General features: G+C 46.5%; 59 protein-coding genes, 1 pseudogene, 1 riboswitch and 1 other annotated feature (2 of these 62 running past the window's edge). Of the genes and pseudogenes, 24 read left to right on the forward strand and 36 right to left on the reverse strand.

The genetic code is table 11. The annotated features are described in order from the left end of the window. Window positions 1-422 carry the 3' portion of a hydrogen peroxide-dependent heme synthase gene (gene hemQ / locus QP794_RS18800; protein ID WP_285078464.1) on the forward strand. It extends 325 nt beyond the left edge of the window, so 422 of the gene's 747 nt are visible here — the last part of the coding sequence; the start codon falls outside the window, past its left edge; it ends in the stop codon at window positions 420-422. A gap of 141 nt (window positions 423-563) precedes the next feature. On the opposite strand, the gene QP794_RS18805 is transcribed toward hemQ, so the two are convergent. After that, entirely contained in the window at window positions 564-818 is a 255-nt protein-coding gene (locus tag QP794_RS18805; protein WP_024632648.1) for a hypothetical protein, read from the reverse strand. After that, window positions 815-2,008 carry an NAD(P)/FAD-dependent oxidoreductase gene (locus QP794_RS18810; protein ID WP_024632649.1) on the reverse strand — a complete coding sequence of 398 codons (1,194 nt, stop codon included), beginning with the start codon at window positions 2,006-2,008 and terminating at the stop codon, window positions 815-817. The genes QP794_RS18805 and QP794_RS18810 overlap by 4 nt, the downstream gene beginning before the upstream one ends. A 535-nt stretch (window positions 2,009-2,543) precedes the next feature. Here QP794_RS18810 and QP794_RS18815 point away from each other — a divergent pair. Together QP794_RS18815 and QP794_RS18820 are read left to right on the forward strand one after the other, a co-directional pair. Then, window positions 2,544-3,518, forward strand: a complete 975-nt coding sequence (locus QP794_RS18815; protein ID WP_211754064.1) for an NAD(P)/FAD-dependent oxidoreductase — start codon at window positions 2,544-2,546, stop codon at window positions 3,516-3,518. Between the two features lie 84 nt (window positions 3,519-3,602). Further along, window positions 3,603-3,854 carry a hypothetical protein gene (locus tag QP794_RS18820; protein WP_285078465.1) on the forward strand — a complete coding sequence of 84 codons (252 nt, stop codon included), beginning with the start codon at window positions 3,603-3,605 and terminating at the stop codon, window positions 3,852-3,854. A gap of 22 nt (window positions 3,855-3,876) precedes the next feature. On the opposite strand, the gene sda is transcribed toward QP794_RS18820, so the two are convergent. Together sda and QP794_RS18830 are read right to left on the reverse strand one after the other, a co-directional pair. Further along, a complete protein-coding gene (gene sda / locus QP794_RS18825; RefSeq protein ID WP_024632651.1) occupies window positions 3,877-4,020 on the reverse strand; it encodes a sporulation histidine kinase inhibitor Sda in 144 nt (47 codons plus the stop codon). A 355-nt stretch (window positions 4,021-4,375) separates the two neighbouring features. Then, window positions 4,376-5,035: a YheC/YheD family protein gene (locus tag QP794_RS18830; protein ID WP_285078466.1), complete on the reverse strand. Its 660-nt coding sequence runs from the start codon at window positions 5,033-5,035 to the stop codon at window positions 4,376-4,378. 236 nt (window positions 5,036-5,271) lie between these two features. Between QP794_RS18830 and QP794_RS18835 the strand changes: the two genes are divergently transcribed. Then, window positions 5,272-5,526: a hypothetical protein gene (locus QP794_RS18835; RefSeq protein WP_285078467.1), complete on the forward strand. Its 255-nt coding sequence runs from the start codon at window positions 5,272-5,274 to the stop codon at window positions 5,524-5,526. 26 nt (window positions 5,527-5,552) lie between these two features. Beyond that, on the forward strand, window positions 5,553-7,079 hold the full coding sequence (locus QP794_RS18840; protein ID WP_285078468.1) for a Ppx/GppA phosphatase family protein: 1,527 nt from the start codon (window positions 5,553-5,555) through the stop codon (window positions 7,077-7,079). Here QP794_RS18840 and ppk1 read toward each other — a convergent pair. Then, window positions 7,039-9,120, reverse strand: coding sequence for a polyphosphate kinase 1 (gene ppk1, locus QP794_RS18845; protein ID WP_079347686.1), 2,082 nt, complete (start codon window positions 9,118-9,120; stop codon window positions 7,039-7,041). The two genes, QP794_RS18840 and ppk1, sit on opposite strands and share 41 nt — an antisense overlap. Window positions 9,121-9,370: 250 nt before the next feature. Between ppk1 and QP794_RS18850 the strand changes: the two genes are divergently transcribed. The 3 genes from QP794_RS18850 to QP794_RS18860 all read left to right on the forward strand — a co-directional run bounded on the left by QP794_RS18850 (window position 9,371) and on the right by QP794_RS18860 (window position 11,985). Then, window positions 9,371-9,598 carry a hypothetical protein gene (locus QP794_RS18850; RefSeq protein ID WP_024632656.1) on the forward strand — a complete coding sequence of 76 codons (228 nt, stop codon included), beginning with the start codon at window positions 9,371-9,373 and terminating at the stop codon, window positions 9,596-9,598. A 414-nt stretch (window positions 9,599-10,012) separates the two neighbouring features. Beyond that, on the forward strand, window positions 10,013-10,993 hold the full coding sequence (locus QP794_RS18855; RefSeq protein ID WP_285078529.1) for a glycoside hydrolase family 53 protein: 981 nt from the start codon (window positions 10,013-10,015) through the stop codon (window positions 10,991-10,993). A 482-nt stretch (window positions 10,994-11,475) separates the two neighbouring features. Further along, a complete protein-coding gene (locus QP794_RS18860) occupies window positions 11,476-11,985 on the forward strand; it encodes a hypothetical protein (RefSeq protein ID WP_285078469.1) in 510 nt (169 codons plus the stop codon). 128 nt (window positions 11,986-12,113) lie between these two features. Here the strand turns inward: QP794_RS18860 and QP794_RS18865 are convergent, their stop codons facing one another. Continuing rightward, window positions 12,114-12,755, reverse strand: coding sequence for an NAD(P)-dependent oxidoreductase (locus tag QP794_RS18865; RefSeq protein WP_285078530.1), 642 nt, complete (start codon window positions 12,753-12,755; stop codon window positions 12,114-12,116). Between the two features lie 142 nt (window positions 12,756-12,897). Then, window positions 12,898-13,254 (reverse strand): HesB/IscA family protein, encoded by a 357-nt coding sequence (locus QP794_RS18870; protein ID WP_024632660.1) that lies wholly within the window; start codon window positions 13,252-13,254, stop codon window positions 12,898-12,900. A gap of 444 nt (window positions 13,255-13,698) precedes the next feature. Between QP794_RS18870 and mqnE the strand changes: the two genes are divergently transcribed. After that, the gene (gene mqnE, locus QP794_RS18875) at window positions 13,699-14,805 is read left to right on the forward strand and encodes an aminofutalosine synthase MqnE (protein ID WP_079347692.1); all 1,107 of its coding nucleotides are present in this window, start codon (window positions 13,699-13,701) and stop codon (window positions 14,803-14,805) included. Window positions 14,806-15,023: 218 nt separating this feature from the next. Beyond that, window positions 15,024-16,085 carry an NAD(P)/FAD-dependent oxidoreductase gene (locus tag QP794_RS18880; protein ID WP_285078470.1) on the forward strand — a complete coding sequence of 354 codons (1,062 nt, stop codon included), beginning with the start codon at window positions 15,024-15,026 and terminating at the stop codon, window positions 16,083-16,085. Here the strand turns inward: QP794_RS18880 and QP794_RS18885 are convergent. Next, window positions 16,082-16,336, reverse strand: coding sequence for a YuzB family protein (locus QP794_RS18885; RefSeq protein ID WP_024632663.1), 255 nt, complete (start codon window positions 16,334-16,336; stop codon window positions 16,082-16,084). The two genes, QP794_RS18880 and QP794_RS18885, sit on opposite strands and share 4 nt — an antisense overlap. Window positions 16,337-16,416: 80 nt before the next feature. On the opposite strand from QP794_RS18885, the gene QP794_RS18890 reads away from it, so the two are divergent. Further along, a complete protein-coding gene (locus QP794_RS18890) occupies window positions 16,417-16,662 on the forward strand; it encodes a NifU family protein (RefSeq protein WP_024632664.1) in 246 nt (81 codons plus the stop codon). Window positions 16,663-16,802: 140 nt separating this feature from the next. Here QP794_RS18890 and QP794_RS18895 read toward each other — a convergent pair whose 3' ends face one another. Next, window positions 16,803-17,582 carry an SDR family oxidoreductase gene (locus tag QP794_RS18895; RefSeq protein WP_079347696.1) on the reverse strand — a complete coding sequence of 260 codons (780 nt, stop codon included), beginning with the start codon at window positions 17,580-17,582 and terminating at the stop codon, window positions 16,803-16,805. A gap of 324 nt (window positions 17,583-17,906) precedes the next feature. Here QP794_RS18895 and QP794_RS18900 point away from each other — a divergent pair, with 324 nt between their 5' ends. Then, window positions 17,907-18,905, forward strand: a complete 999-nt coding sequence (locus QP794_RS18900; protein WP_285078471.1) for a DUF2167 domain-containing protein — start codon at window positions 17,907-17,909, stop codon at window positions 18,903-18,905. A 165-nt stretch (window positions 18,906-19,070) separates the two neighbouring features. Here QP794_RS18900 and QP794_RS18905 read toward each other — a convergent pair whose 3' ends face one another. From QP794_RS18905 to QP794_RS18930, 6 genes are all read right to left on the reverse strand, one after another. After that, window positions 19,071-19,907 carry a MetQ/NlpA family ABC transporter substrate-binding protein gene (locus tag QP794_RS18905; RefSeq protein ID WP_094937473.1) on the reverse strand — a complete coding sequence of 279 codons (837 nt, stop codon included), beginning with the start codon at window positions 19,905-19,907 and terminating at the stop codon, window positions 19,071-19,073. A gap of 79 nt (window positions 19,908-19,986) precedes the next feature. Beyond that, entirely contained in the window at window positions 19,987-20,646 is a 660-nt protein-coding gene (locus tag QP794_RS18910) for a methionine ABC transporter permease (protein ID WP_024631237.1), read from the reverse strand. Further along, entirely contained in the window at window positions 20,647-21,681 is a 1,035-nt protein-coding gene (locus tag QP794_RS18915; protein WP_285078472.1) for a methionine ABC transporter ATP-binding protein, read from the reverse strand. It lies immediately after the preceding gene. Between the two features lie 128 nt (window positions 21,682-21,809). Further along, window positions 21,810-21,952, reverse strand: a riboswitch (SAM riboswitch). A 127-nt stretch (window positions 21,953-22,079) separates the two neighbouring features. Further along, on the reverse strand, window positions 22,080-22,808 hold the full coding sequence (locus QP794_RS18920) for a Cthe_2314 family HEPN domain-containing protein (RefSeq protein ID WP_285078473.1): 729 nt from the start codon (window positions 22,806-22,808) through the stop codon (window positions 22,080-22,082). Between the two features lie 215 nt (window positions 22,809-23,023). Next, window positions 23,024-23,974, reverse strand: a complete 951-nt coding sequence (locus QP794_RS18925; protein WP_256984611.1) for a COX15/CtaA family protein — start codon at window positions 23,972-23,974, stop codon at window positions 23,024-23,026. Between the two features lie 285 nt (window positions 23,975-24,259). Continuing rightward, window positions 24,260-24,604, reverse strand: coding sequence for a thioredoxin family protein (locus QP794_RS18930; protein WP_079347704.1), 345 nt, complete (start codon window positions 24,602-24,604; stop codon window positions 24,260-24,262). Window positions 24,605-24,746: 142 nt separating this feature from the next. On the opposite strand from QP794_RS18930, the gene QP794_RS18935 reads away from it, so the two are divergent. After that, window positions 24,747-26,027, forward strand: a complete 1,281-nt coding sequence (locus QP794_RS18935) for a DUF2515 family protein (protein ID WP_285078474.1) — start codon at window positions 24,747-24,749, stop codon at window positions 26,025-26,027. A gap of 173 nt (window positions 26,028-26,200) precedes the next feature. Here the strand turns inward: QP794_RS18935 and QP794_RS18940 are convergent, their stop codons facing one another. The 11 genes from QP794_RS18940 to QP794_RS18990 all read right to left on the reverse strand — a co-directional run bounded on the left by QP794_RS18940 (window position 26,201) and on the right by QP794_RS18990 (window position 39,385). Beyond that, window positions 26,201-27,829: a putative polysaccharide biosynthesis protein gene (locus QP794_RS18940; RefSeq protein WP_024631243.1), complete on the reverse strand. Its 1,629-nt coding sequence runs from the start codon at window positions 27,827-27,829 to the stop codon at window positions 26,201-26,203. A gap of 60 nt (window positions 27,830-27,889) precedes the next feature. Beyond that, a complete protein-coding gene (locus tag QP794_RS18945; protein ID WP_052016655.1) occupies window positions 27,890-28,330 on the reverse strand; it encodes a DUF456 domain-containing protein in 441 nt (146 codons plus the stop codon). A 54-nt stretch (window positions 28,331-28,384) separates the two neighbouring features. After that, window positions 28,385-29,134 carry a Cof-type HAD-IIB family hydrolase gene (locus QP794_RS18950; RefSeq protein WP_285078475.1) on the reverse strand — a complete coding sequence of 250 codons (750 nt, stop codon included), beginning with the start codon at window positions 29,132-29,134 and terminating at the stop codon, window positions 28,385-28,387. Window positions 29,135-29,417: 283 nt separating this feature from the next. After that, window positions 29,418-30,290, reverse strand: coding sequence for a metal ABC transporter permease (locus QP794_RS18955; RefSeq protein ID WP_285078476.1), 873 nt, complete (start codon window positions 30,288-30,290; stop codon window positions 29,418-29,420). After that, window positions 30,290-31,249, reverse strand: coding sequence for a metal ABC transporter permease (locus QP794_RS18960; RefSeq protein WP_285078477.1), 960 nt, complete (start codon window positions 31,247-31,249; stop codon window positions 30,290-30,292). The genes QP794_RS18955 and QP794_RS18960 overlap by 1 nt, the downstream gene beginning before the upstream one ends. A gap of 3 nt (window positions 31,250-31,252) precedes the next feature. Then, window positions 31,253-32,074 carry a metal ABC transporter ATP-binding protein gene (locus QP794_RS18965; protein ID WP_024631248.1) on the reverse strand — a complete coding sequence of 274 codons (822 nt, stop codon included), beginning with the start codon at window positions 32,072-32,074 and terminating at the stop codon, window positions 31,253-31,255. 29 nt (window positions 32,075-32,103) lie between these two features. Beyond that, complete coding sequence (locus QP794_RS18970) at window positions 32,104-33,051, reverse strand: metal ABC transporter solute-binding protein, Zn/Mn family (RefSeq protein ID WP_285078478.1); 948 nt, start codon at window positions 33,049-33,051, stop codon at window positions 32,104-32,106. Between the two features lie 239 nt (window positions 33,052-33,290). Then, the gene (locus QP794_RS18975) at window positions 33,291-35,264 is read right to left on the reverse strand and encodes a peptidoglycan D,D-transpeptidase FtsI family protein (protein WP_483311926.1); all 1,974 of its coding nucleotides are present in this window, start codon (window positions 35,262-35,264) and stop codon (window positions 33,291-33,293) included. 368 nt (window positions 35,265-35,632) lie between these two features. Further along, window positions 35,633-37,657: a peptidoglycan D,D-transpeptidase FtsI family protein gene (locus QP794_RS18980; protein WP_285078479.1), complete on the reverse strand. Its 2,025-nt coding sequence runs from the start codon at window positions 37,655-37,657 to the stop codon at window positions 35,633-35,635. A 105-nt stretch (window positions 37,658-37,762) separates the two neighbouring features. Further along, the gene (locus QP794_RS18985) at window positions 37,763-38,860 is read right to left on the reverse strand and encodes a transglutaminase domain-containing protein (RefSeq protein ID WP_483311928.1); all 1,098 of its coding nucleotides are present in this window, start codon (window positions 38,858-38,860) and stop codon (window positions 37,763-37,765) included. 69 nt (window positions 38,861-38,929) lie between these two features. Further along, complete coding sequence (locus QP794_RS18990) at window positions 38,930-39,385, reverse strand: ATPase (protein ID WP_285078481.1); 456 nt, start codon at window positions 39,383-39,385, stop codon at window positions 38,930-38,932. Window positions 39,386-39,601: 216 nt separating this feature from the next. Here QP794_RS18990 and QP794_RS18995 point away from each other — a divergent pair, with 216 nt between their 5' ends. Both QP794_RS18995 and QP794_RS19000 read left to right on the forward strand, forming a co-directional pair. Next, window positions 39,602-40,777 (forward strand): MFS transporter, encoded by a 1,176-nt coding sequence (locus QP794_RS18995; RefSeq protein ID WP_285078482.1) that lies wholly within the window; start codon window positions 39,602-39,604, stop codon window positions 40,775-40,777. A 517-nt stretch (window positions 40,778-41,294) separates the two neighbouring features. Beyond that, entirely contained in the window at window positions 41,295-41,642 is a 348-nt protein-coding gene (locus QP794_RS19000; protein ID WP_024631255.1) for a toprim domain-containing protein, read from the forward strand. 83 nt (window positions 41,643-41,725) lie between these two features. On the opposite strand, the gene QP794_RS19005 is transcribed toward QP794_RS19000, so the two are convergent. Both QP794_RS19005 and cyoE read right to left on the reverse strand, forming a co-directional pair. After that, window positions 41,726-42,337 carry an SCO family protein gene (locus tag QP794_RS19005; protein ID WP_052016659.1) on the reverse strand — a complete coding sequence of 204 codons (612 nt, stop codon included), beginning with the start codon at window positions 42,335-42,337 and terminating at the stop codon, window positions 41,726-41,728. A gap of 232 nt (window positions 42,338-42,569) precedes the next feature. Beyond that, window positions 42,570-43,499, reverse strand: a complete 930-nt coding sequence (gene cyoE / locus QP794_RS19010) for a heme o synthase (protein WP_285078483.1) — start codon at window positions 43,497-43,499, stop codon at window positions 42,570-42,572. A 254-nt stretch (window positions 43,500-43,753) separates the two neighbouring features. Between cyoE and QP794_RS19015 the strand changes: the two are divergent. Beyond that, window positions 43,754-44,733, forward strand: a pseudogene (locus QP794_RS19015) (metal-dependent hydrolase). A gap of 106 nt (window positions 44,734-44,839) precedes the next feature. Here QP794_RS19015 and QP794_RS19020 read toward each other — a convergent pair. Next, on the reverse strand, window positions 44,840-45,058 hold the full coding sequence (locus tag QP794_RS19020) for an alpha/beta-type small acid-soluble spore protein (protein ID WP_024634589.1): 219 nt from the start codon (window positions 45,056-45,058) through the stop codon (window positions 44,840-44,842). A 120-nt stretch (window positions 45,059-45,178) separates the two neighbouring features. On the opposite strand from QP794_RS19020, the gene QP794_RS19025 reads away from it, so the two are divergent. Then, entirely contained in the window at window positions 45,179-45,376 is a 198-nt protein-coding gene (locus QP794_RS19025) for a hypothetical protein (RefSeq protein WP_285078484.1), read from the forward strand. Between the two features lie 114 nt (window positions 45,377-45,490). Here the strand turns inward: QP794_RS19025 and trpS are convergent, their stop codons facing one another. Continuing rightward, window positions 45,491-46,483, reverse strand: a complete 993-nt coding sequence (gene trpS / locus QP794_RS19030; RefSeq protein WP_285078485.1) for a tryptophan--tRNA ligase — start codon at window positions 46,481-46,483, stop codon at window positions 45,491-45,493. Between the two features lie 116 nt (window positions 46,484-46,599). Further along, window positions 46,600-46,865 (reverse strand) — a binding site (T-box leader). Between the two features lie 249 nt (window positions 46,866-47,114). On the opposite strand from trpS, the gene QP794_RS19035 reads away from it, so the two are divergent. Continuing rightward, window positions 47,115-48,092, forward strand: a complete 978-nt coding sequence (locus tag QP794_RS19035) for an aldose 1-epimerase (RefSeq protein WP_285078532.1) — start codon at window positions 47,115-47,117, stop codon at window positions 48,090-48,092. Between the two features lie 197 nt (window positions 48,093-48,289). Beyond that, on the forward strand, window positions 48,290-48,523 hold the full coding sequence (locus tag QP794_RS19040; protein ID WP_024634588.1) for an alpha/beta-type small acid-soluble spore protein: 234 nt from the start codon (window positions 48,290-48,292) through the stop codon (window positions 48,521-48,523). An 80-nt stretch (window positions 48,524-48,603) separates the two neighbouring features. Here the strand turns inward: QP794_RS19040 and QP794_RS19045 are convergent, their stop codons facing one another. Next, on the reverse strand, window positions 48,604-49,017 hold the full coding sequence (locus QP794_RS19045; protein ID WP_024634409.1) for a hypothetical protein: 414 nt from the start codon (window positions 49,015-49,017) through the stop codon (window positions 48,604-48,606). Window positions 49,018-49,290: 273 nt separating this feature from the next. Continuing rightward, window positions 49,291-51,090: a M3 family oligoendopeptidase gene (locus QP794_RS19050; RefSeq protein ID WP_285078486.1), complete on the reverse strand. Its 1,800-nt coding sequence runs from the start codon at window positions 51,088-51,090 to the stop codon at window positions 49,291-49,293. 117 nt (window positions 51,091-51,207) lie between these two features. On the opposite strand from QP794_RS19050, the gene QP794_RS19055 reads away from it, so the two are divergent. After that, complete coding sequence (locus QP794_RS19055) at window positions 51,208-51,378, forward strand: YycC family protein (RefSeq protein ID WP_079348954.1); 171 nt, start codon at window positions 51,208-51,210, stop codon at window positions 51,376-51,378. Further along, complete coding sequence (locus QP794_RS19060) at window positions 51,375-51,608, forward strand: hypothetical protein (RefSeq protein WP_024634407.1); 234 nt, start codon at window positions 51,375-51,377, stop codon at window positions 51,606-51,608. Before QP794_RS19055 ends, QP794_RS19060 begins: the two co-directional genes overlap by 4 nt. Window positions 51,609-51,625: 17 nt before the next feature. On the opposite strand, the gene QP794_RS19065 is transcribed toward QP794_RS19060, so the two are convergent. Beyond that, complete coding sequence (locus QP794_RS19065; protein ID WP_285078487.1) at window positions 51,626-52,357, reverse strand: DUF2225 domain-containing protein; 732 nt, start codon at window positions 52,355-52,357, stop codon at window positions 51,626-51,628. Window positions 52,358-52,393: 36 nt separating this feature from the next. Further along, complete coding sequence (locus QP794_RS19070) at window positions 52,394-52,771, reverse strand: globin domain-containing protein (RefSeq protein WP_024634405.1); 378 nt, start codon at window positions 52,769-52,771, stop codon at window positions 52,394-52,396. A gap of 561 nt (window positions 52,772-53,332) precedes the next feature. On the opposite strand from QP794_RS19070, the gene ylbJ reads away from it, so the two are divergent. Together ylbJ and QP794_RS19080 are read left to right on the forward strand one after the other, a co-directional pair. Continuing rightward, a complete protein-coding gene (ylbJ, locus tag QP794_RS19075; protein ID WP_285078488.1) occupies window positions 53,333-54,586 on the forward strand; it encodes a sporulation integral membrane protein YlbJ in 1,254 nt (417 codons plus the stop codon). 104 nt (window positions 54,587-54,690) lie between these two features. Beyond that, complete coding sequence (locus QP794_RS19080; protein ID WP_024634403.1) at window positions 54,691-55,494, forward strand: NAD kinase; 804 nt, start codon at window positions 54,691-54,693, stop codon at window positions 55,492-55,494. 29 nt (window positions 55,495-55,523) lie between these two features. Here QP794_RS19080 and QP794_RS19085 read toward each other — a convergent pair whose 3' ends face one another. Beyond that, a complete protein-coding gene (locus QP794_RS19085; RefSeq protein WP_236642253.1) occupies window positions 55,524-55,907 on the reverse strand; it encodes a YutD family protein in 384 nt (127 codons plus the stop codon). A gap of 14 nt (window positions 55,908-55,921) precedes the next feature. After that, window positions 55,922-56,821, reverse strand: a complete 900-nt coding sequence (lipA, locus tag QP794_RS19090) for a lipoyl synthase (protein WP_024634402.1) — start codon at window positions 56,819-56,821, stop codon at window positions 55,922-55,924. Window positions 56,822-57,075: 254 nt separating this feature from the next. Between lipA and QP794_RS19095 the strand changes: the two genes are divergently transcribed. Continuing rightward, window positions 57,076-57,671 carry the 5' portion of a M23 family metallopeptidase gene (locus QP794_RS19095; RefSeq protein ID WP_483311929.1) on the forward strand. Its footprint extends 424 nt past the window's final position, so only the first 596 of its 1,020 coding nucleotides appear in the window; its start codon is at window positions 57,076-57,078; its stop codon lies beyond the right edge, outside the window.

Genomic DNA, 57,671 nt, shown 5'->3' on the forward strand with positions numbered 1-57,671 from the left:
AGCTGAGTAACTATCTCAGCAAAGAGGGCGAAGACCCGATGCAGAACCCGGAAATTATCGCCCGTCTCAAACCAGTACTGCCACAGCGGCAGTACATCTGCTTCTACCCGATGAACAAAAAACGCGAGTTGAACGACAACTGGTACATGCTGTCCATGGATGAGCGTCGTACAATGATGCGCAGTCACGGCATGATTGGTCGCAGCTATGCAGGCAAAGTGAAACAGATCATTACCGGTTCCGTTGGTTTTGACGACTGGGAATGGGGCGTTACGCTGTTTGCGGATGATGCACTTCAGTTCAAGAAACTCGTTTACGAGATGCGCTTTGATGAAGTCAGTGCCCGTTATGGCGAATTCGGCTCTTTCTATGTGGGAAGCCTCCTGAACGAAGAAACTTTGGAAGACATGCTCAAGCTGTAATCGTATAAATCAAAAAAAGCACCGCGATCCCTCCATTAAGAATAGGGTCAGCGGTGCTTTACTTTTTTCGAATGAATATGAAATGTTCAATATTAAATGGATGACTCAGGTTCTTTGGGATAACGTGATTGCTTAATCCTCTTAATCCTGATCCTCTTCATCAACCGCTTTCAGAGACTCCAGAAATTCAGCTGTTGCTCTGTCACGGTCACGTCCCTTCTCCTTAAGCCGCTCGATGGCAGGTAAAATGAGAATATCCACTTCCTTCTGAACGATGTAAGCCAGATCATACTGATCCTGTTCCTCCAGATAACCACCGACTTGCATCAGGGCGTTGTACCGATCCAGTTCTTCTCGCGTGAGTAGCCCTCTGACCTGAACACTGCAATGTCTCATCCAAAAAACCGCCCTTTCTTCAGTACCAAGGGAATGCCACCGATGATAAACAAGTACCGGAGATCCACCAGCTTTTTCAGCTGAGCCGCTTTCCAGCCCTTGTATTTCTTACCGCCTACGACAGCGATAGCTTCACCTTTCCCCAATGACGCGACCGTACCTTTACTTGTAAATACAAAAGGTTGTGGCTGCTTCTTGCGGATGGCAGCGACAACGTTTTTGGCACAGTTAACACCCTGCTGCATTGCGATCTGCGCGGTTGGTGGATATGGGCGCCCTTCATTGTTGAACACCAGTGAATTGTCACCGATAACATAGACGTGCTCATGCCCTGGGGCACGCAAAAACTCATCAACCTTCACCCGTCCACGCATCACTTCAAGGCCTGCCTGCTCAAGCAGGGCGTTTCCACGAATACCGCCGGTCCATACGACCGTTGCTGCATCGAGTTTTTCACCTTCACCCACAATGACACCGTCTGGCAGACATTGCTTGATCGGAACACCGATTTTGAAAGTAACGCCTTTTTTCTTCAACACGTTCATTGCATGCTCAACCAGTTCCGGGTCAAAGCCCGGCAAAGCTGAAGGTGCTGCTTCGACATTATAGATGTGTACGTTTTTCGGATTCACGTCGAATTCCTTGCAAAGCTGAGGAATGCGATCCGCAAGTTCCGCCACGAATTCGACACCACTGAAGCCAGCTCCACCCACGACAAAACGAATGCGGTTACGTTTATTATCGTTTTTGTACATGGCAAACTGATATTCGATATGCTCGCGAATCATTCGGACTGAGTTAATGCTGCGAATGGTCATCGCATGATCGAGCATACCCGGAATACCGAAGGTTTCCGGTTCCCCGCCCAATCCAATAATCAGATAATCATAGGATAACGTGCCGTCCTCCAGAATGATCTTCCGATCCTGCAGCCGGATCTCCTTCACCGAAGACTTGACCAAATCAATCTTGAACTCGTCAATCAGCTTCGATATCGGGACCCTTGCATGTTCAATCGTATCTGTGCCGGCTGCCGGCATATGTAGATGTGTGGTGATATAATGATAATCATGCCGGTTCACCAATGTGACATCGGCCTCGTTATAGTTCAATTCCTTCTGCAGCCGCTGGGCTGTCAGAATCCCGCCATAGCCCGCGCCGAGGATGACGATTTTGGGAATGCTGCTCATGTCTGTACCCCTTCCGGTTTCGTTCGCATCAACCGTTCGTTTGTTTTGTTGTAAAAAGGCTCTTACTTACCCATATTGATGAGGTCTTATCCATTATGACGACAAATGTTAACTTCGCGAATTTATTTGAACTTTTTGCATGCAAGTTATCGATTAAAATTGTGAAATTATACACAAGATTCAACAAAACGCGGGTATTGTCTTCACATTACAAATTGGGGCTAAATTAGACAAAAAAACACATAGTACAGGTCAAGGATATCTGTATTTCTGGCAAATATCAAGGTTTTTTTTGTTATTTTTCATAACCTTTCATTTCCAATTTCATCCTATTCTCACCTGATCTTCATCTATTGTTCCTAGTTTCATCATACTGCCAACTTTGCAACCCAGTTTACACCGTTTATAATGAGAAAGACAGTTCAGCAACAAACGCTGGGTACAATACGTACCCGGCTTCATTATTTCTGTTAACTACCTATTAAAATAAGAAAGGTGTTGTTGATTCTTGACTGCACAAACTGCCGGTCATGACATGACCGATTTACTTATTATTGGTGGCGGCCCTGCGGGTCTGTTCGCCGCGTTTTACGGAGGGATGCGTCAGGCATCCGTTACTCTGGTTGAAAGTATGCCACAACTTGGTGGACAACTTGCCGCCCTCTATCCCGAAAAATTCATCTATGATGTAGCCGGTTTCCCGAAGGTGACCGCTCAGGAACTGGTGAATAATCTGGTGGAGCAAATGAGCCATTTTAACCCGAACATCCGTCTTGAGGAAAAGGTTGTTTCGGTAGAGAAACTAGAAGAACGTCACTTCGTCGTAAAAACCGATGTGAATGAATATCACGCCAAAGCCGTAATTATCACTGCCGGTGTGGGTGCATTCGAACCCCGTCGTCTGGAGCTTGAGGGTGCTGCCAAATTCGAAAAAACCAATCTGCACTATTTCATCAGTGATCTGAACGCCTTTGCCGGCAAAAAAGTACTGATCAGCGGTGGCGGTGACTCCGCTGTAGACTGGGCGCTCATGCTCGAGCCGATCGCTGAGCAAGTAACCCTGATCCATCGCCGCGACAAATTCCGTGCGCATGAGCACAGTGTCGAAAACCTGATGAATTCCAAGGTGAACATCGTTACACCTACCGAAATTACCGAACTTCACGGTGAGGACAGTATTACCAAGGTTACTTTGGCTCACGTCAAAACCAAGGAAACACAGGAAATTGAAGTGGATGATGTCATCGTCAACTTTGGCTTCGTCTCTTCCCTGGGACCTATCGCAGAATGGGGCATCGAAATTGACAGCAATTCCATCGTGGTCGATTCCCGCATGGAAACCTCGATTCCGGGTATCTATGCTGCCGGAGATATTACAACATATCCAGGCAAGCTGAAGCTGATTGCTGTCGGATTCGGTGAAGCGCCAACCGCAGTCAACAATGCCAAGGTATACTTCGATCCAGACGCCAAGCTGTCTCCAGGACACAGCAGTAACATGAAGCGCTAATTCCTTATGGAATCTTATAGAATATAAAAGACACAAAAAAGGGTATCTTACTCCTGAATGAATTCAACATCAGGAGGGATACCCTTGTCTTATATATGCCCGCTGTGTAACGGTCTGGTTGTACCGGAGCAGGCTTGTCCCCACTGCCTTCAGGGACTGTCAGAATGCGGCAAATTGGACGATTACACCGGACCATACAGCCCCTACGCCATTCACACTTCCTCTGACACGGCAGACGAATCCGAAAACGTTTGCAATCATATGATGTACTGTCACCAATGTCAGACAAGCACACTATGGCCTGTAAATCTATGGGACATGTCCGGAAAACTGTAGCATTGCCTGCAAATGAGGATCTCTAGTGAAGAATGGCAGATACGTCGGTACCCAGTTTGCGCTTATGGATTTCTGCCAACAGCAGTGCGATGAAATCTCGTTCGAGATCCAACTCAATCGCCTTATGGTAGGAGTCCAATAACATCTCATCGGATAACATAGCCATTTCCCGCCACAACCTTTCCTTTTTTTTCCTCAAAACTATCATATCAGAGATTTATAAAGAGAACAAGCGTTCTTGTTATCCACAACGTTATGTGGAAATCCTGTGTATAGTTTGTTGATAAATGGTAAAAATGTTGATTGATCAACGTGGATAGTGTGGATAGTATTTATACACAGGATCGAAGCTTATCGAACAGAACGATTATCATAGCATTTTTTTTAGAATAAATTCATAGTTTCAAGAGTTGATGCGAGTAAATTACCCTTAATTGTTAAATTCCAAACGTTTTCCACCTAGTTTCCTTCTATATTACTATCGGATTTTCTTTGGATTTTTTTAGCTTTTTTCACCATTTTCATTGCGGTCTGGTGTTCACTTCCAAAATCCATATTCTTCCGGAATGATCCAGTCCATAATCGAAACCGAGCTGCCCCACACCAGGGAACTGACTTTCCATGATCCGTGTACATGTGAGTGTCAATGAACGCATCTCTCGACGTTTATATTTTCCGGAAATATGAGGCAGTGACAGAGCAAGTGCTCTTCTGCCGGACAGCATCGTTCCTCCTTTGCTAAGATTGGTCACGACCAATCCCGGACGAGCGAGCCGTCCCACCATCGAACGGAATACCCAGCCTCTTTCTGTCTTGACGACTTTGACTCTGTAATCGACAGGTCTGCCTTGAATGGTCGCCAAATGAATGCCTTGCTGGATCAAGTATCTCCGTCTAGCTTTTACGCGGATTAGGGAGCGGTACATTTGATTAAAATGAGTAAAAGAACGGGTTATTTTCATATGAGTGTACCGGTAGGCTCCTCCACTTGCTGATACTCTAATGACACCGTAACCTCCACCACCGACAACAGGTTTGATATACACCATTCCGTAATGACTAAGCATGTTTAGCAGATTCCCCGAGTTGAACGTCTTCGTCTGTGGAATGTGGACAGCGGCTACCGGATATTTCAACAGCGCCGCTGTCTTCAGCCATTTGCTTGCAAGCTGTCTCGACATGGGTTGATCTCCTTTCCTGAACAATAGTCCTTCCTTATACATACTCAACTGGAGCCGTGCTTTCTTGGATGTCTGTCCAAGGCTGGGGCCCCTTTTCAGTGGATAAAGTCCATAAGCTTGTTTCAAGGGGGGAACAAGCGCCTGGTTTGCTTTTCAAACGCATCAATCTATCGTATGCTACTAAGGAATGGTTTGGAGAGGCTTAAATATGAGGATCTAAGGAGCGTTCAGAAGACATGGAATCATTTTTCAAATCACTGTATGGTGTAGCCTATTTTGCCATTTCTATCGTTCTGGTAGCCATTACGGTGCTTCTATTCGTTACAGGTATTCGACTGTTTATGAAGAAAAGCAATCGCGGTTTTGCTGTAAGTTGTATTCTGTTTGCCTGCTTTATCGTCTTCATTATAGTGGTCATGCTGACCACGCCCTTCACCTCGACGCCTCCGGGTTCACCAGAAGCCATGGCAGCCTTGCTGAGAATCGGGTAGATTAACCTCTGTAGAAGGAGATGCTTATGACACATAACGAAATACTCGGAATCATCGATATCGGCTCCAATTCCATACGTCTGGTTATTTATGAACTCGATTCGGATAGAGCCTATCGCATCATTCATGAAGACAAATATGCAGCTCGTCTAAGCAATGTGGTTGAACAAGACGGAACGATTCTGCGACATTCACTGGACAAGGCTATCACAATTTTGCGACAATTCAGGGCTACCTGCGAAGCTTATCAAGCCAAGCTCATCCGTGCGGCAGCAACAGCGGCCATTCGGAATGCAGGCAATGCTTCAGAAATTATAGGTTGGCTGGAAGCCGAGACGGGACTTACGATTGAATGTGTATCCGGCGATAAGGAAGCCTATTACGGCTTCCTAGGTGTCACTCAATCGATTGATCTGGCGGATGGTTATGTCGTGGATATTGGCGGAGGAAGTACCGAGATCACTGTATTCCGCGATCGAAAACGACTGCACAGCATCTCTCTGCCTATCGGAGCTGTGAACTCACACGCCCGTTATGGCGGAGAAGATCAGTGGACTGAAGCTAATGCGACCGCCCTCTGTAATGAAGTTATCCAGGCATTAAGTGATCAGGATTGGGTCAGACAGCATCCCGGACTACCTCTCATAGGACTTGGCGGCACGATGCGTACCCTGGCCAAAGTGGAACAGAAGAGAACGCAGTATTCATTGCCGGTTACGCATCATTATGAAATCGGTGCAGAAGAGATGGAAAATATCGCTCGTTCTTTGCCACATCTCACCTCGGCACAACGCAAGAAAGTACCCGGTCTTGCCAAGGATCGTGCAGACATTATTGTGCCAGGTGTTCTCATATTGCGCACGGTCTTCCAGATCATCCAGGGAGATCGTTATGTCGTGAGCGGAGCGGGGTTACGGGATGGTTTGCTAAGGGATCTCCTGGCTGCAGGTCAGCCGGTCGTGCCAGACGCGCTGAAGGACAGCATTCGCAACTTCATCCATTTTGGCCCACCGATTCCGGAGAAACGTCTGAATCGGATCCACCAGGATGCGCTTACCCTGTATACTGCTTTACAAGGTAATTCCCCCGATCCAGCAGATGCCCGGATCCTGTACACGACCTGTATGCTGCACATGGCTGGAAAACAGATTAACTATTTCCGGTATCCCCAGCACTCGGCCTATTGGATTATGAATGCGAGTATCTACGGACTCTCTCACCGGGAGACGATCCTTAGTGCCATTGCAGCCGATTATCATCCAAAAAAAAGAACGCCCCAGCTGCTTCAAAAGCACAAGGACATTCTAAAGGATTCAGACGAACGGCATGCCCATCGCCTGGGCTCACTGCTGCGCGTAACTGAAGCGATCAATCGAGCTGAAAGTATCACTGCCATAAAGGCAGCAAAAGAAAACGACTCGCTGCAGATGCAATTCATCTGTACAGCCGAGCCGTTACTGGAACTGAGCGACCTCGAAGAGGCCGTCAAAGATTTGCAGGAAGCTTGGGGAGTTACGTTAACACACTCCATTCAGCAGGCTTCCAAGGGATAATTCCCATCGCCTCCGTCTGACTTCTCAGCGGGGGTTTTTCATTTTGTACAAATACATAATTGCCGCCAGGCATAAGCTCTCTTGCTTTCACATTATCGTTCAGAGACAGGTTCAGAATGTCCACCAGCATCTTCTTCAGCTCTGGATCAAACACGGGACACATCAGCTCAATTCTTCGTTTCAAATTGCGGGTCATCCAGTCTGCACTGGACAGATACACATCCGGGTTCCCACTATTTTCAAAATAGAACAGTCTGGAGTGTTCCAGGAACCGGTCCACGATGCTGATTACACGAATATTCTCACTAAGTCCCTCTACACCAGGACGCAAGCAGCATACACCGCGCACGATCAGATCAATCTGTACTCCGGCTTGAGATGCCAGATATAATTCATCAATGATATCCTGATGGGATAAGGAATTGATTTTGGCAATAATCCTGGATGGTCTTCCCTTCAAGGCATGCTCTGCTTCCCGTCGAATAAGCGCGAACAGTTCGTCCTTCATGCCGTCTGGGGCGACCCGGAATGCCTGCAATGCTTTGGGTCCGGAATATCCGGTAATCTCATTGAACAGTTCCGATGCATCTTCGCCAATGATGGGATTGGAGGTGAACAGTCCCACGTCGGTATACACTTTGGCTGTGCTTTCATTGTAGTTACCTGTTCCAACATGCACGTACCTTCTTAGACCACTCTGTTCCCTGCGTACGACAAGAATGATCTTGGCATGAGTCTTTAATCCAACCAATCCGTAAACCACATGACAGCCTGCTTTCTCCAGCGTGCGGGCCCATGCAATGTTTCGTTCTTCATCAAATCTGGCTTTCAATTCAACCACAACGGTCACTTGTTTACCGCTCTCGGCAGCATGAGCCAGTGCAGGAATGAGACGGGAATCCCCATTCACCCGGTATAACGTCATTTTGATCGCCATGACGCGCGGATCTTCCGAAGCCTCTACAATAAAGTCCGTTACCGGTTCGAAGGATTCATATGGATGATGAACGAGCACATCCCGTTTACGCAGCAGCTCGAAGTGACTTTCCCGTGGAAGGAACTCCAGAGGATAGACAGGCTGCACCGGACTGTATTTCAGATGAGAGAAGCCTTCCAGACTATCCACAAACCCGGCCAGAAAACTCAGATCCAAAGGTCCATCAATTTCGTACACAGGATCTTGAATATCGAACTCTTCCCGCAGTTCAAGCAATGCATCCGGCCGGAAATCCGTACACACTTCCAGTCGTACCGGTGCTCCCCGGCGTCTGCGCCGCAATTCCTTCTCAATTGCTTCAAGTAAATCTTCCGCTTCTTCTTCATTAATGAAAAGATCCGCATTGCGGGTCACCCTGAATTCCTGTACAGCCAGTGGAACATATCCGCTGAAAAGGGTATGAATATGATGTTTGATGAGATCTTCGATCAAAATGAATGTTTTCTTTTTACTATTCGCCCGAAGAGGTACAGGAATAACCCGAGGAATATTGGAAGGCACCTGCACAATAGCCAAAAACGGCTCACCCTCCTGCTCTTCTTCCTTCTGCAGCATCACGGACAGATATACAGACTTGTTGTGTACCAGTGGAAATGGGCGACTCTGATCAATAGCCATCGGTGTTAATACCGGAAAAATGATCTCATGAAAATACTGGTCCATTGCTCGCTGCTGGGTCATATTCAGATCTGTGTATTCCTGAAAATGGACGCCTTTCTTGGCAAGAAGACGAATGAGCTCACGATAGGTTTTATATTGTTCGGCGACCATGGTCCCCGTTCGTTTAATCAATCTGCGGTACAAACCCGAAGGGGTGTAACCTGTAAAATCCTTTTGCGTAAATCCAGCCTTGATCTTCTCTTTCGTCTCCGCTACCCTTACACTTACGAACTCGTCCAGGTTACTGGCGACAATGCCAAGAAACCTCATGCGTTCCAGCAGTGGTGTTGTTGGATCTTGCGCCTCCTGGAGCACACGACGATTAAACTCAACCCAACTTAAATCACGGTTAACGTAGTTACCTGTTTTGACATCTCTATGCATGTATGGCCTCCGAATGTGTTGCATATCTTTTTTGAATCAATATTCTGATATAATTAATTGTACTATTCGTGATTGGTTACAAGCGTCATCAAAGTGTAAACGCTATGTAAAATTTATGTAAATGATACCTCATAGCGATAACTTTTTCCATCCCTTTACAAAGAGCAGGAGACAGAGTAAAGTGATGTACAGTGTAAATTGTCCGGTTGCTATCCATCATCCAAAATTGCATTTGTTAAAGGAGTATATAATGAAATCGAACAAACCTAGAACGTTACAAAAAAATATAGAGTTTTTCACGGCTGCACTATCCCAATGCACGGTAACCGCATGGCAGGAAGATCCAGCGGGCGTATATTGTGAAGTGGGCCGTGGCATCGTGGAGCGGATCAGCGAAGACAGCGTAAGAATTCGCAACGATAACGGTACGAAAAGTCATTATGACCGGGATATTACGATGTTCCAAACCGAAAAATAATTTTGCGTAAATATGAAAAAAAGACTAGCTTTCCGGAAAAGAGTGTTGTATACTCTTGGCACAAGGAAAGGAGGTGCGTCAACATATCTAATCACATGTTGAACGTGTCCCTTACCCGATCCACTAGCTTAATTTAACTGATGCTGGTGGAGGCGCGGGATACGGATCAAGGTTTCAAAAAGCGCCACGGGTAGAAAAGCCGTCTTCGGACGGCTTTTTGTTTTGTCTTTTTTCGCAGAGGTTGAAAAAACAACCAAAATATTGGAAATGAACCCTGTAGTTGAGCTAAGGGTGCCCGATATAATTAGGTTGCAACTCAACCCATATTCGAGGAGGCATATTGTAATGTTCAAAAATGTAAGGGGTTTCAAAACATCCATCGCTCTGGTCTTTGTTTTGTTATTCACCTCTATTATGCTGCCCACAGGCCAGCATGCCAATGCAGCACCAAGCTTCGCCAAAGGAGCCGACATCAGTTGGGTTCCCGGAATGGAAGCGCAAGGTTACAAATGGAAAGACAAAAACGGCGTTCAGCGTGATATTATTGATATTTTGAAAAATGATTACCAGATCAACTCTGTTCGTATTCGTGTCTTTGTTAATCCTTCGAATGATTATGGTAACGGTTACATGAACAAGGATCGTGCAGCAGCTCTGGCCCTGCGTGCCAAAAATGCAGGCATGAGCGTCATGCTCACTCTGCACTACAGTGATTCATGGGCTGACCCGGGTCAACAAACCAAACCTGCTGCTTGGAAAAACTACACGTTCCAGCAGCTGATGGATGCTGTATGGAATCACACACGTGAAGTTATGACAGCCATGCAGAGTAAAGGCGTAACCCCGGACTGGGTACAAATCGGTAACGAAACAAGCAACGGCATGTTATGGGAAGATGGGAAAGCATCCACCAACATGAAAAATTATGCGTGGCTGGTGAACACGGGTCATAATGCCGTGAAGTCCATCAGCACCAACACCAAAACGATCGTTCACCTTGCAGGCGGGGATGATAATGCCCTCTTTGTATGGAATATCGGTGGCCTGATCGATAACGGTGCCAACTTTGACATGATTGCCATGTCCCTCTATCCTTCCGCCTCCGGCTGGAACACGGCTGTCACCAATGCGGTAAACAATGCCAAGGATCTGATCAACCGGTATGGCAAAGAGATTATCGTATCGGAGATCGGGATGGATAACACCCAACCGGCAGCTGGTAAAAGTTTTGTCGCAGCAATGAAAACACAATTCCGCAATCTGCCGAGCAGCAAAGGTAAAGGTGTATTCTACTGGGAGCCTGAAGCAACTCCGGGCTACAATGGCGGTTACAGCAAAGGTGCCTGGCAGTCGAACGGCCTGCCGACCGTAATGTTGGAAGGATTTATCGACTAAACACGGGGATAAGTATTTTAAGAGCGGTAGGTGGCGTTACGGGTACGGATCGTTCTTTCGAGCGCTGTTGTATCCAAATTTTCTTGAATCAACTTTTTATTAGTTGAAATTTGGATACAAAGGCGCACGCTTCGCTTCTACAGAATCGATTCCGTTCCCTCCACTACGTTGGCTGCTAATGAGATACTTCTAAAATGTGTTAAGTAGGAATTTGGGGTAAAAAAAGAAAAATGCGCTGCTCCTGTTGGGAGCAGCCCTTTTTTTGAGGTTGGAGTGAGTTGATTGAATTGGATGCGTTAAGCAAGGCTAGATTGGTTAGTGTGTTTAGTTCGGCTAGATCGAATTCGTTGGATTGGTTTCATGTTAATTAGGAACGCTTAATGAATCTGAACGTAAATAGTCTTTTCGCTTATATACTTATATAATAAGATAAAAGATTCAGACAGCACATGTACAACCTTATTCTAAAGGTGGGGAAATGTATGGGATTTTTAAAAGATCTGGGTCAGTTTGCTGGGGAAGTTACCGGAAAAGTACTCGGCGGCACCGTCAGAGTGGCTGGGGAACTTACAGGAAGCCCATTCATCAAAGAAATTGGGAATGGCGTAGAGAAAGCTACGATTAATACAGGGAAGACGGTAGGCCAACTTGCCAGCGGTACATATGATATGGCCAGTGGTGTGATCAGAAAAGACAATACAGCATTAGACGCTGGACTGGCCGATATTGGAGGAGCCGTTACCAATACAGCGAAAGGTGTAGTGGTATCCGCGAAGTATGTGTATAACGGTGGCAAAGATGTTGTTGTCGGCATGAAAGACGAGGACATGGAAAGAGTAAAGCTCGGGGCCAAGAATCTGATTACCGCTGCGGCAGTTACAACATTGGCTGTAGGACTCGTAGATGCCATGGATGGTATGGAAAGTATAGAGTCGGTAGAGTCGGCAGAACTAATAGAGAATCCAAATACAGATGATATTACACCACACTAGGCAGTCTGAAGAGGACTACGTTCAGTATTTCCGGATTACGTACACCAACTTCATAACGATACAAAAAAAATGGACGCTAATCTCGTAAGGATTGGCGTCCATTTTCCATCTCTTTCAGTTCGAATCAATTACTTCGCTTCGCCTACAACCGTAAAGCGTTCGTTCTTATGCTGTGGGTTCTCGATTTCATCGACCAAAGCAATGGCATAGTCAGCATAGCTGATGTAGCTGTTGCCTTCACTATTGACCAGAATGACATCATTACCTGCTTGGTATTTCCCTGTCCGAACACCCTCTGGATTAAAGAAGCCAGCCGGGCTCAGGAATGTCCATTGAATCCCGGAGGAAGCTTGCAGATCCTGCAAGTTTTTCCCCTGATTCGTCGCAGTTGCTTTGTACGCATCAGGGAATCCTGGAGAATCCACAACACGCAGTGTTTTCGAATCGTCCGTGTACAGGCTTCCTGCTCCGCCCACAACAATCAGTCGAGTATTCGGAGCATCTTTCAGAGTATTAATCAAGGCTTGTCCTGCTTCCACATGCAGATTCTCTTTCCCGGCTGGCGCACCGAATGCATTGACGATGACGTCAAATGATTTGGCATCCTCTGCCGTGAGGTCGAATACGTCTTTTTCAAGTACATTCAGACTTTTATCTTCCACCTTGGATGCATTCCGAACGATTGCTGTCACTTCATGCCCTCTATCCAACGCTTCTTTCAAAATCAAATTTCCCGCTTTGCCTGTCGCGCCAATAATTCCAATTTTCATCATAATCTCTCCCTTGGTTTCGTATTATAAACTTTATAATGTAACTATATTAGTTACAACATAAGTTGTCAACATACAAAAAAACCTCCATAACGTGATTAGTACGAGACTAATCCGCTATAGAGGTCTTGATTCACCATGATTAACAATCTTTATCAGGTACGCCCGCTTCTTCACGTGTACGGAAGGATGATCCACAGCCGCAGGTTGCCACTGCGTTCGGGTTGTGGATGGTGAAACCGCCGGACATGCCGGATTCTTCAAAATCAATTTCGAGTCCATTCAAATATTTCAGGTTTTCCTTCTCTACAACAACCTTCATATTCTGAATATCCATATAGAGGTCCTCATCGGACTCTTTATCGTCAAAGCCCATGGCGTACGAAAATCCGGTACAACCGCCCGGTGCTACGCCAAGACGCAAGAACATACCAGGTGCCTCTTGCTGTGCAAGCATTTCTTTCAATCGGTCTGCAGCCGTTTCGCTGATGCTAATCATGCCAGGTCACTCTCCTTTTCGTTAACTCTCCCTTAAATTATACTCCACCCCGTCAAGGGGCTCAAGTCATCTTTGCCTGTTTCCGCGTTCCCCCTTATCTCCTTTTTCTTCCCAGTGTATTGAACCCCCGGGACACGAGGTTTATAATGGGTAGGTGATCGCTTTGAAATGTCGATATTTTGTCATGACTTATTCAGGTGATGGGCATATATGGAGTTGTAATTTTTTTCACATTTCGAGACTGCACGCAGTCCCCAATGCATATAGAGTCACAAGACTCGTTTACATGAAAAAATTAGTTTTACGTACGCAGCACAAGCTGCACCGGGTAAATAAGAGTTAGTCCACATAAGATGGCGGCAGATGACCGCATCTTTTCTATGTAGTTCTGTAAGTAAGTCCTACAACCCAACTCGATTCCGGTTAAGAATAGGAGGATACAACATGTCTACATTGGTAACACCGTTCACAGACAAAAGAATGGCTGAAATCGTTGAGAAGGTACAGAACGGCGTAAGGCTGAGCGTAGAAGATGGCGTTTATCTGTATGAATCGGATGATCTGCTGACTTTGGGCCAACTGGCCAATGAGGTCAACCTGCGTAAAAATGGCAAGAAGGTTTACTTTATTGAAAACATGAGCCTTTATTTTACCAACGTATGTGAAGCCCACTGTGCTTTCTGTAACTTCCGCAAAGATCAGGGCGAAGATGGTTCTTACACGTTGTCCGGTCAGGAAATGATCGATTACGTAGAACAGCATATTCACCCGGGTGTACGCGAGTTCCATATTGTAGGCGGACATAACAACCATGTTCCTTTTCAATATTATGTCGATTCCTTGCGTGCTTTAAACGAAAAATATCCGGATGTTACGCTGAAAGCCTACACGGCTGCCGAGATTGATTTCTTCACTCGTATCAGCGGACTGAGCATCAAGGAAGTGTTACAGGAGCTGCAAAAGGCAGGTTTGAAATCACTGACCGGCGGCGGCGCAGAGATTTTGTCCGATGAATACCGTAAAAAAATGCGTGTGGACAAAGCGAACGTTGACCGCTATCTGGAAGTGCACCGTACTGCTCATAATCTGGGCATGCGTACGCACACTACAATGCTTTATGGATCCATTGAGTCCTATGAGGACCGTGTAAACCATATGGCACAAATTCGCGAGCTTCAGGATGAGACGAACGGATTCATGGTCTTTATCCCTCTATCCATGCAGCCGAAAAGCAAAAACGCGAGTATCATGCGTCGTAACTCCGCTTACGAGGATCTCAAAACGATTGCGATCAGCCGTCTGATGCTTGATAACATCGATCATATCAAAGCCTACTTCATCAACATCGGTCCACAGCTGACTCAAGTTGCCCTTGGATTCGGTGCTTCGGATGCACACGGCACGATCGTTCGCGAACGGATTAGTCATGCAGCAGGCGCACTAACGCCTGAAGGTCTCACCCGCAAAGAGCTTATATGGTTAATTAAGGGTGCTGGGCGTATTCCTGTGGAGCGCGATACGTTCTACAATGAAATTCAAGTGTACGAGTAGCATGTAACAAGAGCATCACTCCAGCAGTCGACTTTCAAGCTACCCGGGGAGCCGTTTGGAATGGAGGGGTGCGAATTGCTGGAGCATATCCGTAATTTTAAATTCCTATTTTCAATCATTTCAAATAAAAAACAAAAGGAGCAGCTATGTTATTGCATAGCTGCTCCACAGGTTACAGCCCCGTTCACACGGGACTGATGCAGAAAGGAAGCCAAGTCATGAAAAATTTCGTCATTCTCGGAGGCGGCTATGGTGGCCTCACAATTATTAAAGAACTTTTGGAAGGCAAAATCCCGACAGATACACAAATCGTGTTGGTGGACCGGAGCCCATTCCAAGGATTGAAGACAGAATATTACGCACTCGCAGCAGGGACCGTATCCGACTATGACCTGCGCATCCAGTTTCCAGTGAGCGACAAAGTCACTTACCGTTACGGAGAAGTAACTTCGATTGACCTGGAACAGCGTCAGATTGAATTTGAAGGCCAAGACCCGCTGGAATATGACAAGCTCGTAATTGGACTTGGATGTACAGACCGATTCCACAATACGCCTGGAGCAGAGGAATACAGCTGTACCATTCAAAGCTTCAGCAAAACACGGGAAACCTACCTTCGTCTTAACGAAGTCAAAGCGTATGGTAACGTGCATATCGTCGGCGGTGGATTGAGCGGCGTTGAGATGGCTGCCGAGCTTCGTGAGAGCAGACCGGATCTGAACATCAGCATCCTGGACCGTGGTGAACGTGTATTATCCGCTTTCCCGCAGCGTTTGTCCGCTTATGTTCATGAGTGGTTTAACGAACATCAGGTCGAGACACGTGGACATATCGCCATTTCACATGTTGAACCACATGCCATTTTCAACCGGGATGAAGAAATTCTAACGGATGCGGTAGTCTGGACTGCCGGAATTCAGCCCGTAAAAGTCGTACAGGATCTCGATGTGACAAAGGACCCACAAGGTCGTGTCGTACTGAACGAATATTATCAAATTCCACAATATACCGATGTCTATGTTGTAGGTGACTGCGCCAGCGTGCCTTACGCACCAAGCGGTCAGGCTGCCGAAGTACAGGGCGAACAAATCGCTCATATTCAGCATGCCCTCTGGAAAGGCGAAAAGCCCAATCCGCAGCCACTCAAGCTTCGTGGCACACTCGGTGCACTCGGCAAGAAGGCTGGGTTTGGGCTAATGGGCAAAACGTCTATGATGGGGCGTGTGCCACGTATTTTAAAAAGCGGCGTGCTCTGGATGTCCAAGCGTCATCTCGGTTAATCGAGATCAAGCTCAGCCCAGGCATCGGCTTCGGCAATTTTGGCCAATATTGCGTTATATAAATCCTCCACTTTGTCGGTAATGACAAGCTCGCCATTCACCAGTGCAAATGGAGTCATGTAACATTGGCCGCAATTGCTGAGGCAGCCGTATTCTATCACATCATAGTCTGGATTTTCTTCCAGTTGATCCATGACTTCATCTGTGCCAAAATGCATATTGTTGGCACAAAATTCAATAATCGGTCTCATATAGGTTCACCTGCTTTGTTTGACCATTTTATTTTATGGCCATTTGTAATATAATATAGTGAGGAAAGGAGTTGAAAAAAATGAGCGAAAACGCACAAAGCACCATGTACGATGAGGTATCTGAAGTGCTTGACAAACTTCGTCCGTTCCTGCAACGCGATGGCGGTGACGTGGAACTGGTCGACGTGGAGGACGGCATCATTAAGCTGAAACTGGTCGGTGCCTGCGGCAGCTGCCCAAGCTCCACCATTACCTTAAAAGCCGGGATTGAACGCGCCCTTCTTGAAGAAGTTGAAGGTGTCGAAGAAGTCGTACAAGTATTCTAATCAATCCTTCACGAAATAAACCTCAAGAGCCTTTCGCTTCGCATGAAGCGGAGGGCTCTTTTTTGTGCAATGAAGAAAGTCCTTTTTTCCCGTGGCCCTACCCTTTCTTCACCTTGTATTTCAATTCATGATAAATCGCCTTAGGCATCCTCACGCAGGATGTTGGGACGAATCGGATCAAGTCCTCCAGATACATCCATAATGTTGCCTGTTATAAAATCGGAATGATCGAGACACAGATAGGTGATCACTCGCGCAATATCTTCACCACTTCCGGGACGTCCTCTTGGCGTTTCCTCGTCGGTAATTCCTGCCATCTCATCAATCGTTTTTTCCTTGTTGGCACCGCGAATATCACCCGGACATACCATATTAACCGTAATGCCGTAAGGAGCTTCCTCCACAGCAAGTGTCTTTGTAAATGAAACGAGACCTACCTTCGCCGCAGCATACACCGCTCGATGAGGCCATGATCTTGCTTCTCCCGCATGACTGAAGCCAAAATGTATAATTCTGCCCCACTGCTTGCGCCGCATCTCCGGCAATACACGCTGATCCAGCAGCATCGGTCCAAGCAGGTTTCCTTGCACAAGCATCTGAATCTCAGCTTCCGAATATTCGGCAAATAGTCGACGTTCACGGACAAACGGACCGGCGTTGTTCACCAGAATATCAATGCTGCCTAACTTCTCTTCGACCTGTGCAACCAGCATGGTGATCTCTTCTGTCTTGGAAATATCGGCCTGGACGGCAATACACCGCACACCCTTGGCTATGATTTCAGCCTCTAATGCCTCGGCTTCCGTACGACTGTGTACGTAATTCAGGGCAATATGGCACCCCTGGTCCGCCAGACGAAGAGCTGTCATTTTACCAAGACCTTTGGCACTTCCCGTTATGAGGGCAATCTTTCCCTTCACGTTCATCCCCCTCTTCAAAGAGCAGTCACTTATCCAGTATAAAAGATTTATCATTCCCTCACAACTCGCGTTTCCCACCAATCTGTACCATTTGCAAGAAAGTGTAAATTAAGGACTAAATACTTATCTTTCAAACAATTAAAATAAATTGAATTAGGTCTTTGGAAGCAAAATTAACCCTTTATATCCATATTTCCCTTGTCTGGTCCGGATGCCTATGGTAATGTCGATAAGTCCTTATTTTCTTATGAATATAACGACACAATACATATGTTCATGTAAATGACAACATTGCATGACACCTTCGAAAGGGATATAACGCAAATGAAAAGATGGTTAGCCTCTCTACTCGCAATTTTGCTTGTCGCCTCATTTCAAGCTCCATTCTCGACCACAGCATCTGCAGAAAGTGAAAGCAATAGTTCCACCGAAGATTATCAATGGATTGATGGGCCGTCAAATGTAGTACTTGATAACAAAGCAACATTAACCGTAGCTGAAAATCTTTCCTATCTCGATGCAGCTAACACCCAACGGTTTCTGGAGGACACGGACTCCTTCCCCAACGGAACGGAAATTGGAAGTATCTATGGCGCCGGTGAAAACTCCAACTGGTATGTTATATTTGAATATAACGATACCGGCCATGTCGATGACAGTGAAAAGGACGATCTGGATGCTGATGAACTGCTCGATAGCTACAAACGAGGTACAGAAGAGCAAAATGAGAAAACCACACCCGAGAATCAGCTGTTTATTACCGGATGGGAGATTGAGCCCGCCTATGACAGCACCAAGCATCAACTGATCTATTCTCTTGGTCTTGAGGATGCAGAGCAGGCAAAACTCGTCAATTACAATGTGAACGTACTCACCCGCGAAGGGTACATCGGTGTTATTCTCGTTACGGATAGTGCCAATTTTGAAGAAAACCGCAAACAGTTTGAAAGCTCTGTGCTTAATCAGCTCAACGTGACCAAAGGAAACACGTATGAAGAGTTTGATGCATCCGTAGACAAAAAATCTGAACTTGGCCTAACCAGTCTGATTCTCGGTGGTGCTGGTGTGGCTGTAGCCAAGAAAGTCGGATTATTACTCTTAATTAAAAAGGGATGGTTTGTCATCGTTGCCGCCATTGTTGGCGCTTTTGGATGGATTCGCCGGAAGCTGACTGGCCGCAAAAAGGATGCTGACCCAGGAGATCAGAATTCGCTATCTCCTACCGAAGAAGCTTACCAACAGCATGCTGCTGGACAGGAGTCCACAGACTATGACAGCCAACAGACAGATGGACGTTCGGATACTGATCCGAATAAGCGTTAAATCTTATAAAGTAAGGTACTTAAAGTGCTCTACATCGAAGCGCTTAACATGATGTACAAAACAAAACGCCCTGCCTTCTCTAAAAAGAGAAGGCAGGGCGTTTTGTAGTGGCTCCATAAGAAGTGGAGCCGGGTCTACCATTAAATTTCAACTTAATCGTTTAGCTTAAAACGCAGGTTCTACAGCACCTTGATAACGTTCTTTGATGAATTTTTTAACCTCTTCGGAATGCAGGGCTGCAGCCAGTTTTTGGATGGCATCTGCATCTTTGTTATCTTCACGGGATACGAGGATGTTTGCATAAGGGTTACCTTGCAGGTCCTCGATCAACAGCGCATCCTTCTCCGGGTTTAGATTGGCTTCCAGCGCGTAGTTGGCGTTGATGAATACCAGGTCTGCTTCATCCAATTGGCGAGGCATCATGGCTGCATCCAGCTCGATGATATCCAGGTTTTTTGGATTGGCTGTAATATCCTGAATCGTTGAAACGATATTGGTGTCATCTTTGAGCGTAATCAAACCTTCTTTGGCCAGCAACAACAGTGCACGTCCACCGTTGGACGGGTCATTCGGAATCGCTACTTTGGCGCCGTCTTTCAGCTCATCCAATGATTTGATTTTTTTGGAGTAGCCAGCAAATGGCTCAACATGCACAGGTGTTACAGCAACGAGGTGAAAACCACGTTCTTTGTTCTCTGTATCCAGGTAAGGCTGGTGTTGGAAAAAGTTCGCATCCAACTGTTTATCTTCAAGTTGTTGGTTAGGTTGAACATAGTCATTGAAAGTCACAATTTGCAAGCGAATGCCTTCTGCTTCGAGTTCAGGCTTGATGCTTTCCAAAATTTCTGCATGTGGTGTAGGTGATGCTCCCACTTTCAATTCGACGGTGCGCGGTGCGCCTCCAGCATTGTCAGCGCCGCTGTCGGAATCCTTGTTGTTTCCGCAAGCCGCAAGAACCGCAATCAGCAAAATGCTAAGTAGAGCAAAAGACCATTTTTTCATGTGTAAAACCCCTTCTCCAATAATTTTTTTTGCATTTTGCACCAAGTCGATACCGAATTAGGCAAATGCTATATATGTGTTATTTCCTGGTGAACCATTTAACCAAACGATCGCCAGCCATCTGAAGCACTTGCACCAGAATGACCATAAATACAACAGCTATAATCATAATTTCATTCTGATATCGATAGTAGCCATAATTTATTGCCAATGTTCCCAGCCCTCCACCACCAACCATTCCCGCCATCGCCGTGTAGGAAACGAGGGTAACGATGGTAATGGTAATTCCGGCTAACAGACCCGGCAATGCCTCTGGCAGAAGCACACGCCTTACAATCTGTCCGGTTGAAGCTCCCATCGCCTGTGCCGCTTCGATGACGCCTCGATCCACTTCACGCAGTGTAGTTTCCACCAACCGGGCAAAGTATGGAGCAGCGGCAATGACGAGCGGTGGTATAACGCCCAGTACGCCTGTAGCTGTGCCGACCAGTGAACGTGTAAACGGAATGAGTGCAACAATCAGAATGATAAATGGCACTGATCGCAGAATGTTTACAATAAACGAAAGTATAGTGTACACCACTTGAGACTTGATTGAAGCCGACCTTGCTGTCATGAACAGCAATACGCCCAGCGGCAAACCAATGATGATCGTGAACAGGCCCGATGCTCCCAGAATTTGCAGTGTTTCAATTGAAGCCTTACCGATTTCTTCCCAACGTACTGTTGAAAAATCCATTTAACGAAGCACCTCCACATCAAGTCCCTGGTCGATTAACTCATGAATGGTAAGGTTAATCTCATCCGACTGTCCCTCAAACCGAACGGTCAGCTGCCCATAGGGAACTTGTTTGATCGTCGAAATGGTGCCTTGCAAAATGGCGAAATCCACTCCTGTTTTGCGAACCGTTCTGGACAAAATAGCCTCATAGGTTTTATTGCCCAGAAAGGATATTTTCACAAGCTTAGAAGATCCGTCCGTCTGCAATGAAACATCTGCACTCGCCAGAGCAGTCTCTTCCAATGCTATCCCCACCTCATGGTCCCGCATCATAAAGTCACGCGTAATTGCATGCTGCGGCTTGAGGAATACTTCCGTCACCGGCCCTTGCTCCACGATGCCTCCCTGATGGATAACCGCCACCTGATCACAGATATTCTGAATCACGTGCATCTCATGGGTGATCAGAACAATGGTGAGGTTGTACTTTTCATTGATATCCAGCAACAACTTGAGAATCGAATCAGTTGTCTGGGGATCAAGTGCCGATGTGGCTTCATCACACAGCAGCACGTTTGGATCACTCGCGAGTGCTCTCGCAATACCCACCCTTTGTTTCTGTCCACCTGACAGTTGGGCCGGATATTTATTGCTGTGGTCCTCCAGTCCAACCAATGCGAGCATTTCCTTCACTTTCCGATCCATTGCATCCTTGGGAGTATTGACCAGCTTCAAAGGAAAAGCCACATTGTCATATACCGTAGCTGAGGATAACAGGTTAAAGTGTTGAAAAATCATGCCGATCTTACGCCGTTGTTGTTGCAAATCGGTCTTGCCCAGACTGGTTAAATTGATGCCATCCACCCAAACCTCGCCGGCCGTCGGGCGTTCGAGCAAATTGATACAACGGATCAATGTACTCTTGCCTGCACCGGAATGACCGATAACTCCGAATATTTCACCCTTGCGGATATTCAAATTTAGATCCGATAAGGCCGTCGTACTTTTTGAACCTTTACCGTACGTCTTGGTTAAACCTTTTAATTCAATCAAAATTACTTACTCCCTTCCACTGCTTACATGTATCTTTACCCGAATGAAAGGAAAACTCCCCTTCGATGTACAAAAAAAGAGCCCCTTTTGCAGAAACAAAAAGGGCTCTTCACGTGAAAGATTATACCTTCTCATCTGCCAAAATTGTGCCTTGCACACATTTTGTAGGAATTAGCACCTAACATCTATAAAGAATGACACAGCTGTCATGCAGTTATAAATCGGTTGCCGGGCTTCATCGGGCCTGTCCCTCCGCCGCTCTCGATAAGAAATATTTAATTTATAAGTTCAGTAGTTATAATGATAATGTCATAAATGTTAATTCCATCTAACTGTCGATCAGGAACTCAGTATAATCCAAGTATTCCGATTTGTCAAAGGGAAATATTTCAAAATAATTACTTTCCGGATTGAGTTGTTCCTTGCTTATGCCACTTCTTGTTGATGTAGCCATACGCTGCTTTTAACGTCTCACATACCATCTCCACACCCTGGCGGAGTTCCAAGAGATGCTGATCCAGATCCTCCAGCTTCACTTTCCCTTGCAAAGTCTGGTGCAGCTGCCACAGATCATCCTGCATTTCGGAGTTCATGTAATGAATCTCCATGTTTCGTCGTTTGCGCAATTTGCTCATTGGCTCACGGTAAGAGTCTTTAATCTGGATCAGTTCGTTGGCAAGATCATGATGCAGCTTGTCATATCCGAACTGTCTTAATACGGTAAAATAAGAAAAATGGGTTTTAACATTGGTCGTATTTAGCTCAAATATTTCATTCAACACTGTACCTAACTTATCCAGAATGGCAAAACATCGGATGAAGCCATCCTTATAGAAGTAGACATAACGGGCATATTCCGCTTTTTCGGGTAACGTCATATCATCCGTAGAGCCTGCTTTGACTTTCTGACGAAAATGGGAAGCAGCAAAACAGCTCTGTTCCAGCTCATCCAGCGAGGAGATGAGTCCCTGGGTCCACACATACAGTTTACGATAATCATGGGTTGGATCATGGTCCACATGCATCTGTCGCTGAAATAACTCAAGCGTATCCGCCATCGCTTCTATTGCATCCTTCAGTATCCCTTCGTTTTTACGCGGCTTTTCACCCAGCAACGTTCGCAGCATATATAGCCTCCTCTTTCCACTCTGCAGATCATCAAAATAATCATAATTCATCATATTTAAACAAAATCGGAATCAGAGTAAACGTATGACCGCTGCTTACAATAGGGTGCCCTGACACGCCTGACATCAAACAAAGTTCACCTGTCCAATGATGTACATCATCGGATGGTGAACTTCACTGGATTCATCCCCTGAACGACAATAATTCGGATATATTAGAACCGGTTAACGGGCCGATGCAACTTGTACACCAGGAAACTCATATAGGTTAGTACACCGAATAAAATGGCAATATCGAGCATATGCGCCAGCGCCACGAACATGTACACTTCCGGGCGATTCATCGTAAGCATCAGTCCAAAACCAATGACCACTTGCAACAGAACCAGCACAACAGAAATGACACCTAACGCTCTTAGCTCTGTGTTATCCGGATGTTTGCGATACGCAAAATGACCGAGGATTGCAATGACAATCACTAATGAAACAGCCGCAACCCGGTGAGCGAAAGCAACCGCCACGCCTCCCGAGAGCTCGGGAATAATCTGTCCGTTACAGAGCGGAAAGCCGGAACAGCCTCCTGCCGAATCCGTATGGCTCACGAATGCCCCAGTATATACCACGAGGTACGTATAGATCGTAGAGAACCACACCAGATTACGAAAACCTTTACTGACCCGCGGATATCGATTGAGTCGTTCCAATCCACCGTGGCGAACCTCCTGCCGAATACCAAGCGCCATCATCAAGGAGCTGGCAAAGGCGATCAGTGCAAAGCCGAAATGCAGTGCCATGACTGCGGAAGATTGGGAGAAAACGACGGCAAAGGCCCCCATAATTCCCTGGACGATAACAAATATCAGCGTTAACAATGAAAACAATTGCAGGTCACGGCGTGATTTGCCAAACCGTAAAAATGCTACAAAAGAGGCTATGGACAATAGCCCTGCCAGTGCGCTTACAGCGCGATGGGAAAATTCAATAAGTGAGGCAACAGTGTGCGCAGGCACAAGTTTTCCGTTACATAAAGGCCATTCTGCACCACAGCCGAGGCCTGATTCCGTTCGGGTTACAACGCCTCCGCCAAATGTAGCCAGAAACATGACAAGACAGGTTAATACGGTTAACCATTTAAACAAGGTTAAGTGCTTCAATTTTTTTCTCACCCGCTGTTGGTTTAAGATGGCGAAGAACTACATCCTCCGCTTGATTCGATACTTTGACACTTATTTCACAACTAAATTCATTATACCGGATAAATGTGTCATTGACGTCGCGCTTTGTGACAAAATGTTAACGTCTGTCGAAAAACTGACCCTCCATTTATTAGGACCTATGTACATCACTAGCTTCCCCGAAAAATGTTAAAAATACAAACGCCACTTCCCTATTTCAAGAGAAATGGCGTTCCTTTAATTATAACCTTTTACATAGTGAAGCTGTCATACTTTTTATTGATGAATCGTGTTATATACCTCAACTGCACGCTGCAGGAATTGCTCAATCTCTTCTCTCGACTTGCGCAGTTTGTTCACATATCGAACGAGTTCACGGCCATCCGTGTAAGCTACAAAGCTTGGAATACCAAGGATATTTTGCTCTTCGCTCACTGTCCCCACCTGATCCACATCGACCTCAACCAGTGTCAGCTCACGTGCAAACTGCTCTTCAACTTCAGGCATAAAGGGATCGATGAACTTGCAATCACCACACCAATCCGCCTTAAATACGGCTACAGTTAAACGCGGAGATTGGATCGCCACATCGAATTCCGGTTTGGATGTTATCTTTTCCATCACAGCATCTTCCTTTCTATACCTTGTCTTATTCTCTAAGTGAAGCAAATTGCGGAGTGGAAGTCAAATATTCAGCGCATACTTAAATCAACAGCATTAAAAAACAAACTGTATACAGATGATCAGGAAAGGATGTCATGTCATGACTTCCATTAAAACGAATGCCTCCGAGTCTGCCCATCACGGGTCGATATTGCATATGGTTCGATCCATCCCAGGTGCGGCCCGGGAAGTGTGGCGGGGTAAACAGGCGGCTTGGCAGGCCTCTGCACAGCTTCGTCATCCCTTGCGTGATATGGCTTGGGACTCTGATATGGCTGCTGCCTTACAAACTGAGGTGGAGCGCATGCTGCCTGGCAACGAAAGTGGTTTTGCCCGACATACGCTCAGTGCACTGGTCTGTGAAGAGGACTGCATTATTCTGGAAGAGATTAAAACCTTAACGCAGGAAAACAACCGAAGTAACATTACTCGCACGGCAGCATATCTGGAATGTTATGAACAGTATCCAGAGCTGCATTGGGCTCTGCTTGCCCATATGGTGTCCCGCAACGGAGGGTACCATATGACCGATCTTCAGAGTGATCTTATGCACAATCTGCAAAATCAAACCGACCGTGAGCACATGTACCGATTACTTGAGCGTTGTAATGCACTCATTTTCCAGGATGCGTATCCCCAGCTTCTGTTGTATATGAACAGCCGCCGAATCGGCCGAAGCTGTTTTCATTTGTTGTCCCATTTTCATGTATCGGCGTTCATGACACCGTTCTGGGAACGATTTTGGCTGGAGCGATGCAGCTCGCTGCTGAGTGTGGCGTTAATTATTAATGAGCAGAACTATATCGAGAGCCGGGTGGTGCAGCATCCTTATTTTCAAAAAGAAGTGCTGTCCAAACCCGCATTCCATCTGCATAACCTGGCTGGGCTGAACCACATCGTGTTCCCACTTGGACGTGGAAAAGGTCTGGCAGGCCGGGTAATTGAACATTTTGGCAAGCTGGATGAGCGAATTATGTTTGGCAAAGGCTTATATGCGATGCTGTTTGGGGTCGAACAAGTTTTCACACAGGTGCTGGAGTTTGCGCGCTCGGTTCCTCACCACGGTTCACGTGCTGAATATTGGCCCGGTCTGTTCACCGCACATGAAGATGAAGCCGGAGAAGATGAGTTATATAGCCAGGAGCTGCTGGATCAGGAATGGCTGGTGGAAGGACAACGACTATATAGTCCTGAACTGATGGCCGTATGGGGTGATACGCCGTATGAACCGATAACAAGGCAGGATTGGCTTCAAAATCGCGACTGTCTCGGTCATCTCACAATCCCGCGCCGCCCATGGCTGTTCGAGATGAGTCATGAACATCGGTATGGCATGCTGAAAACCGCATTGGCCCATGATGCCCAAACCTTGACGCATTAAGTGCGGTCACCCATACAAGGACATCGTCTAGAAAGTGGAACGTGAACCCTTATCGATTAGCTTCTTAATTCAGCCATCTTGGACATACAAAAAAGCCCTGTCCGCTATAATAGCAGACAGAGCTTGTACTTATTTCAAACAGATAACGAAGTTGTGAATTGTATGCTGAATAGTTATCCACGTTGCCCAGCTCCACGTTGAAGACGCATGAGCGGACGGAGTATTTTTTGCAAAATACGAGGGTAACTGCCCAGCTCGTCTTTACGAAGCACACGCAGAACAACCATGAGTACCAGATACACAACCACCACAAGAGCTCCCACAAACAGACAGGTAACGAGGAAAGATACACGTGTTGGCAGGAATAAATCAAAGATGGAGTTCCCGGCCCAGTTGGCCGCAAAACCAACACCCGCCGCAAGCAGTACGGTAATGATGAATCCTTTCCAGCGATCACCCATGATCGAGAAATCAACAATTTTCCGAAGCACCCGCAGGTTCAGGTACGTAATAACCAGGAAACACAATGCGGTCGCAATAATGATCCCGTAGATGCCAAAGATCGGAGCCAGAATCAGGCTCGCTACGAGTTTGACCACGATACCTGCTGCCACACTGATCATTGTGATCCGTGGTTTGCCCACCCCAAGCAAAATGGAGTTAGTGGTCATCATCGTAATTTGGAAAATGGTACCGAACGTCAGCAATGTAATGATGGGTGTCCCGTCTGGACTGGTGAACAGCAACCCGTTAACAGAATATGCAGCCGCACATAGAGCGATAACGATTGGCATTCCTGTCAGAATCGAAATGCGCAAAGCAAGCGTCACCTGATTCTTCAGATGAACCTCATCCTTGCGTGCAAAAGCTGCTGATATAACTGGCACAAGCGATTGACTCAGAGCGATAGCCAAAATTGGAGGAATACCTGCAATACTTTGGGCCTTGGCACCGAGGATCGCAAGTACACCTGTCGCTTCTTCCAGTCCAATCCGACCGCTAAGCAGCGGAACTACCAGCGATGAATCGATAAAGTTAATTGCCGGAACAGCGAGTGAAGATAATACAATTGGAATCGAAAGTTTGAATATATCACTGTAGATGCCCCTCATAGGCAGTTGCTCTACACGCTCGTAATTCAATTGGGCTGCACGATCATTTTTGCGAAGCTTTAAGGTGAAGTACAGCATGACAGCAAACGCACCGATGCTTCCGAATACGCCCCCAAATGAAGCCCCAGCGGCAATCGTTTGATCATCGTAATTCCATTGCAGCATAACAAACGCCACGATAATCGCTGTCCCCACGCGTGCAAACTGCTCCACAATCTGTGAAATGCCGCCTGCCGTCATGTTGCCGCGACCCTGGAAATATCCACGCATCATGGCGATGGCTGGAAAGAGCAGGAGCGCTGGAGCCAAGGCTCGAATGGCGCTCACCGATTCCGGTACTTTGGACACGTATGTCGCATAATAAGGTGCCGCGAACCACAATAAAGCAGACATGACTACCCCGGCTACAGCCGCAAAGATCAGGGCTGCACGGTAGATTTGTTGTGCTTCACTTGCGCGTCCCAGCGCATAACGTTCCGACACCATTTTACTAAGCGTACTTGGTATACCCGCTGTAGCTACAGTTAACAGCATTAAATATACCGTATTGGAGATGGTAAACGATGCGTTACCGATATCGCCGAGGATATGCTCCAGCGGCACCCGCTGAACCAATCCGAGTACCCTCGCGATCAGTGCAGCGGCCGCCAGAATGAGCGTCCCCTTAATGAATGTTTCTTTCTTAGACAAGCCAATTCCCCTTCTTTCCCCCACACCGACGTGCATCCAGATGAAACGACTTCCGAACGTCTATGCGAATCTTACGACCCAGATAATAAACAGGACGATCATGACGATTTGCAAAATAATTTTCATGACGGTGCTTGTAAACAGCCCCACCACGGAACCAAATCCGACTTTGGAAGCTTTGGAAGGTGAAGACCCACCGATCAGTTCCCCGATAAAAGCACCGATAAACGGGCCCAATACCAGTCCGAACGCCGGAATGACAAATGGACCAATGATGACACCAATCGTACTGAGCGTTGTTGATAATTTGGAGCCGCCGAATTTCTTCACACCCCAAGCACTGACGACATAATCAGCCACGAACAACACAACTACGATCAATATCTGGATGATCCAGAACCATACACCGAACGGATCAAAGCTGAAGAACCAGCCATAGACCAGAAACGCGAAGAAAATCGCGATAGCACCAGGCAGTATGGGATACACCGTTCCTGCCATCCCTACCGCAAACAGCAGTACAATTAAAATCCAGCCAACGGTTGCGAGCAAAGGTTATTCCCCCTTCAAAATATGTTCACGGATGACTTCGACAATGCCATCTTCGTTGTTGCTCGCTACGATCAGGTCAGCCGCTTCCTTCACCTGCTCCTGCGCATTACCCATGGCAACACCAAGACCCACAGCTTCAATGACAGCCAGATCATTCAAGCTGTCTCCAACAGCGACCACTTCGGACATCTCTATGCCCAGCAGCTTGCAGACTTCAGCTACACCGCTCGCTTTGGATACACCGCCAGGGTTAATCTCAATATTAACAGGTGAGGAGTTCGTCATTTGCAGGCCGCCCATTTGTTGCAGCTCCATCATAATCTGGTGACGGACTTCATCCACTTCGGTATTGAATCCGAATTTCAGCCATTCCAGACCTTCGATATTGTCTGTCCAGCGATCACGGTTGAACAGCTCTTCAACGGAGTATGCCCAGTACCAGCTATTATATTTTTCGCCTATCTCCTGCATTTTGCGGATCAATGCCGGGTCCATCAGATGGCGCATATGCAAATCATGCGGAGCTTTCCAGACTTCACTGCCATTGACCGTAATCATCGGTGTCTCCAGCCCAAGCTGTACCGCATAAGGCATCGCATGAAAAACGGCTCTTCCTGTTGAAAGGCACACATGCACTCCCCGGCGAATGGCAATCTGAATCCATTTGGCCGTTTCCTGTGTAATTTCATGATTATCGTTAAGCAGTGTTCCATCCATATCCAATGCAAGCAATTTGTATTTTAGTTCACTCATGCTGTATTTCCTCCTTAATGGTCTCTCTACTTCTCCCTATCCAACATACTCTCACAAAAAGATCGCCCGGCATTCGCGTAGGCGGATGCTCCGGACGTCACAGCTAACGACATTTTACCACAGATCGTCGGCCTGCAACAAAGTAACCCGCGATGTGGGTGAACCTTTGCAACATTGCAGCAGGTGTCTGTTCCATGTCGTAGACCTGTCCCCTACAAGATAAATAGTGTCGGAACCCATGAAAAAACCGCCTGCAATGCAGGCGGCTTCTACGCTTTATCTATTAACGTGCCGCGAATTTGCGACGAGCATATCGGAAGATAATACCATGCTTTGGAGAAAGCAGCAGGGCCAGAACAAACAGAATGCCGGCTACCGCCACCATGCAGCCTGCAATAGAAGCATCCAGGGCGTAAGCCATGATATAGCCTCCAATCGAGGAAGCTACTCCTACAAGCACGCTGTACAGAATCATTTTGCCCAGTCGATCCGTGAGCAGGTAAGCCGTCGCCGCAGGAACAATGAGCATGCCAACAACGAGAATGGAACCTACACTTTCAAATGAAGCCACCGATGTCATGGAAACGAGCCCCATAAGCAGATAGTGGAACAGCACCACCGGAATGCCGCAAGCCGCAGCCAGCGCCGGATCGAAGGCACACAACTTGAATTGCTTGTAGAACAATCCGATCACAACGAGGATCACCAGCAGCGTGATGCCAAGCATCCAGACCGCCCTAGGTCCTACATCCGTTCCCCCCAGGGTCAGGGTATCCCACTGCACATAAGCGATCTCACCGAACAATACGCAGTCCAGATCCAGGTCGATATGCTGGGCGTTGAGACTGATGAGAATGACACCCACTGCGAAGAGCGCCGTAAACACAATCCCAATGGAAGCATCAGACGATAGTCCTCCAGCCTGCAAGCTTTGAATGAAGAACACCGTCAGTAATCCAAATACCGTTGCACCGAGCAGCATCCATAGTGAATCACGTGAGCCGCTCCACAGAAAAGCAATTGCTATACCCGGGAGAACCGCATGACTGATCGCATCTCCGACCAGAGCCATCCGCCGCAGAATCAGGAAACAGCCAAGAATAGCGCAGGCGGAGGATACCAGAACGGCCGTTAATATAATCCAGAACGTTGCCATTACAGTTCACCCCGTTCCTGCTGTGCTCGCTGTGCAGACAGTGTCTGGAGTGTAGCACGCTCTTCTCTCAAATAAGTGGACTTTGCCTGAATGCTGCGCAAACGACGGGCTAATAATCCACGACGCGGGGCAAGCAGTGCGGAGCCGGCAAATAATACTGTAGCTGCCAATACCGTCACAGGCCCAGTTGGCAGATTAGGCACTAGTGTGCTGAAGATCGTACCTGTCGCACCGCTCAGTGCTCCAAATACGCCGGCCAACACTACCATAAGCGAGAGCGAGTCCGTCCAGCAGCGGGCCGCTGCTGCAGGAGTCACCAGCAAAGCAGCGACAAGCACCACGCCCACCGCCTGAATCCCCGCAACAACCGCTATAACGGTCAACAGCAGAATCAGTTGTTCCAGCATGCCAACTGGCAGTCCCATGCCCCGTGCAAATCCCGGGTCAAAGCTCACCAGCTTGAATTCCTTGAACCATGCAAGACAAGCAATCAACAATACAAGACAGACACCACCCATGACATACACATCCGTCATAACCATGGATGCGGCCTGACCAAACAAGTATTTATCGAGTCCGCTCTGGCTACCGCTGGCACTGTGCTGAATCCGAGTAAGCATCACTACGCCAATTCCGAAAAATACAGTCAGCACAATCCCCATCGCCGCATCCTGCTTAATCCGGGAATACCGTGTAATCCACGATATGCCGAAGGTCGCCACAATTCCAGCGACGAGCGCACCGAACAGAAATAATCCTACGGATTTGGTTTCCGTCAACATAAACGCGATACAAATCCCTGGCAGAGCTGCATGAGCCAGCGTATCCCCCATAAGACTCTGACGACGCAAAAATGTAAAGGAACCTATAATTCCACTACTGAATCCAAGCAACAAGCAGCCAAGCAATATCCAGCGTGTATTGGGGTCGGACACGATGGCTACAATCCAGTTCCACATGCACTACACCTGGCCTTTCTCCGTCCGGCTTCCGATCATCGCTATCCGGCCTCCGTACGTCTCTTGCAAAGTATCCGGTACAAATACTTCATTCGTTGGTCCACCTGCAACCAGCCGTCCATTGAGGAGTAACACATGATCAAAATATTCCTCTACTGTTGCCAGATCATGGTGAACAACCAGTACGGTCTTGCCTTGCTTCTTCAACTGTTCCAACAGTGAAATGATGGCTTTTTCCGTTGTGGCATCCACACCTGCAAATGGCTCATCCATGAAATACAGATCGGCATCCTGTACCAGTGCCCGTGCCAGAAAGACACGCTGCTGTTGTCCACCGGACAGCTGACTGATCTGGCGGTGCATATAGTCGCCCATTCCCACTTGCTCCAGACAGTGAGCTGCCAGATCCCGTTCTTTTTTGCCTGGACGACGGAACCAGCCCAGATGTCCATATCGCCCCATCATGACAACATCGAGCGCGTGAGTCGGGAAATCCCAATCCACGGATTCCCGCTGAGGCACATAGCCGATCCGGCGACGCTGTTCTCGGTAAGACTGACCAAAAATTTTCACTTTACCGTGCATTTTAGGAACTAGTCCCAGAACGGCTTTAATCAAGGTTGATTTCCCGGCCCCATTGGGACCCAGAATGCCAATCAGCTGACCTTCTGGAATGTCAAAAGATACCCCACTAAGCACCGGTTTTTTATGGTAAGCTACCGCCAGATCCCGAACACTAAGAGGAGCTGATGTAGGTTGCGTTCCCTGCAAATGGTTAGCACTAGGTTGTGACTGAGATTTTTCCGATAAAATTGCTTCACTCATATTCTTTCACTCCTCTCTTATATGATTTATCACTTTAATGCTTCTACAATCGTCTTAGTGTTGTGGCGAATCATGCCGATATACGTTCCTTCTTCCGTTCCCTCAGCACCCATTGCATCCGAGAACAGTTCTCCACCAATGCTTACCGTATGTCCTTTTTCGGCTGCCCCGGCAATAATCGCTTCCATTGCCTTTGCCGGTACGCTGGATTCTACAAATACAGCCTTGATATGGTTATCCACGAGGTAATCCCGCAGCTCACTAACATCCCTCGCACCATACTCGGCTGCTGTACTGATTCCTTGAAGCCCCATCACTTTCATGCCATAGGCTTGGCCAAAGTAACTAAAGGCATCATGCGCCGTAACCAATACTCGACTGGCTTCCGGAATCTCCTGGATTTTTTCCCGCACTTCGTTATCCAATGCTTCCAGTTTCGCTAGATATTGCTCTGCCTGGGTCTTGTACTCCTCTGCATGTTCCGGATCTGCTTCCACGAGTGTATCGCGCACAGCCTCTGCCGCATGCATCCAGTGGCTGACATCAAACCAGACGTGTGGATCGTATTCGGTGCCGCCTGTATCTTCTCCTGATCGCAATTCATCCGCCGGAATTTTCTCCGAGACAGCCGTTACTATTTTGCTCTTGGACATTTTCTCCAAAATGTCTGTCATTTTACCTTCGAGGTGCAGTCCGTTGTAAAAAACGACTTTCGCTTGCTCCAGCTTCCGAATATCTCCCTGCGAAGCCTTGTACAAGTGAGGATCGACACCGGGGCCCATCAGCCCGGTTACGTCAACATATGCCCCTCCGACCTCACGCGCTACATCCGCAATCATGCCTGTTGTGGTTGTAACCTGTACCTTCCCCTCACTGCCTTCCGTTTCCGCTGTACTTGAGCAGGCCGTTAGTACGATCACCAATACAACAGCAGCAAGCGTCATCAAACCTCTCTGAATGCTCCTCATCTTCACCATTAACAATCTAAATCTCCCCTTTCCCTCTACTAACTTAATTGTCCTAATCTAATTTTGTTGTACATGGTATTAAAATTTATACAAGACTAATAATGTTTCCCTTGTGCAAATTTTAGCTGATGCAAAAAAAAAAGGCAAGGGATAATTTCCCCTGCCTGTCCAAATGAGTATGATGGCCATTTAATTAGCTTGTTTGTCTTTTTTGCTTATCTGTCCTAATTCTTCTGCGCTGCTTCACGTTACTCTGTATCTTTCGCCTGATTTTTCTTCCCTTTTGGAGTTCCATCAAGGCCATATACTTCATCGTATGCATCGAAGATTTTGCGTGCGATTGGAGATGCGCTGACCGATCCAAAGCCACCTTCGGGAACAACAACGGCTATAGCCAGCTTCGGATTATCCCGTGGTGCAAATGCGATAAATACCCCGTTTTCCTTCTTGTTTGGTCCTGTTCCCTGCTCCGAGGTTCCTGTTTTTCTCGCATAATCGTAGGGGAAACCTTCAAACGAACTTACTTTAGTGACCATACCCTTATGCACTTCATTCCAGTATGCATCAGCAAAATCAACCTCATTTAACACTTTTGGTTTGATTTTCTTGACCACATTCCCATCAGCGTCACGGATTTCTTTTACCAAATGAGGTTCCATCCGTTTACCCTTATTCGCAAGCATTGTGGTATATTGTGCAAGTTGAAGTGTTGTATATTTACCTTGCTGACCAAATGAGGCAAAAGCGAGACGTGTCAGACCCGATTCATCTTTGTTTTTATACTCTAGTCTACCCAGGAATTCACCGGGTAAGTCAACACCAGTTGATACACCCAAGCCAAATTCCTTCATGTGCCTGTCCCAAATATTAATCCCTTCATCCGATCCATATTTATTTAACAGTCTCTTACCAACCATATCAATCATAAAGGCATTGGAAGATTTCTCAATAGCCCGTCTCGCTGTAATATTGCCATTATATGCAGAATGGGAGTTCTTCACTTGTCTCCCGTCTTTCCCTAAAATGGCATATCCCTGGTCGTGATACGTCTGCCCCGTCGTAAATAGGCCTTCTTTCAATCCAATCAATACACTGAGTGGCTTGATTACGGAACCTAGCAAAACAACGGATTCAGTATGTTTTTTCGTATCGTCCGGCGGAAAGGAAGCCATCGTTCCATTTCGAAAAACATACTTGATCTTGTCATAATCCCAGTCATTCGGATCATAGTCCGGCATACTCGCCATAGCCACTACATTGCCTGTATCCACTTCCATGGCTACCGCGTATCCTGTAACAGCTTTTGGCAACTTCCTCAATTCATCTGTAATAGCTTGTTGTGCAACCATCTGAATCTCCTTGTTGATGGTTGTAATTAGACTATACCCCTTTTCAGGTGGGGTCAGATTCATCGTCCCGTCCGGCAAATTGCGTGCATCAATATCAATGGACTGGTAGCCGCTACGCCCACGAAGTTCCTCCTGATATTGCAGCTCCAATCCGTCAAAACCAACTTTTTCTTCTTCATGGTATACAAGGCCCGGATCTCGCTGGGTACTCGCAGATTCACGAATGGCTTTATATTTTTTAAGGGTGTCCGGTGCCCGCTTGAATTCTCTTGTATAGCCGACCACCTGAACGGCTACCCCATCCGGATCGTATTTTCGGACATTTTCCTCAAGGACCATAATGCCCGGAAACTCTGCTTTTTTCTCCATGAAATAAGCAATTTCTTTTGTTGTTAAATCGGATTTGACCAGCCTTGGTACATATCCAAATGTCTTCTGATAATCCAAATCCAGTCGCCTCACAATCTCTTCTGCATCTGGTTGTTCTTTGTCCCCCGGGTTAAACTTCTTAAACACAGCCGCCAGTTCATCAGCAAGTTCCTGCGCTTCCTGCTTGCGGTCATCATTTCTATAATCCTCATACAATAATACATAGAGGGATTGTACAGGTTCCGAATAAGCCAGTGCGACTTCCCCTGTCGCATCATAGATTGGACCACGAACAGGGGCGAGCGGAATATCTTTGGTATTACGGCTGGTCTCCATATAGGTCAGTTCAGGTCCCTCGACAAATTGCACAAAGGCTAACCTGAAAATAAGGATACTGAATATCACAAACGCAGCGAAAAAAAACATGTTCATTCTTACACTAGACGGCTTGTTGACCGGTGGATCTTCATTGGACATTTTCTTTTTCCTCAATCGGTTAAACATGGGATAAGCCTCTCCGTTCTTATGTAAAAGTAGATTAATCAATCAGCACGTTTTGCATCATTCAACTCAAATAACATCCTTTCCTCATACAAGTCTATCAAAGGTCAACTGCCATGTCCTCCAGATTTTGGTTACATTTTCGTAAACAGAAGAGACCTAATGTCAATTTTCCTGAAACAATGTCAGTACAGACATATAGTTAATTTCTTTATTTTAAAAGATAATTTCCTTCTCTTAAATAAACGCAACATGAACGAAGTTTGTTACACGCTAATTTGCAGCAGCTTATGAGCAAGAGGCCTCTCAGTCCTGGAAAACGTAAAAAGGACCCTCGAAAGGGTCCCTTCTTTTGGAATCAAGAACTCACATTACTGTGTATTTGATTCTTTATTTTTATCTTTTTTTGGTACACCGTCCAGACCAAACTCCTCGTCATACGCATCGAAGATCGCACGAGCTACCGGAGCCGCACTGTTCGAACCGAAGCCCCCTTCAGGAATAACCACAGCTACAGCCAGCTTCGGATTGTTACGTGGTGCATAAGCGATAAATACCCCGTTATCCACCAATTTGCCTCCGACTAACTGTGTGGATGTACCTGTTTTTCTTGCAAAGTCATAAGGGAATCCACTAAACGCCGTTACTTCGGTTGCCATGCCTCGCTGTACTTCATTCCAGTAAGCATCATTAAAATCGACTGTGCTGAGCACTTTCGGTTTCATTTTCTTAACCACATTGCCTTGCGAATCACGGAACTCACTGACTAATTGTGGCTCCATGCGTTTTCCTTTATTCGCTAGCATCGTAGCATACTGCGCCAGCTGCATCGTTGTATATTTCCCCTGTTGTCCAAAGGAGCCGTAAACAAGTCGTGTTAGTGAACTTTCATCCTTGTTCATATAATCCCGAATACCCAAGAATTCATTCGGCAGATCAACTCCGGTGGATACACCCAAACCGAACTGCTTCATGTATTTATCCCAAACATTGATTCCTTCTGCGCCATATTGGGAGTAAAGCTTCTTGCCAATCTCGTCAATCATGAACACGTTCGAGGAATGACGAATTGCATCACGAGGAGTCAACGAACCATACACGTGACCGGAGGAGTTCTGTACTCTCCGGTTATCCCCCCCAAATGTCGTAGATCCTCTGTCCGAATAAACTGTATTTGTTGTGAAGAATCCCTCTTTTAAACCGATCAATACACTAAGTGGTTTAATCGTTGAACCAAGTAGTACGATTGATTCAGCTCGTTTTTTTGAATCGTCTGGCGGAAAAGAACGAATTGTACCATTTTGGTATACATACTTGATGTCATCATACTGATCGTTGCTAATACTACCCGTTCTCCAAATATTTGTGTCATAATCTGGCATGCTGGCAATCGAAACAATCTTCCCTGTATCCACTTCCATCGCGACTGCAAAACCTGTCTTGGCGTTCGGATGCAGCTTGCCTGAGACCGGATGTGAATGAAGCCAGCTTAGTTGATCGAGGATTGCCTGTTCTGTCTTCACCTGAACATTTTTATTAATCGTTGTAATCAGGTCATACCCTTTTTCGGGTGGGGTAGAGCCTGCTACACCTTCAGGCAAGTTCCGCAAATCAACATCAACGGAGTTATAACCGCTTTTCCCCCGCAGAACATCCTGATATTGCAGTTCCAGTCCATCAAAGCCAACAAACTCATTCTCGGTATATACAAGACCTGGGTCCGTTTGCTTTTTATTGGCCTCATCAACCTCTTTATATTTATCCAATGTTTTAGAGCTTTTGAACTTTTTGAGATAACCAATCGTCTGCACAGCTACCGTATCCGGATCATAGTAGCGCACACTTTCCTCTACAATCTGAATTCCCTTGAATTCATCCTTGTGTTGAAGAAAATAGGCTACTTCCTCATCGGACAGATCACTCTTGATTAGACGTGGCATGAACCCGTTTGCTTTACGCGAATTGAGGTCCATGGCTTCTAAGATGTTATCAACCGTAAGGGCCTCGGAATCCTTTTTCTTATACTGCTCAAAAACATCATGCAGCCGGGTGGCGATGTCCTCCACTTCCGCTATATTCGGATTAGGCTTGCCATCCACATCCCCATAATTTTTGTATAAGGTCAGATACAAGGATTGAATCGGCTTGGAATAAGCCAGCTTCACCTCACCTGTGGAATCATAGATAGTTCCTCTCACGGGAGCGAGCGGTACATCTTTGGTAATATTGCTCGCTTCCTCCTGACTCAGCTCAGGCCCTTCCACGAATTGCAAAAATGCCAGCCGCACAATAATAACGCTAAAAATAACAAAGGAAGCGAAGAAAAATACGTTCATCCGGTAACTGAAGCGCCGCTTGTCCGTAAGTTCGTCCTTCTCTTTTGAATGATTGTTCATTCATCCTACCTCTTTCATGACTTGATGCATACCGTCCAGACTATACAGCCCCGGCATGATAACCTGGCAACGTCGTCATCTCCCGGACCCATGTCCGGCGTAATGTTAAGCTGATTGATCTTTCAGATGGGTATCGGCAAAGTTAGGAGGATTGAACCAATCGCCACTGATTGCCCACGTGGGGTCAAGCGGAATCCAGCTTTCCGAATCACTCAAATAAATTTCATTCCAGGCATGTGGACCATATCCACCCTGCCCGTTATAACCAAGGCCTGTAACCACTTTGACTTCCAGCCCCTGTGAACGAGCCATAACCGCATAAAGACGAGCGTAATCAATACATACGCCTTCACGTGTATCAAATGTATTTTGCGGTGTCTGCTCGTGCCATATGCCCTTTTGCTCATAGTCATCCACTTTACCATAGTCATATTGAATGCGAGAACCTACCCAGTCATATAATGCCCTGGCTTTGGCTTCATCTGTCGTTTGGCCTTTTACAATCTCTTTTGCCGCAGATTCAATATCCGCCGGAATGTTATGGTCAACGACTTCATATTTGCGTTGCAGGATGGCGCCCAGTTCCTTTTGGACCGCTTGAGTAAACACGGGCAGCTTGTCCTTAATAAATGTACCGGATAATGGCTCTATGACCGATTTGGCTCCTTGCATATAAATGGGCGAAGCCTCCACGTATCGACTAAACATGCTGCCCGGATAGAGACTGACAATCATGAACAGTACGGCAATCACAATCATCCCGCGCACGGAGCCAATAACTGTACCAATCACAGCACCCGTAAAGCGACTGAAAAATCCTTTTGGTCTGCTCTCTTGCTCTGCTGAACTGTATCTTCTTCGGAAAATAAGGGAAGAGAGCAAGCCGAGAAGCAAGCGGATGAAGCCATAACTAAGCACAAACAACACGGCAAACCGCATGAGCGGAAAATCAGCAATGGCCGTAATCAATGTATAATACATCTGTTCCCAGCGGTTCAGCTCACGGTTTGGCATGTCTGCGGCATGCACAGACAACCATTGCTGAACATATGGCGCAAGCCACAATGTTAAACCGATGGATAACAGAATACCGATGACCGCCATAATGCCATCCATGAGGAAACCAAAGAGTCTTCCCGCCGAACGCGAAGCACCTCTGGACCATCCCTGGAGCAATGAAGCGGCCACAATCAGCAGCAGCATAATCGTTATGCCATTGAATTCTTTCAGACTGTCCAGCCAATTTTGCAGCACGTATCCATTCCTCCTTTACTACGAAGTCGGTGCTGTTCCGTTCTCCTGTGCCTGTTTGACAAAAGTTCGTATCGTTTCATTGTCGACCTTCCATTCACCTAGTGAGATCCCCCGAAATGTAACATCGACTTTATCCGAATTCATTCTGCCTTTAATCTCCACATTGGGGCTTGTGATGGTGTATGCACTATCCTGCCCCTTGATGTATGTCGCTTTGGAAGCTTCCTTGAGCATCATGCTGGTCGCTTCCTTCTTCAATGTGTCCATTGTACTCGATTGTACATCAGTAACTGTCTGTTTGATCTGATCGATGGAGATGCCGCTGTATATCAGTAGAGCCGCAATAATGATGATGGCAATCGCCCATTTCAATACGGTTTTGACCACGTTCAGAACAAAGAACAAAATGATCAACGCAACCACGATCACCAGCCAGTTCTGCATCACAAACTCTTTGATTACTTCTATGTTCATGACTACACCTTCCGTATTAGAGTTGATTATTAACACTTCCCGAATATTATACATGATTTCCGAAGCTGCTGTCAGCTAAGCCCTCCTATGTAAAAATAAACGGTCTAAGTTCGTCCCGCCGGGCGTACAAGTAGTACCATGAGGTTCTGTCCAAGGAACGGGGAACACGGCATGACCAGTTATTGAATATGCATCGCTTAACAAGGAGGGGCTTATGTGAAAACGGCCATCTGGCTATATCTATTTTTGTTCCTTGCTGTTTTTGATCTGCACGCCCAGTATCCAATTTTGACCCCTTTCGCTATCTCGCTTGGGGCGGCCCCGACCTTCATCGGCTGGATGATGGGCATCTATTCCTTGACTCATCTCCCAGGCAATCTGATTGCCGGAACCCAAATCGACAAACATGGCAGTCGTCGTTACATTGTGTTCAGTTTGCTGGGTGCGGGGATCATTTTGCTTATTCAAGCGCAAATCCACACGCCTTGGCAGCTGCTCGCCCTGCGAGCCATCAGTGGATTTGTACTTGCTTTTCTGTCTCCAGCCTGTCTCGCACTGCTTGCGCAATTATCTAGTGATCCGATTAAGCAAGGCAAGTATATGTCTGGCCATGGCGTTGTACATACACTCGCATCCGTGGTATCCCCCGCCGCAGGCGCATTAATTGTCGGAGCGCTTGGATTTTCCGCCACCTTTGCAAGTCTAGGTTATCTGCTCATTCTGTCTGGCGTTATCGCATGGCTATCCATGCCCAAAGGCCTGGCTGAAGTTCAGCATGAAAAGGTGACCGAGCCCGCCAAGCCTAGCAACCCGGCAGAAGAAAAAAGAAAGTTCCTGCCTGTATCCTGGCGATACTTTGCTCTGCCTCTTGTTATTGCTTGTGCCCAAGGAATCCTATTTTTTGAACTGCCTCTGCGCGGAGGCGGACATTCGTCCATGATGTCTACCGGACTTTTGTTTTCTATTATCAGTATTGGAGCACTATTTACCCTAAGTATGCTGTTTCTCAACCGGTATTCCCCCAAACTGCGGTTGATTGTGGGTGTGCTGCTGATGTCTTTATGTTTCTTTACTATGGCGGCGATACCACAGATTCCGTTGTCTTCCGTACTCTTCGTTCTGGGGATGTCTAAAGGAATTATTTTCCCTGCCATGGCAACACTCTTTATCCGATTAAGCGGAGGAAACAAGCTGGGTCGCATCTTTTCATTGCAATCCATTGCTACCTCTATCGGCTCTTTTATTGGTCCGATCACCGCAGGGCAGCTGCGCGTGGGTCTGTCTCCATATTTCATTGCCTTTGTATTATTGATGATTGGTATCATGCTGCTTCCTTACTTCACAGCCAGACGTGAAGCTTCCCTGTCTGATCCCAAAAGCATACTTGGTTAACGGCAGCACCATGAAATTTCCACGGCCTTTTGATACAGGAAGGATTGTATTTTTCTCGGCTTTGCATCATTCCCTCATTTACAGCTACACTATATAAAATGGACTGATGTTTTACACACGAACGAAGTGACTTCTGGAGCATAACCTTCTTCATCTTCAAGATTTCTCTTTCTTAAATTAGGAATGGATGATCAGTGGAAGATAGTAGTGAAGGGGACGGAATTGATTCTGAAAAAGCGGCAGCGTTCGCCTTTGTCTCCGAAATGTTATACCTTTGAAGAGTAAATTCAGAACATTTGGAGACAACAGCGATCGGAAGAACGATCCGTAACCGTAACGGCCATTGTTGGTTAGGCATTCCCTTCAGATGTGAAAAGAAAGTTAGAAATCCGAGGTGTTTCTGTCAGGTGTCGCTCGTGTGAAAATTAGAAGGTCCATTTTATATAATCCAGTCGATTTTCGCTGCAACATTTCCCGGGGAATGTCGACATAAGCTCTCGATCAAGAGGTGAATATGATGCCTATTCATGTCATTGTGGAAGGTAAGAATGACCGCAGCAAACTAAAACGACTTGTAGGACCCGAAATCAACATTTTGTGCACGTTTGGAACACTGAATTCGCTCAAGCTTGAGTCGCTGCGCAAACAGGTTGGTTATGATGAGGTCTACTTATTTATGGATAATGACAGTTCAGGCAAGAAAATCAGAGGTGTTCTTCGAGATGCCTTCCCGGATGCTGTACAGATGTATACGCGCCGCGGTTATGCGGGTGTGGAAGGAACCCCTGACGAATACATTATCGCCCAGCTGGAGAAAGCAGGATTAGAATCGTATATCCAATATCCTGAATTCCCCTCGTTTTAGGAAAAACAGAAAGAGGCTGCTCCTGGGTATTCATTCAACCCAAGAAGCAGCCTCTTTATTTGGTTTGTCCATGATGAACGCATTTATTCCTTGATCAGATTACGTATGTCCTCCGCAATGACTGCGGGTTCAACATCCTCTGTATTAAACGCGTTGTATACCTTGCGCAGCTGATTATTCCGATCCACCAGTCCAATCATGTTCATATGGGCAAAATCATCCTTGTTCTCACCCTCAATGAGGATCTGGAATGAATCCTTGGCGAGCTGCTTCGTTTTATCCATATCCCCCCGCAGGAAGTACCAGCCTTCATAATCCGCGTGGAATCGATCTGCAAATTCCTTGATTTTCTCCTTGGTATCCACTTTCGGGTCAAACGAGATGGACACAAACGAAACATCCTTGCCAAAGGTATCGTCCTCTTTCAACAGGTCCTGCACCTGAGATAACGTAAACGTCGTAATTGGGCACACATCTGGACAGCTGGTGAAATAAAAGTAGAACAAACGCACCTTGCCCTTGGTATCATCCAGAGATACTGTGCTTCCATCTACATTTTCCATTGAAAAGGATTGAATCTCCCGAATTTCGGGTAATTTTTCCTTGCTGGCGAATACGGTGCCCCACATTAAATACACTGCCATAATCAGTGCAAGCCCTAGCAGCATCCATGTCCATTTATACTTTTTCAGCATCATTATCGTCCCTTCCGATATCAGATCATATGAATACGCATACATAAAAATTTAACGGTTTTCGATAAAATTTATGGACCCTTGAATCCTGATTTTTATGATAATTCCTCATTCCCACACCACTCTGATGCATATGTATACGAAGAACCCAACCGACAATGGGCTCCCATGTTATTGTAACGGTTCCGCGGACATGTGCCCATGTATTTGTTTTAACAGTATTTCATGCCGCTTATTTGTGCACTGTATCCAGAATCATCAATATAAAACTCAAGGATAGATAGTTAATGGAGTAAAGGAATACCTTTTTGGCCCAAGCATCTGTATTTTTTGCACGAAAGCCTTTAAGGGCGTAGTATAGCCACAGCACAGAAAGTATCAGTGAAACGGTAAGATAGAAGATTCCTGCGTACCCGTAGGCATACATGAGAATCGGGACAAAGATCTGCAAAACCAGATATGGAATCATCTGAATCTTGGTCCGTTCAATACCTTTCACAACCGGCAATAGCGGAAATCCGCCAGCCCGATAATCTTCCACCCTGCGGATCGCCAGCGCCCAGAAGTGTGGAGGCTGCCATAGAAACAACATGGCTAGAAGCAGCCATGCTCCAAGATCCATACGTCCGGTTACCGCGACATATCCGATGACTGGCGGCATTGCACCTGACAGACCACCAATGGAGGTGCTCCATGTCGACGAACGCTTTAACCAAAGGGTGTACATAATCACATAGACAAACATGCCAAACATGCCGCATAATCCGGCAAGTGCCCCGGAAAAGGAAAAGAGTATGATTAATCCAAGCACACCCAAAATAATGGCATAGGATAGAACAACTTTGGGTGTTAAACGTCCTGTTGGCAAGGACCTGTTGCGAGTACGTTCCATTTTGAGATCAAGTTCACGGTCAAAGTAATTATTAAATACACAAGAAGAAGCCATAATCAGTACCGTTCCGAGCAGGGTCAGCATCAATTTGCCATAGTCGACGTCCCACTGGGATGCAAGCCAAAAGCCACCAAAAACCGCAATAAGGTTGGTTCGAAGAATGCCAGGTTTCGTAATATGGATAAAATCTTTCCAAGTCCCCGATTTCGTCGGAGGCGCAGATCGTGATGCCGAATCGGAAGAAGCCTGGTATCTCAATGGATTGTCCACGCTTGCAGATCCCCCTTGCTTTTGATCTCATGGAGGTTTCTCTCTCTGCCTCCGATATAAAGTTTATCACAGGAAAAGGAAAAAGAGTTTGACAATGATCGTACAATTGCTGTCAATTGAGCAGGTTCTTGTCATATCTTTGGAAATTAGGGTGTTTTGCTTCCCGGTAGGCGGATAATATACACTATATATGGGTATCACCTAGATAGAGAGGGCAATACGCATTAACGATACACCACACAAAGGAGACGTTTATGGATACTTCTACACATTTTGTCATGGGGATTGGTTTGGCCGGTCTGGCTTATGTCGATCCTGTTGTCGCGACGAGTCCCATGCTTGCAGCCGCGGTCATGGTTGGCACCATTGCAGGCTCGCAGGCCCCTGACATCGATACTGCGTTGCGTCTCAAAAGCAACTCGCTCTATATCCGGAATCACCGGGGCATGTCCCATTCACTGCCATTTCTCCTGTTATGGGTTCTACTCATCACCGGCGTCATTGCACTGATCTTTCCCGGTGTCGCTGTTGGACACGTTGCGGCCTGGACTGCTGTCGCCGTATGCGTTCACGTTTTTACGGATTTGTTCAATACCTATGGAACCCAGGCAGCACGACCTTTTACAGAACGCTGGATTGCCTGGAACATCATTCATATTTTTGATCCGTTTCTGTTTATCACACATGTGCTGCCATTTTGTTATGGGCCTTCGATCTGATCGCCCCTGCTCCACTCTTTGTTTCACTGTATATTTTGATTGGCTTGTATTATGTATGGCGCACGATAGCACGTGCTATGGCTGTTAGACAGGTGAAGCGAATCGACAAAAATAATGCTGAGGCTCATTATATGGTGATCCCTACGATATCCTGGAACCGATGGCATGTAGTGAAAAGATATGCAGACGGCAGTTATGAGATTGGCAAAATGGATCATTCCGTCCTAACCTGGAATCTCCATGCTTCATCTTCCACTCATGCCGCTGTTGCCGCATCACGCAAAGCTCCTGAAGTCACTGCATTTCTGTACTTCACGTCTTATGCTGTCGCAGAGGTGGAAGAATTACCAGCAGGATACAAAGTACGCTGGGCAGATGTTCGTTATCGACATCGCAAACAGTACCCCTTTGTCGCTGTGGTCGTTATGGACCGAAATTTCGAAACGATTGATACGTATGTCGGATGGTTAAGTGACGAGAAAATGGATAAAAAACTTTTATCTGCCCGCTCTTGACGAAAGGTGCATGGAAGGGCACAATCAGACATAGGAACTGATGCGCGAGAAAGCCCGGAGCGTTTCCGCTCCGGGCTTCTGCTTGTTGCTGTTTGGTTATAATGAATTATTTGCCAGACCCAGCCAAAGACTGCTCAGCGATTTGTACCAGACGTTTGGTGATGTACCCGCCCAGAGATCCTGTTTCACGGGAAGTGTAGTTACCGTAGTAACCGTCTTGTGGAATAGTTACACCTAGTTCTTGTGCAGCTTCCATTTTCAATTGTTGCAGTGCTGAATTTGCTTGAGGTACCACCAAGTTGTTAGAACGAGATCCTTGAGCCATATTTAAAATCTCCCTTCAATCTGTGTCTGTAATGTAATTGCAAGCTTGCAAGGTTATTATGGCTCGTACGCTTCAGGTTATACGGAATCTCATTAAATATTTGTATGGAGGTTTTTCCCAATGAGCAAGGGTTTATCATTATGGTTTGCATTCTCTTCGATTATGTTGTTAGCGGTTACGGCGATCATGATCTCGTACTCTGGCTGGTTGGCTTCGCTGCTGTTTGTCGTATCCGTTGCCAACATCTGCTGGGGATTCGTTATTCGCGCAAAGAAAGAGCGTCGGGAAGGTCGGGCCACTTCGGAAACCGCTTCTTGACCCTGTAAAACATCTAGGTTAGGTAGTACGAAACGATAATAAAGAGGAGCCCTGTCAGGGCTCCTCTTTATTATGTGAACAATTCATCTACTTTAGGCCACTTGCCTCGTTCTACTACAACGAACGTCTAGGAACAAACCCCATACGATCTTTAACTGCATGAAGTGTTTGGGAAGCAACCGCTTCTGCCCGACGAGCTGAGGTTTCGAGGATGTCGGCCAATTCGCCAGACTCGCGAATCTCACGATACCGTTCCTGTAAAGGTTCAATAACGGATACTACCACTTCAGCCAGTTCCTTTTTGAACGGACCATACATTTTGCCTTCATAGCGTTCCGCTACTTCCTTCAATGTCAGACCTGCGCATTCAGCGTAGATACTCATCAGATTGCTGACTTCAGGTTTGTTTGCCGGATCATATACAACTTCAGTACCGGAATCGGTTGTGGCACGGCTAATTTTTTTGCGGATGACATCTGGCGGATCAAGCAAGGCAATGTAGCTGCCTGCATTGGGATTACTTTTGCTCATTTTGGAAGAAGCATCATCCAGAGACATTACACGAGCACCCACCTGTGGAATATAAGGATCTGGAATCGTGAAATACTCCCCATAGCGGTGGTTAAAGCGTCCTGCCAGGTCGCGTGTCAGTTCCAAATGCTGCTTCTGGTCCTCGCCTACTGGAACAAGGTCAGCATTATACAGCAAAATATCAGCAGCCATTAATGAAGGATATACAAATAGTCCGGCGCCAACGGAATCTTTACCGGAGGATTTGTCCTTGAATTGAGTCATGCGTTCGAGTTCACCCATCGAAGTCAGGGTGGTCATCAACCAGCCCAATTCTGCGTGCTGGGGTACATGGGATTGCAGAAACACATTAGATTTCGCAGGATCGATTCCTGCTGCAATAAACAATGCAGCTACCGCCTCGGACTGCTCACGCAGCGCTGCCGGCTCTTGAGCTACTGTTACAGCGTGAAGATCAACTACCATAAAGTGACATTGGTAGTCATGCTGCAATTTCACAAAGTTTTTAATTGCCCCGATGTAGTTACCTAATGTGAGCTTGCCACTCGGCTGAATTCCGGAAAGTACTGTTTTCATTTCACATAACGCCTCCCTGTGTCTAGTTATGGATGACCAAATGGGTATATTTCTAAACCTTTGGCGGCATCCAGCTTTTCTTCTATTCTCAGCGGACGCAAAAAGGCCTCACATCCGCAAGGGACGTGAGACCGTGGTGCCACCCTTATTCGCATTTCTCCATTCCTCTAGACCTGCTTAGATCATGTGGAAGAAATGCCTTCATTTCTCCGTAACGTGGAGGATACGTCCGATTCTACTAAGGATAGTCTAAGATCAGACTGCGCCTGTTCAAATCAGCACTCAAGGGTCCATTCGGTAAAGAGTTCCCACCGGTTCACATCACCCACCGGCTTTCTGAAGAGAGTCCTCATGACTTACTTGTCCCTGTCATCGTTTTAATTATTATTCGTTGGATAAAACACAGCTTTCAGAATTCCATCTTAATGCGCCGAGACCAGAATGTCAAAATGGAAAGAGCTTTTTTTACCCACTCACCCGAAATCTGTTATGATGGAATTGCTTATCCTGATCACCAGCATTCATTCGGTATGCTAATCGGATAGGTGGCATGTACACAATGACACGCCTGCAACGGCAGATAGGCATAGCCGTTTGCAGACAGATTTCAAGTGGGAAAAGGAGCATCGATATGAAACAAGTGACCAAAGGCCAATGGAATGGTTACGACACGTATATCCTACATAGCCGTGAATTGGAGATTACCCTGCTGCCGCGTCTTGGAAACAATATTATTTCGATTCGCGATCTCGTGCAGGGCTGCGAAGTCGTTCGCAGTCCAAAAGAAGATGAACTTGCTTTTTACTTGCAGAAGCCGTATCACTTCGGCGTTCCGCTTCTGGTTCCGCCAGGCCGCATTCATCGAGGACAATTCGAATATGAGGGAGTCCATTACCAATTCGATCAGAATACGGCCAATGACAACCATATTCACGGCCTCCACCGCAGCCAGTCCTGGTGTGTCAGCGACATCGAAGAAGATGAAGACGGTTGTGCAATTACAACGGAATTATTAACTGAAAATGAAGAGCATTGGATGGCTCAATTTCCGATTCCTCTGAAGCTTGAGATGACGTTCAGACTGCAAAACGCTGTGTTAAGCCAGCGTCTGCGAGTAACCAATCTGAGCTCCACTCCTGCTCCTTTTGGAATGGGATATCATACATGGTTTCTGCTCGACGGCAAACCTGCCGAATGGACACTTCAACTTCCTGTTTCCGGAATCTACGGCCAGAATGAAGAGCAACTTCCCACAGGAGAGATTGAACCTCTCGGTGAATGGTCAGCTTTGAACGAAGGCATGAACATGCAGGGACGAAACTGGGATACTATTCTCAAAGCTGCAGAAGGACAATCCGCGGTAGCTCACTTGCGCAGGCAGGACGGATATATGTTGAAATATTCAGCAGATGAAGCATTTTTCAAACATTGGGTCCTCTTCACAAAGGGCGAATCCGATCAATTTCTGTGCATTGAACCCTATACCTGGCTCCCTGATGCACCCAATTTGCATTTAACAGATGAGCAAACGGGACTGATTCGTCTGGAACCTGAACAGCCCGTTGAGCTTTTTACACGTATTGAGATTGTTCCGCCAACCGAGAAATAATCTTGTACTCTCAAGATTTTTCTATGGGACATTGCCCCTTTATTTACCATATATTCGCGTAGCCGATCCATACTGGGTCGGCTTTTTTCATGTTATCTCTCATCTAGCTCATCCAGTTTTTACCTTACTCCATATCATGCATATTTCCTTATTCTCTAACCATACTAACATCACCAAGCCATAAGGAGGTGACACACATGTACGGAGGTCAAAACCAAGGAAATAGAAATTCTTCAAACAATTTGGTTGTTCCTCAAGCTACTGCAGCTTTGCAACAATTGAAAATTGAAGCTGCACAAGAGCTGGGTGTAACAATTCCCCAAGACGGTTACTACGGTAACTACACTTCCCGTGAGACAGGTTCTCTGGGTGGTTACATCACTAAACGTCTGGTCCAAATCGCTGAGCAGCAATTATCGGGTCGTTCGTAAGCTCGTAATTCGCGCTCGTATATGCAACAACAAAAAGCGGCCTTCCTCGGAAGTGCCGCTTTCCTGTGTGCTCATTACAATTAAGAAGTCGACTCCATGCCTGAATCCATGTATGTATTGGTTCTAGGATAACGAATCATCAGGTTCGCCATATTATAGTTGGACTCCATCGTGGCATCAACCAAAATCATCCCTTGTCTTACAGTAAAGTCATATGCAATTTCTCCATGAGTCCAATTACGCTTGAATTTTAAAGTCTCCAGTGCCATTGCACGGAAAGAAGAGCGCTGGGTTTCGTTTAATCCACCGTCCTCCACTTCCATTTGACCATCACGTCCGGTTATCGGATTATGTCGAATTCCAAACTTTCCAATAACATTATTTCGTATTTGCACAAAAACTACACCTGAATCTAAACCTGATAATTCATGATCAAGCTCTTTGAACACCAAATCCAATTGTCGTGCTAATGAAAGCTGGTCAATTTTTACCATAACGCTCCTCCTTTGTGCACTTCATCCTACAAAACAAGGACTTACGACTCATTATATGACAACATATGTGGTCATTCAACAAAGACAAACAAACTTGGGTAAATATAACTATAATTTGCACAATTAATTGCCATTTTGCGTCCTTCAAGCGAGTTATTTCTCTTAATTGCGACAAATTATTTAGCAGAAGACAAATATAAAAAAAGGACAAAAAAGACTGCAAACCTGTGTGCGTTTACACAGTTTTGCAGTCCCGTTACATATATAGGCATCCTATTTAGCGGATTCTGTCATTTTAAGAAATTGATCAATATCGGCAATGACCAGATTCGCAGCATTTTGCCAGAAATCAGGTTGCGTGAGATCCGTACCCAGATGTTTCTGAGCCAGATCTTCTACCGTCATTCGGCCCGTATCCCGCAGCAAATCATCGTATTTATCAGCAAATGCCGTGCCTTCCTCCTGCGCTCTGGCATAGATGCCTGCACTGAACATATATCCGAACGTATACGGGAAGTTGTAGAATGGTACACCTGTCAGATAGAAATGAAGCTTGGATGCCCAGAAATGCGGATGATCGGATGCAAGTGCACCACAGAACGCTTCCTGCTGTGCCTCGACCATGAGCTTGGACAGCTCATCTGCATTCACCAAACCTTTTTTGCGTTGCTCATAGAACCGATTCTCAAACAGGAAACGAGCGTGAATATTCATGAAGAACGCAACGCTTCGTTGAATCTTGTCTTCAAGCAGAGCCAGCTTCTCTTGCTCATCCGTTGCGGACTGAACCAGGGCATCCGCTACAATCAGTTCAGCAAAGGTAGATGCCGTCTCCGCCACATTCATGGCGTATCGTTGATTCAAGGCCGGCAGTTCTTCCATAATATGCTGATGATAGCCATGACCGAGTTCATGTGCAAGTGTCGACACATTCGACGGCGTCCCAGAGAAGGTCATGAAAATACGTGTTGCTTTGCTGAGTGGCAATGAAGTACAGAATCCTCCTGGACGCTTGCCAGGACGGTCCTCTGCTTCAATCCAGCGTTTCTCAAACGCCATCTCTGCAAATTTGGAAAGTTTGGGACTGAACTTGGCGAATTGATCCACAATATTGATAGCCGCCTCATCATAGGTGACTTTTCCACCCGACTTGCCTACTGGTGCATCAACGTCACTCCAGCTGAGTTTCTCTACACCGAGCAGTTTCGCCTTGCGTTCCAAATATTGAACCAATGCAGGTTTGGCACCATTAATTACGTTCCACATCGTATCGAGCGTCTGACGCGACATCCGGTTAATCGCCAATGGTTCTTTGAGAATGTCATCCCAACCACGCTTCTCATACAATTTGAGACGGAAGCCGGCCAGATGATTCAATGTATCTGCACAGAAATCTTCGACATCAGTCCAAGCCCGTTCCCAGTTAGCGAATACAGTTTCACGTACATTACGGTCACTGTCGCTCAGCTTGTTGGCAGCCTGACCTGCAGATAGCATTATCGTCTCCCCATTTTGTTCAAATGGAATGTTAACCTTGCTTACAATGGTGTTATAGAATTTGCCCCAGCCATGGTAACCATCTACGCCGAGATCAAGTGCAAGTCCTTCAAGCTCCGGAGACAGCTTCTCACGAGCTTGCGTACGGCTCTCGTTCAGAGCAAAGGCAAGCGGCTGAATATTCTCCCGGGCAATCCATACTTCCCACACCGAGTCTGTCGTCTCGCTAAGCATATTATCGAATCGGGACTTGGTACTGTTCAACATCGCGCCAAGAGAACTCATGGTTCCCTGAAGCTGAACTGCCTTTTTATCATTTTGGTTTTGTGAAGAAAGACAGGAGACAAATGCAGACCCTTCCGAAATTCGGATATAACAGCTCTGCAGCAGTTCCAGAATCGGGTCGAACGCATTTGTTTCTTCCAGCGACTTGGGCGCAGGTGTTTCCTTCAAAAGGACCTGCAGCTTGCGTACATCCTGCTCCAGCTCAATTAAATAAGCAGCGAATGATTCGGAGGCAGACCCTCCACTAAAAATGGACTCCAAATCCCAGATGGGTTGTAATGGTGTTTTCATTTAAATAAGGCCCCTCTCTCAGTAGAATGTATAATTAACCTTGAATTAGAACTGGTTTTATAAGCGCTATATCTCTATACTAGAGAAATAGTTTAAGCTATTTCAGGAGGTCATCGTATGAAACCTTTACAAGTCTCGGCTGACACAGCCGTCAAATTAGCAGAATCTCTAGGTGTTCCCCTCGAACATCTGATGCATATGCCGCAGCATATCCTGATGCAGAAAATCGCCGAACTGGCCAAACAAGAAGCGGCTAAACCTGCCTCTACGGAAGGCGAGCAAGAATGATTCCCTTTGAGAACAGCTGGCCATACGATATTGTAATGGGGGACATTTATGTACAGCAATGTCCGTACTGCCATGCGAACAATGTACTGCTGCCACTCAAACCGAAGGAGCTTGTACGCATTCGTGAAGGCAAAAAGAAATTGCTGGTCTTTCCTTGTTGTAATACCAGTATGACTGTCGTCGACAACGATAGTGATTACTTGCTATCCAGTCGTCCTGTCCGCAATTAGAGAACAACTGTCACTTATCAAATGGGGCTACGTTTCGTAGCCTCTTTGTCTGCTTCAATCATTTCAGCTGGCAACTCCATTTTGCCCGAAATCATCTGTTCCCGCAGCAATGCCCACTGCTCCCGGGAAGAACGAATCATGGCAGCATCGGTAATGCGCTTGTCATGAATGACTCGGCCGAACCATTTTACAGCCTCATGGAAACGACCTACCCTGCGATTCAACTCCCCCAGCAGATACAACAGCTTGGCTTCATTACCGCCAGTACCTTCCCGTTCAAAAACCTTTACGTAAGCATCAAGGCTAAATTCGAGAAAGCGGTTTTCCTGGGTATGATCCTCCATATACCGATACAGCCAGGCAATATGATGCAGCAGACCCGCAACGACACGATCTTTCTCCTGAATAACTTGAGCGCACAACAATCCAAGCTTGTATGAATCCATCGCCTGTTCAAGTGTCCGAGCACCGCTATAATCTCGTTTCACCCAGCGATTGCCGATTTGCTCCTTGAAATCCTTACGCTGTTTATCGTTTAATTGTTCTGTCGAATTCTCCGTCGAAGCGAATCCACACGCCGGACAGATTCGTACAACATAGAAATCCGGATTCTCTCGCTTGTAGTAAGCACAAAAATCGGAATCCGTCCGGTATGGCCGTTTCAAGCTTGGTCTTACGCGTGAGGTGTCATACTCGGTCTCGCAATAATGACATTTCACCTTTACCTTATACAGGGGCTCTAATTCCACTCCGTCCATCCCTCTCCCATATGCGTGTAATCGGAACTAAGGTGTATTCACAAAATGATGTGCTGGCCCCGACAATCGCTGCAGGACGAAAGAATGCAACGGCTCTTCCACACCAACCTGTGTCAACGCCTGATCCATACATGCGAGCCAAGCTTCTGCCCGTTCAACCGTCACTTCAAAATGCATATGGCGGGCACGCATCATTGGATGACCAAAAGCCTCAGAAAATAATGCTGGTCCACCAAAAAACTGAGACAAAAACATGTATTGCTTGTCGATTACCGGCTGAATATTCTCCGGAAAAAGAGGTGCCAGCTTCTCATTCTGCTGAACAATCGGATAAAAAGCTTCAACCAGTGCGCGAACGCCTGCCTCCCCACCGAGATTGTCGTAGATGCTCAAACTTGGATTCATTGTTTCCCCTCCTTTCAGGTGTCGAATTTTGATATATATTACACTCCCATGCTTAATTATGAAAGGAGATTCAAGAACAAGGCCAAGAACGCCTTTATCTTCATTCTATCAAAAAAATCCCAAAAGTCCTATATAACATGAAAGGGTTATGGTTCCACATAGCCATGACTCGTACAGGTCTATCTCGTACTGAAGGCACAAAAAAAGCGCCAAACGTGAGGTTTGGCGCACCAGATATTTCATTAATAACTTCGCCAGTCCTCTTCTTCAGAGCGCACAAGCGAGGCACGTATAACATAAACAAAAGCACAAACCAGGATTCCGGTGACAAGACTCATAATCATCACTCCATCCGATTTAATTCCACCTTCTAGAACATATGAGGTGACGTTCAGGCGTTTTTATTATTTTAGCATACATCTCTTAAAAACACAGCCACTTTTGCAAGCGCTTTCTAAACATTAATTTGTACTGTTTGTCCGCTTTGTCTCATATATTGATGGCAAACGCACGAACGCTCTGCTGCACACTGACCATTCCAAAAATAAAGGAGAAAAATTCATGGCCGCTTCACAACGAATCACCCATGTCCTGATCCCACTAGCTCTCCTGATCCTGTGTGTGTTGATGGTGCTGTTTCCGGTGGAAACCTGGCATGCAGGTGTTCGTGGACTATCCATTTGGTGGGACGTGCTTTTCCCCTCCCTTTTTCCCTTTCTGGTGCTATCCGAGCTGCTCCTCGGATTCGGCATAGTTCATTTTTTGGGTACACTCTTAAATCCACTTATGCGTCCGCTATTTCGTGTTCCCGGGAGCGGCGGCTTTGTATTTGCCGTCAGCTGTGCTTCCGGTTATCCTACTGGAGCCAAATTGACCGCACAATTGTGGGAGCAAAAATTGGTTACTCGGGAAGAAGGTGAACGCCTCGTTGCCTTCACCACATCATCCGATCCCATTTTCATGATTGGAGCTGTATCGGTCGGTTTTTTTCATAATGTCGCTATCGCTCCAATACTGGTCACATCGCATTATGGTGCTGCTTTTCTTGTGGGCCTGCTTATGCGGTTCCATGGCGGCGCCTCTGTTAAGGATCAACCGTCAACTATCGATTCTCCCACCACCTCCAAAGAGGTTCACAGAAACAGGCTAATCCGAGCCATTTATGCCATGCACGAGGCAAGAAAGGCGGATGGACGGGCATTTGGTGAATTGTTACGCCAAGCGATCTCCTCATCCCTTCGCCTTATTATTATCGTAGGAGGGTTAGTTGTATTCTTCTCCGTCATGATGGAGTTACTCGTGCAAACCGGATGGCTCGGCGGATTATATGCGATTACGGAACAATTGCTTCTATATACGGGATTTCCTCCAGCCTTATCCCATAGCCTCGTAGGCGGATTATTCGAAGTCACTTTGGGAGCCAAAGAAGCAGGAGGGGCCGGCATATCCATTCCACTCGTGTATAAAGCTGCTGCTGCTGCCTTCGTCCTTTCCTGGGGAGGTTTATCCGTTCATGCCCAAATTATGAGTGTCCTGAGCAGCACTCCAATGAGATATGGACCCTTTCTGTTTGCCAGAGCCATCCATGCTCTGATTGCCCCCATACTTGTACTTTTGCTGTGGATACCGATGATGGGTGATTTGGAAACGCCTGTTTTGTTCCAAACCGGTGGCATGCCGGAATTATCTTTGTATACACCAAACTGGGGACAGATCCTGTTTTCAGGAGCGGCTGTATTGGGAGGCATAATCCTTTTACTGCTGATGCTTTCTCTCATGAGTCCCTTTTTCTTACCCCGACGTATGAAAAAATGAGCCTTCCAATGTGTTTATATTCAACTGAATATCAATCCGACATTGTGTTCTTCTCTGGAATTGATTATCATCGGTAGTATAATGACCACAAAGGAGCTTTCATCTTGAGATACTATGTTCAAGACCGCGGAGACCAGTTATCGATTGATCTCAGTCAGCAGTTTCATGCGCTGGCCAAAGAGGAAGGGTTTAAGCTGGATGCAGAATCGCCGGAGATTGTCATCTCCATCGGAGGCGATGGTACGATGCTGCAAGCATTTCACAATTTCATCGACCGCATCCCGGACATTGCTTTTGTTGGGGTTCATACAGGCCATCTCGGCTTTTATGCCGATTGGAAGAAGGAAGAATTGCGTGAATTGGTTCGATTGATGAGTGGTAAAGGAGACCCCGAACGACTCAAACCCCGAATAGTGGAGTATCCGCTGCTGGAGCTTGAGATTCGTAAAAAGTCGGGCAACACCTCTTATATCGCACTGAACGAATTTACGTTAAAAGGTGTAGACGGTACAGTCGTCGCGCAGGTCGACATTAACGACGTTACGTTTGAGATGTTCCGGGGAGACGGAATTTGTGTATCTACACCTTCGGGCAGTACGGCATACAACAAGGCGCTTGGCGGCGCCATGGTGCATCCCACGATCGAGGCTATTCAAATCGCCGAGATCGCTTCAATCAATAACCGCGTCTATCGGACGCTGGGTTCACCGGTTATTTTGCCCAAGCACCATCACTGTGATATCTTCTCACGCAAGGATCAGCGGTTATTGCTTACCATTGACCACGTAAACGTGATGGTGGAAGATCTCATATCGGTACGCTGTCAGGTGGCCCGCCACAAGGTCAGCTTTGCCCGTTTCCGTCCCTATCCGTTTTGGAACAGGGTTCGTACAGCTTTTTTGGACTAATCATATGCAAAAAGAAAAAGCGGTCCTTTTCAGGAACCGCTTTTTGCTTTGGCTTGAGGCTGATCTTTGCTCTTCTGAAGTACAAAGTACGCACAGCCAAAGTTGCAATATTCATTGATATAGTCCACCATGCTGGAGATCGTGGAATCCTTTGTTGCTTTAGGATGGTTGTCCCGGTAAAAACCTTTCAACCGCAGCTGGCTGTAACCCCAGTCCCCAATAATGTAATCGTATCGCTCCAGCACTTCGCTGTAACGGTCACGAAAGACTTCAGGATTCCAGCCGTCTTTGTGGTTCTGCACAATTTCATAATTCTTTCCGCCGATTTGAACAATAACCGGTTCTTGAGGTTTGTCCTGTACAGGCTCCTGAACCGATTCCTGAATCTGTTCTGAACTTTTTTCTTCTTCCAAACCTGTCTCCTCCATCATGCGTGAGATGCCGATTTTTCCGTATTTTTCGCAGCGGATTTCACTTGTTCATGGGCGTGGTAGGAGCTGCGGACCATAGGTCCGGATTCGACGTGGCTAAATCCTCGCTTCAGTCCTTCCTGCTTCAATGCCGCGAACTCTTCTGGCGGATAATACTTCTCCACAAACAGATGCTTCTCTGATGGCTGCAAGTATTGACCAATCGTCATAATATCACAATCCACAGCGCGCAGATCATCCATCGTTTGCAAAATTTCATGATATTCCTCACCTACACCAAGCATGATGCTCGATTTCGTTGGGATATTTGGCTGCATTTCCTTGGCACGAGCAAGCAGTTCGAGTGAACGCTTGTATTTCGCCTTGGCACGGACTTTGTCCGATAGCCGCTCTACTGTCTCGATGTTATGGTTCAAGATGTCCGGTTTGGCATCCATCACGATCTGCAAGGAATCCCGATCACCCAAAAAGTCCGGAATCAGCACTTCTACGCTGCATAAAGGCAAACGACGACGAACCGCCTTTACCGTCTCTGCAAAAATCGTTGCTCCTCCATCCTTCAGGTCGTCACGCGCTACACTCGTAATTACGCAGTGCTGAAGATTCATCTGTTCTGCTGCTTCTGCCACGCGTTCTGGTTCCTGCAGATCAAGTTCTGTTGGCAAGCCGGTATTCACCGCGCAAAAACGGCATGCCCGTGTGCAAATGTCGCCCAAAATCATAAATGTAGCCGTCCGATTGGCCCAACATTCGTAAATATTCGGGCACCGTGCTTCCTCACATACTGTATGCAGCGTTTTGGAACGCATCATCGTTTTCATTTCCTGATAGTTATCGCCGGTTGTCAATTTGATCCGAATCCAGTCCGGTTTCGGTTCTTTAACACGTTTAGCCAATGCATAAACCTTCTTTCTACTGAAGTTAGGCTGTTGCTCGGAACATATTATACCATGAAAGCGTTGGAAAAACCCCCATTTGTCACATCTTGTGCATTCATGTCTTACATGGATAAAATGAAGACTTTTGAAGAACGCTAGGTTATAGCTTGGTTCATCGGGCACCATGTGCATCATCTCAATGGAAAGGGGGCTGCTTCCCTGTGCAAGATGGCTTTACATCGCGGTTAACTTATTCCTTTTGGATCAAAACATTGCTTGCAGGCACACTGCTTCTCCCATTCTTGCCTGTTGATGTTTACGGTGAACCCACCGCCGCTGATTCCAAACCTCAGGCTGTAGAGCAGAAACCAGAGGACATTTTCGCTGCGCGCCGACATCTGTATGAAAGCATTGGTCAGATGACCCACATTCCCTGGTACAGGCTCGCGGCAATCGATCAATATGAACGAACTATCTCGCGTGCACATCCGAAGGATCGTAAACACCCGGAAAGGCTGACTGGCATATTCATGACCTCCCCAGCCTGGAGAGGCTGGCTAAATCCTGACGAGACGGATCAACATCCGGGTTCAATTGTCTTTTTTAATGGGTATGGTCGTGACGGTTCCGGTGACGGTGTAGCAGATGCCAATAACGATCTGGATGTACTTTACAGCATGGCCTCCATTATTCAGAATTATGGGACCAAGCCGGAGGACTTCAACATCGCTCTGTGGGAATATTATCATAACTCCAGAGCTGTGCAGCGCATTCAGCAATTCGCGAAATTATATGAGCATTTTGACAGCCTCAATCTGTTTGGACACGCCTTTCCCGTCCCGCTCGGAACCAACTATTCGTATCGCAG

This window comes from Paenibacillus sp. UMB7766-LJ446, from assembly GCF_030226665.1.
In the GTDB taxonomy this organism is placed as follows: Bacteria; Bacillota; Bacilli; order Paenibacillales; family Paenibacillaceae; genus Paenibacillus; species Paenibacillus vandeheii.

Bases quoted from the DNA above. Each gene is read 5' to 3' on its own strand.
- QP794_RS18990 (WP_285078481.1), bottom strand. From the start codon at position 39,385: ATGAACATAGAAGTAATCAAAGAGTTTGTGATGCAGAACTGGCTGGTG.
- QP794_RS18840 (WP_285078468.1), top strand. From the start codon at position 5,553: ATGACACATAACGAAATACTCGGAATCATCGATATCGGCTCCAATTCC.
- QP794_RS18900 (WP_285078471.1), top strand. From the start codon at position 17,907: ATGAAAAGATGGTTAGCCTCTCTACTCGCAATTTTGCTTGTCGCCTCA.
- QP794_RS18980 (WP_285078479.1), bottom strand. From the start codon at position 37,657: ATGAACAATCATTCAAAAGAGAAGGACGAACTTACGGACAAGCGGCGC.
- QP794_RS18950 (WP_285078475.1), bottom strand. From the start codon at position 29,134: ATGAGTGAACTAAAATACAAATTGCTTGCATTGGATATGGATGGAACA.
- QP794_RS18830 (WP_285078466.1), bottom strand. From the start codon at position 5,035: ATGTCGAGACAGCTTGCAAGCAAATGGCTGAAGACAGCGGCGCTGTTG.
- QP794_RS18985 (WP_483311928.1), bottom strand. From the start codon at position 38,860: ATGCTGCTGCTGATTGTGGCCGCTTCATTGCTCCAGGGATGGTCCAGA.
- QP794_RS18960 (WP_285078477.1), bottom strand. From the start codon at position 31,249: ATGTGGAACTGGATTGTAGCCATCGTGTCCGACCCCAATACACGCTGG.
- QP794_RS18975 (WP_483311926.1), bottom strand. From the start codon at position 35,264: ATGTTTAACCGATTGAGGAAAAAGAAAATGTCCAATGAAGATCCACCG.
- mqnE (WP_079347692.1), top strand. From the start codon at position 13,699: ATGTCTACATTGGTAACACCGTTCACAGACAAAAGAATGGCTGAAATC.
- QP794_RS18815 (WP_211754064.1), top strand. From the start codon at position 2,544: ATGACCGATTTACTTATTATTGGTGGCGGCCCTGCGGGTCTGTTCGCC.
- QP794_RS18890 (WP_024632664.1), top strand. From the start codon at position 16,417: ATGAGCGAAAACGCACAAAGCACCATGTACGATGAGGTATCTGAAGTG.
- QP794_RS19050 (WP_285078486.1), bottom strand. From the start codon at position 51,090: ATGAAAACACCATTACAACCCATCTGGGATTTGGAGTCCATTTTTAGT.
- ppk1 (WP_079347686.1), bottom strand. From the start codon at position 9,120: ATGCATAGAGATGTCAAAACAGGTAACTACGTTAACCGTGATTTAAGT.
- QP794_RS18835 (WP_285078467.1), top strand. From the start codon at position 5,272: ATGGAATCATTTTTCAAATCACTGTATGGTGTAGCCTATTTTGCCATT.
- QP794_RS19020 (WP_024634589.1), bottom strand. From the start codon at position 45,058: ATGGCTCAAGGATCTCGTTCTAACAACTTGGTGGTACCTCAAGCAAAT.
- QP794_RS18970 (WP_285078478.1), bottom strand. From the start codon at position 33,051: ATGGTGAAGATGAGGAGCATTCAGAGAGGTTTGATGACGCTTGCTGCT.
- QP794_RS18870 (WP_024632660.1), bottom strand. From the start codon at position 13,254: ATGATTAGCATCAGCGAAACGGCTGCAGACCGATTGAAAGAAATGCTT.
- QP794_RS18945 (WP_052016655.1), bottom strand. From the start codon at position 28,330: ATGGCAGGAACGGTGTATCCCATACTGCCTGGTGCTATCGCGATTTTC.
- QP794_RS18935 (WP_285078474.1), top strand. From the start codon at position 24,747: ATGACTTCCATTAAAACGAATGCCTCCGAGTCTGCCCATCACGGGTCG.
- QP794_RS19060 (WP_024634407.1), top strand. From the start codon at position 51,375: ATGATTCCCTTTGAGAACAGCTGGCCATACGATATTGTAATGGGGGAC.
- ylbJ (WP_285078488.1), top strand. From the start codon at position 53,333: ATGGCCGCTTCACAACGAATCACCCATGTCCTGATCCCACTAGCTCTC.
- QP794_RS19055 (WP_079348954.1), top strand. From the start codon at position 51,208: ATGAAACCTTTACAAGTCTCGGCTGACACAGCCGTCAAATTAGCAGAA.
- trpS (WP_285078485.1), bottom strand. From the start codon at position 46,483: ATGAAAACAGTACTTTCCGGAATTCAGCCGAGTGGCAAGCTCACATTA.
- QP794_RS19000 (WP_024631255.1), top strand. From the start codon at position 41,295: ATGCCTATTCATGTCATTGTGGAAGGTAAGAATGACCGCAGCAAACTA.
- sda (WP_024632651.1), bottom strand. From the start codon at position 4,020: ATGGCTATGTTATCCGATGAGATGTTATTGGACTCCTACCATAAGGCG.
- QP794_RS18810 (WP_024632649.1), bottom strand. From the start codon at position 2,008: ATGAGCAGCATTCCCAAAATCGTCATCCTCGGCGCGGGCTATGGCGGG.
- QP794_RS18905 (WP_094937473.1), bottom strand. From the start codon at position 19,907: ATGAAAAAATGGTCTTTTGCTCTACTTAGCATTTTGCTGATTGCGGTT.
- QP794_RS18880 (WP_285078470.1), top strand. From the start codon at position 15,024: ATGAAAAATTTCGTCATTCTCGGAGGCGGCTATGGTGGCCTCACAATT.
- QP794_RS18885 (WP_024632663.1), bottom strand. From the start codon at position 16,336: ATGAGACCGATTATTGAATTTTGTGCCAACAATATGCATTTTGGCACA.
- QP794_RS18930 (WP_079347704.1), bottom strand. From the start codon at position 24,604: ATGGAAAAGATAACATCCAAACCGGAATTCGATGTGGCGATCCAATCT.
- QP794_RS18955 (WP_285078476.1), bottom strand. From the start codon at position 30,290: ATGGCAACGTTCTGGATTATATTAACGGCCGTTCTGGTATCCTCCGCC.
- QP794_RS18965 (WP_024631248.1), bottom strand. From the start codon at position 32,074: ATGAGTGAAGCAATTTTATCGGAAAAATCTCAGTCACAACCTAGTGCT.
- QP794_RS19025 (WP_285078484.1), top strand. From the start codon at position 45,179: ATGAGCAAGGGTTTATCATTATGGTTTGCATTCTCTTCGATTATGTTG.
- QP794_RS19045 (WP_024634409.1), bottom strand. From the start codon at position 49,017: ATGGTAAAAATTGACCAGCTTTCATTAGCACGACAATTGGATTTGGTG.
- QP794_RS18920 (WP_285078473.1), bottom strand. From the start codon at position 22,808: ATGCTGCGAACGTTGCTGGGTGAAAAGCCGCGTAAAAACGAAGGGATA.
- QP794_RS19035 (WP_285078532.1), top strand. From the start codon at position 47,115: ATGAAACAAGTGACCAAAGGCCAATGGAATGGTTACGACACGTATATC.
- QP794_RS19005 (WP_052016659.1), bottom strand. From the start codon at position 42,337: ATGCTGAAAAAGTATAAATGGACATGGATGCTGCTAGGGCTTGCACTG.
- QP794_RS18865 (WP_285078530.1), bottom strand. From the start codon at position 12,755: ATGAAAATTGGAATTATTGGCGCGACAGGCAAAGCGGGAAATTTGATT.
- QP794_RS19070 (WP_024634405.1), bottom strand. From the start codon at position 52,771: ATGAATCCAAGTTTGAGCATCTACGACAATCTCGGTGGGGAGGCAGGC.
- QP794_RS18855 (WP_285078529.1), top strand. From the start codon at position 10,013: ATGCTGCCCACAGGCCAGCATGCCAATGCAGCACCAAGCTTCGCCAAA.
- QP794_RS18850 (WP_024632656.1), top strand. From the start codon at position 9,371: ATGAAATCGAACAAACCTAGAACGTTACAAAAAAATATAGAGTTTTTC.
- QP794_RS19040 (WP_024634588.1), top strand. From the start codon at position 48,290: ATGTACGGAGGTCAAAACCAAGGAAATAGAAATTCTTCAAACAATTTG.
- QP794_RS18805 (WP_024632648.1), bottom strand. From the start codon at position 818: ATGAGACATTGCAGTGTTCAGGTCAGAGGGCTACTCACGCGAGAAGAA.
- QP794_RS18860 (WP_285078469.1), top strand. From the start codon at position 11,476: ATGGGATTTTTAAAAGATCTGGGTCAGTTTGCTGGGGAAGTTACCGGA.
- QP794_RS18910 (WP_024631237.1), bottom strand. From the start codon at position 20,646: ATGGATTTTTCAACAGTACGTTGGGAAGAAATCGGTAAGGCTTCAATT.